General features: G+C 28.0%; 38 protein-coding genes, 1 pseudogene and 1 CRISPR repeat array (1 of these 40 running past the window's edge). Of the genes and pseudogenes, 35 read left to right on the forward strand and 4 right to left on the reverse strand.

Going from position 1 to position 57671, the window contains the following annotated elements; all coding sequences use genetic code 11:
* From fliK to X274_RS05970, 10 genes are all read left to right on the forward strand, one after another.
* On the forward strand, positions 1-1707 hold a 1707-nt coding region (gene fliK / locus X274_RS12160; protein WP_047265901.1), incomplete at its 5' end, for a flagellar hook-length control protein FliK.
* On the forward strand, positions 1700-2362 hold the full coding sequence (locus tag X274_RS05925; protein WP_047265902.1) for a flagellar hook assembly protein FlgD: 663 nt from the start codon (positions 1700-1702) through the stop codon (positions 2360-2362). The genes fliK and X274_RS05925, both read left to right, overlap by 8 nt.
* A gap of 28 nt (positions 2363-2390) precedes the next feature.
* Positions 2391-5036, forward strand: a complete 2646-nt coding sequence (locus tag X274_RS11560) for a flagellar hook-basal body complex protein (protein WP_052913202.1) — start codon at positions 2391-2393, stop codon at positions 5034-5036.
* A 66-nt stretch (positions 5037-5102) separates the two neighbouring features.
* Positions 5103-5315, forward strand: a complete 213-nt coding sequence (locus X274_RS05940; protein WP_231580385.1) for a flagellar FlbD family protein — start codon at positions 5103-5105, stop codon at positions 5313-5315.
* Positions 5316-6086, forward strand: a complete 771-nt coding sequence (locus X274_RS05945) for a motility protein A (RefSeq protein ID WP_047265904.1) — start codon at positions 5316-5318, stop codon at positions 6084-6086.
* Positions 6087-6091: 5 nt separating this feature from the next.
* A complete protein-coding gene (locus tag X274_RS05950) occupies positions 6092-6970 on the forward strand; it encodes an OmpA/MotB family protein (RefSeq protein ID WP_047265905.1) in 879 nt (292 codons plus the stop codon).
* Between the two features lie 14 nt (positions 6971-6984).
* The gene (locus X274_RS05955) at positions 6985-7530 is read left to right on the forward strand and encodes a flagellar basal body-associated FliL family protein (RefSeq protein WP_047265906.1); all 546 of its coding nucleotides are present in this window, start codon (positions 6985-6987) and stop codon (positions 7528-7530) included.
* Between the two features lie 15 nt (positions 7531-7545).
* Entirely contained in the window at positions 7546-8574 is a 1029-nt protein-coding gene (fliM, locus tag X274_RS05960; RefSeq protein ID WP_047265907.1) for a flagellar motor switch protein FliM, read from the forward strand.
* Between the two features lie 24 nt (positions 8575-8598).
* Positions 8599-9897 carry a flagellar motor switch phosphatase FliY gene (gene fliY / locus X274_RS05965; protein ID WP_047265908.1) on the forward strand — a complete coding sequence of 433 codons (1299 nt, stop codon included), beginning with the start codon at positions 8599-8601 and terminating at the stop codon, positions 9895-9897.
* The gene (locus X274_RS05970; protein WP_047265909.1) at positions 9894-10526 is read left to right on the forward strand and encodes a hypothetical protein; all 633 of its coding nucleotides are present in this window, start codon (positions 9894-9896) and stop codon (positions 10524-10526) included. The genes fliY and X274_RS05970 overlap by 4 nt, the downstream gene beginning before the upstream one ends.
* Here X274_RS05970 and X274_RS05975 read toward each other — a convergent pair.
* A complete protein-coding gene (locus X274_RS05975) occupies positions 10506-11246 on the reverse strand; it encodes an MBL fold metallo-hydrolase (protein WP_047265910.1) in 741 nt (246 codons plus the stop codon). The genes X274_RS05970 and X274_RS05975 overlap by 21 nt on opposite strands.
* Before the next feature lie 104 nt (positions 11247-11350).
* Between X274_RS05975 and X274_RS05980 the strand changes: the two genes are divergently transcribed.
* From X274_RS05980 to X274_RS05995, 4 genes are all read left to right on the forward strand, one after another.
* Entirely contained in the window at positions 11351-13087 is a 1737-nt protein-coding gene (locus tag X274_RS05980) for an ABC transporter ATP-binding protein (RefSeq protein WP_175420234.1), read from the forward strand.
* Between the two features lies 1 nt (position 13088).
* The gene (locus tag X274_RS05985) at positions 13089-15008 is read left to right on the forward strand and encodes an ABC transporter ATP-binding protein (protein ID WP_052913203.1); all 1920 of its coding nucleotides are present in this window, start codon (positions 13089-13091) and stop codon (positions 15006-15008) included.
* 282 nt (positions 15009-15290) lie between these two features.
* Complete coding sequence (locus tag X274_RS05990; protein WP_047265911.1) at positions 15291-16094, forward strand: DUF5683 domain-containing protein; 804 nt, start codon at positions 15291-15293, stop codon at positions 16092-16094.
* A gap of 13 nt (positions 16095-16107) precedes the next feature.
* Positions 16108-25050 carry a carboxypeptidase regulatory-like domain-containing protein gene (locus X274_RS05995; protein ID WP_047265912.1) on the forward strand — a complete coding sequence of 2981 codons (8943 nt, stop codon included), beginning with the start codon at positions 16108-16110 and terminating at the stop codon, positions 25048-25050.
* A gap of 30 nt (positions 25051-25080) precedes the next feature.
* On the opposite strand, the gene X274_RS06000 is transcribed toward X274_RS05995, so the two are convergent.
* The 3 genes from X274_RS06000 to X274_RS06010 are packed head-to-tail and all read right to left on the reverse strand — an operon-like array spanning position 25081 to position 28054.
* On the reverse strand, positions 25081-25911 hold the full coding sequence (locus X274_RS06000) for a carbohydrate ABC transporter permease (protein ID WP_047265913.1): 831 nt from the start codon (positions 25909-25911) through the stop codon (positions 25081-25083).
* A complete protein-coding gene (locus tag X274_RS06005; protein WP_047265914.1) occupies positions 25908-26783 on the reverse strand; it encodes a carbohydrate ABC transporter permease in 876 nt (291 codons plus the stop codon). Before X274_RS06005 ends, X274_RS06000 begins: the two co-directional genes overlap by 4 nt.
* An 8-nt stretch (positions 26784-26791) precedes the next feature.
* Positions 26792-28054, reverse strand: a complete 1263-nt coding sequence (locus X274_RS06010; protein WP_047265915.1) for an ABC transporter substrate-binding protein — start codon at positions 28052-28054, stop codon at positions 26792-26794.
* Positions 28055-28201: 147 nt separating this feature from the next.
* On the opposite strand from X274_RS06010, the gene X274_RS06015 reads away from it, so the two are divergent.
* From X274_RS06015 to cas10 (X274_RS06115), 21 genes and pseudogenes are all read left to right on the forward strand, one after another.
* Positions 28202-30004 carry a TIGR03960 family B12-binding radical SAM protein gene (locus X274_RS06015; RefSeq protein ID WP_047265916.1) on the forward strand — a complete coding sequence of 601 codons (1803 nt, stop codon included), beginning with the start codon at positions 28202-28204 and terminating at the stop codon, positions 30002-30004.
* On the forward strand, positions 30001-30765 hold the full coding sequence (locus tag X274_RS06020) for an inositol monophosphatase family protein (protein WP_047265917.1): 765 nt from the start codon (positions 30001-30003) through the stop codon (positions 30763-30765). Before X274_RS06015 ends, X274_RS06020 begins: the two co-directional genes overlap by 4 nt.
* Positions 30762-31835 (forward strand): glucose-1-phosphate thymidylyltransferase, encoded by a 1074-nt coding sequence (locus tag X274_RS06025; RefSeq protein WP_047265918.1) that lies wholly within the window; start codon positions 30762-30764, stop codon positions 31833-31835. Before X274_RS06020 ends, X274_RS06025 begins: the two co-directional genes overlap by 4 nt.
* Positions 31836-31845: 10 nt before the next feature.
* Positions 31846-33495 (forward strand): alpha-amylase family glycosyl hydrolase, encoded by a 1650-nt coding sequence (locus X274_RS06030; protein ID WP_084822655.1) that lies wholly within the window; start codon positions 31846-31848, stop codon positions 33493-33495.
* Positions 33496-33725: 230 nt separating this feature from the next.
* Entirely contained in the window at positions 33726-34751 is a 1026-nt protein-coding gene (locus X274_RS06035) for a DUF6544 family protein (protein WP_156166149.1), read from the forward strand.
* 49 nt (positions 34752-34800) lie between these two features.
* On the forward strand, positions 34801-35619 hold the full coding sequence (aroF, locus tag X274_RS06040) for a 3-deoxy-7-phosphoheptulonate synthase (protein WP_052913205.1): 819 nt from the start codon (positions 34801-34803) through the stop codon (positions 35617-35619).
* A complete protein-coding gene (gene aroA, locus X274_RS06045; protein WP_047265919.1) occupies positions 35616-36890 on the forward strand; it encodes a 3-phosphoshikimate 1-carboxyvinyltransferase in 1275 nt (424 codons plus the stop codon). The genes aroF and aroA overlap by 4 nt, the downstream gene beginning before the upstream one ends.
* Before the next feature lie 275 nt (positions 36891-37165).
* Entirely contained in the window at positions 37166-39001 is a 1836-nt protein-coding gene (locus X274_RS06050) for an ABC transporter substrate-binding protein (RefSeq protein WP_047265920.1), read from the forward strand.
* A gap of 156 nt (positions 39002-39157) precedes the next feature.
* Positions 39158-40195, forward strand: a complete 1038-nt coding sequence (locus X274_RS06055; protein ID WP_047265921.1) for an ABC transporter permease — start codon at positions 39158-39160, stop codon at positions 40193-40195.
* Between the two features lie 635 nt (positions 40196-40830).
* A pseudogene (locus tag X274_RS12385) lies at positions 40831-41577 on the forward strand (ABC transporter permease); the annotation flags it as partial.
* A gap of 17 nt (positions 41578-41594) precedes the next feature.
* A complete protein-coding gene (locus X274_RS06065; protein WP_047265923.1) occupies positions 41595-42602 on the forward strand; it encodes an ABC transporter ATP-binding protein in 1008 nt (335 codons plus the stop codon).
* Positions 42602-43777 carry an ABC transporter ATP-binding protein gene (locus X274_RS06070; RefSeq protein WP_047265924.1) on the forward strand — a complete coding sequence of 392 codons (1176 nt, stop codon included), beginning with the start codon at positions 42602-42604 and terminating at the stop codon, positions 43775-43777. Before X274_RS06065 ends, X274_RS06070 begins: the two co-directional genes overlap by 1 nt.
* A 206-nt stretch (positions 43778-43983) precedes the next feature.
* Positions 43984-47439 carry a DEAD/DEAH box helicase gene (locus X274_RS06075; protein WP_047265925.1) on the forward strand — a complete coding sequence of 1152 codons (3456 nt, stop codon included), beginning with the start codon at positions 43984-43986 and terminating at the stop codon, positions 47437-47439.
* 461 nt (positions 47440-47900) lie between these two features.
* Positions 47901-49470: a CRISPR direct-repeat array (repeat unit 36 nt; unit sequence CTCGGAAAGAAACTACTCTCTGAAAGAGATAGAAAC).
* Positions 49471-49554: 84 nt separating this feature from the next.
* Positions 49555-50460: a type III-B CRISPR module RAMP protein Cmr1 gene (gene cmr1, locus X274_RS06080; RefSeq protein WP_047265926.1), complete on the forward strand. Its 906-nt coding sequence runs from the start codon at positions 49555-49557 to the stop codon at positions 50458-50460.
* Positions 50457-52142: a type III-B CRISPR-associated protein Cas10/Cmr2 gene (cas10, locus tag X274_RS06085; protein WP_047265927.1), complete on the forward strand. Its 1686-nt coding sequence runs from the start codon at positions 50457-50459 to the stop codon at positions 52140-52142. The genes cmr1 and cas10 (X274_RS06085) overlap by 4 nt, the downstream gene beginning before the upstream one ends.
* A 1-nt stretch (position 52143) precedes the next feature.
* A complete protein-coding gene (gene cmr3 / locus X274_RS06090) occupies positions 52144-53208 on the forward strand; it encodes a type III-B CRISPR module-associated protein Cmr3 (protein ID WP_047265928.1) in 1065 nt (354 codons plus the stop codon).
* Positions 53205-54518, forward strand: coding sequence for a hypothetical protein (locus X274_RS06095; protein ID WP_047265929.1), 1314 nt, complete (start codon positions 53205-53207; stop codon positions 54516-54518). The genes cmr3 and X274_RS06095 overlap by 4 nt, the downstream gene beginning before the upstream one ends.
* A 77-nt stretch (positions 54519-54595) precedes the next feature.
* On the forward strand, positions 54596-55519 hold the full coding sequence (cmr4, locus tag X274_RS06100) for a type III-B CRISPR module RAMP protein Cmr4 (RefSeq protein WP_047265930.1): 924 nt from the start codon (positions 54596-54598) through the stop codon (positions 55517-55519).
* A gap of 1 nt (position 55520) precedes the next feature.
* Positions 55521-56114 carry a type III-B CRISPR module-associated protein Cmr5 gene (gene cmr5, locus X274_RS11565; RefSeq protein WP_052913206.1) on the forward strand — a complete coding sequence of 198 codons (594 nt, stop codon included), beginning with the start codon at positions 55521-55523 and terminating at the stop codon, positions 56112-56114.
* Positions 56107-57183 (forward strand): type III-B CRISPR module RAMP protein Cmr6, encoded by a 1077-nt coding sequence (cmr6, locus tag X274_RS06110; protein WP_052913207.1) that lies wholly within the window; start codon positions 56107-56109, stop codon positions 57181-57183. The genes cmr5 and cmr6 overlap by 8 nt, the downstream gene beginning before the upstream one ends.
* Positions 57184-57384: 201 nt before the next feature.
* A protein-coding gene (gene cas10, locus X274_RS06115) for a type III-A CRISPR-associated protein Cas10/Csm1 (RefSeq protein WP_047265931.1) crosses the window boundary here: on the forward strand, positions 57385-57671 show its start. 2314 nt of this gene lie beyond the right edge of the window; the window shows 287 of its 2601 coding nt (coding positions 1-287); its start codon is at positions 57385-57387; its stop codon lies beyond the right edge, outside the window.

Here is a 57671-nt window from a genome sequence, read left to right on the forward strand (position 1 = left end):
ATTATAAATAAAGGAAGAAAAGAAAACAGCGAAAAAATAGATTTTAAATTAATAGAAGAAATAAAAGTGGAAAATAAAATAGAAAATATAGAAAAAAAAGGACAAAAAGAAGGAGTAAAGATAAAAGAAATATTTGCAACAGAGGAAGTGAAAAATAAGAAGATAGAAACAAAAATAAAAAACACAGAAAAAATAAAAGGAAAGATAAATAAAATAATAAAAGAATTAATAGGAAAAGAAAAGGAATTACCAGAAGGGATAAAAAAAGAAGTAAAAGAATTAAAAGAAATGATAGAAGCGGGAAAAAATGAAAAAAGCGAAAAAACAGATTTTAAATTAATAGAAGAAATAAAAGTGGAAAATAAAATAGAAAATATAGAAAAAAAAGGACAAAAAGAAGGAGTAAAGATAAAAGAAATATTTGCAACAGAGGAAGTGAAAGATAAGAAGATAGAAACAAAAATAAAAAACACAGAAAAAATAAAAGGAAAGATAAATAAAATAATAAAAGAAATAATAGAGAAAGAAAACAAATTGCCAGAAGGGATAAAAAAAGAAGATTATATATTTTATAAAGAAAAGTTAGGATTAATTGTTCCAAAATTAGATGAAGCAATTCTATTAATAACCCAAAAAAACGTTATAAGTTCTAATATTCTGAAGAAAGATAAAAATGAAATTATAAAAGTAAAATTTAATACAGGATTGGTAGGATATATAGAAAATAACAAAAAAGAAAAAATGAAATTAATTTTATTAAATGAAAAAACAAAAAAAATTGATAATACGGATAGTAATATTGACATATTAAAAAGTGATTTAAAAAGCATAATAGAAAATAAGATAAAAATATTTAAAAGAAGCAATGAAAAAAATAAAATTTTATATTCTGATGAAAAGATGGATTTACTAATAGCAAAGCGTTCTTTGGAAAAAAATACTTTGAAGAAAGTATTAAAGGAAAAAACCAGTATTACATCGAAAAATATAATGTCTAATGTAAAAATAATAAAAAAGATTATTTTAGATGATGCAGAAATAATACTAAAAAAGAAGAATTCTGATATAAATGTAAAAAATATAATTAAATATATGGATTCCATAACATATAAAATATATAAAAATGATTATAAAGAAGGTGAAAAGAATATTCTAAATTTAAAAACATTGAATAAATATAGAGGGAAAACGAACTTAAATTCAAATAATGTTAATTATTTACATCCGTTAATAGAATTAAATAATTCAAGTAATAAAAACAATAACGTATACGTGAAAACTGTTTCGCTAAATAAAATACTACCTGAAATGCAAAATCTAATTGAAAAAGCAGAAAATTTTCCAAAATATTTTGAAAGAACGGTATTTAAAATTAATCCTCCAGATTTAGGAAATATTGAAATTACAATAATAAAATCACACAAAAATGTAAAGATACAATTTTCATTAGAAAATAATGAGAACAGGAAAGAATTAGAAAAAAGAATAGAACCATTATTGATAAATTTAAAAGAAAAATATGAAAAAGTAGAATTTTTATTTGAATCTGAAGTTGAAAAACAAAATAAAGAAAATCATAATAATGATCGTAATAATAATGAAGAGGAAAAATTTTCAGATGAAAACAAATCTTCTAAAAAACATGAAAAGAAAAAAAGCGAAGACAAACAATTTTTTAATATTTTAAGAGGTGAATATTATGATTAATGGGATAAACAATTTAAATTATTTTTCACCATCCTCTCAATTAAATAGCAATGAGCCTAAAAAAGAATTAGATAAAGATGCTTTTTTAAAAATATTAATGACACAGTTAAAATATCAGGATCCAACAAATACAATGAATGATAAAGAATTTATCTCGCAAATGTCGCAATTATCTTCTACTGAACAGATTATGAATATGAGTAAATCTTTTCAGGAAATGGTTTCTTCACAAATGAATTTATTTAAAGTTCAGGCTTCCAATCTAATAGGAAAAACTGTTGTGGTAGAAAATAACAAAATAAATTTAACAGGTGGTTTTTCAGATGCAATTGTTTATAATCTTGAAGAACCAACAAAAGTATATGTTGACATATATGATAAGAAAAACAATTTAGTATATACCAAAGAATTAGGAATTCAGGAAGAAGGAATGAAAACTTTCAATTGGGATGGAATAAGTACTAACGGAATAAAAATGCCTGATGGAGAGTATAAATATGAAATATACACATTTAGAGATGGAAAAAAAGAAAAAATTGGTGGATTGGATGGAGGAAAAGTTGATGCAGTTCAATTTGATGACAATAAATTTTATGTATTAGTAAATGGCCAAAAATACAGTACAGAAAAAATCATAGAGATATCGGAAATATAAAATAATATAAATATAGGAGGAGATTATTATGTTAAGAGCAATGTTTAGTGGTCAAAGTGGATTGAAAAATTTTCAGACACAATTAGATGTAATAGGAAATAATATTTCAAATGTAAATACAGTTGGATATAAAACATCAAGGGTAACTTTTCAAAATACATTGTCTCAAACATTATCAGAAAGTAGAGGTGCAAGTGGACAATTTGGTGGCACAAATGCCATTCAAGTTGGGCTTGGTTCTAAAATAGCTTCTATAGATAAAATAATGACACAGGGGTCACTTCAAAATACAGGTAATAAAACAGATATGGCAATAAAAGGAGAAGGTTTTTTTGTTTTATCAGATGGACTTTCAAAATATTTTTCAAGAGCAGGTAATTTCACATTGGATTCAGAAGGTCATTTTGTAAATCCTTCAAGTGGAATGAAGTTACAAGGATGGAATGCGAAAATTACAGATACTGGAAAAAGATATATAGATTCTAATGAACCAATACAGGATATTACAATTTCACCTAATTTGGTAATGGAAGCAAGAGAAACCACATTCTTAAATTTATCAGATAATTTAAATTCTGATGTTGGAATAAAGGAAACAACAATGACAATAAAATCCTCTTCTGGAGATGTTGTTCCGGTAAAATTTACATTTGAAAGAATAATGTCAGAACAATATAAAGACAGAATTGTATATAGATGGCATGCCGAACCTGTAGATCCAGATAAAAACTATGAATTGCTTGGAGGAAGCAATTATGGAGAAGTCGAGCTTGATGAAGTTGGAAATGTATTAAGATGGTCTAATTACCCAGGGCATGTTGTAAGAGCAAATGCAGCAAATGATTTTAATTCATCATTTCCTGCAGGTTCAAGAATAGATTTAGGTAAAAATGGTATAGATTGGCCATTAAGAGCTTATGGAGATGTTTCTGTTTCAGATAGTAATGGAGCACCTGTTACGCTGCTATCTCAGGATGATGATGATGGAAGTGGAACTATAGATGCATCAGATAGACCAGATATTTTAATTTATAGAGATGCTACAAATCCAAATCAGGTAACAGTACAGGTTTCTGATAATGCTGGAACTACATATACAGGCACAATTACAACAGATGGTACATTTTATGATTTAAATAGATTATTTGCGCAAGGGGTTACATTAGATGATGGTGCAGGAAATGAGATAACATTAAAAAATTTGATATTAGATTCAGGTGTTTCAGAATCCGTAGCGTTATTGCCAGTTGGTCAGGCAAATGCGTTGTCTGTAGAACTTTATCAATCAAGTTCTGATGATAAGACAGAATGGGGACTTGATGGAATATATATGACAGATACAAAAGGAGAATTAATACCAAAATATCAAGATGAAGATAATAGATTACAATTAACAGATGGAACTAATCAAAGAGATGTGAAATTTTTAGGTGGCATATCTTTAAAAGATAGTCAAAACAATGAAGTTTTTTATGATCCGAGAGATATATCTTTTAGTGTAGATGCAACTGGCAATGTTACAATAACTCTAAAAGTAGAAGAAAGTGGAACACTAAAAACTGTAACGTTTACAGATGCTGACGGAGATAGTACATCTGCTGATACAGTTGAAGAATTTAATTCTAAAATGGAAAGCGGTTGGAAATCTGCAGATGGGAAATATACAATTTCTGGATTATCCGTTATTGAAGCAAATGCAACAGATACGTTTGTGGATACTACTACAAATACAAGTGGTGAAACTTCTGAAGCTGGTACCGTTCGATATATTGCAGCAAAAAAAATAATTCAAACACCAGTTTCAGGAGAGTTGAGATTAATTGATACAGAAAATTCACAGAATTATAAAATAGCAGAGTATGAAAACCCGAATGTTGTGATATCTACAAAGGTTTACGATTCGCTTGGAAATGATTATGATATTAATATAAAATATTCAAAAATTTCTGATAATACATGGTATTGGAAGGCAGAAACAGTTGATGGACAACCATTATATAAAATAACCGAGGACGGAACAACAACATCAGATCCTGCAGAAGGTGTAATAGCGTTTGATGGTAAAGGACAATATTTAACCTCAAGATGGAGATTGGATTCTGTTGGATATGTTGATTATAATACTTCAGATAATGATAATGGTTCAATAGGTTTCTGGTTTGATCCGGCAAGCACAGGTGCATCACCTAATGAAAGAGTAGCTCCAGCATCTGTTGCTGCTGCAGGACCTGTAAAAGTGAATTTAAATATGTATGATTTAACACAATTTGCGGCTCCAAATTCTGTTAATATTGCAGATCAAGATGGAAATGCAAAAGGAGTATTACAAAATTTTACAATAAATGATTTAGGCGAAGTTTTAGGTATATTTTCAAACGGGAAATCTGACTTAATTGCACAGGTAGCAGTAGCTAAATTTACAAATCCAGGTGGATTAATAGATATGGGAAATTCTATGTTTGCTCAAAGTGAAAATAGCGGTATTGCTAAAATAGGATCATTTGGTGAAGAAGGGGCAGGAACATTAGTGTCAGGAGCATTAGAAATGTCAAATGTAGATTTGTCAGAAGAATTCACAAAAATGATTACAGCTCAAAGGGGTTTTCAGGCAGCAGCAAGGGTAATAACTACATCAGATCAAATTCTAACAGAACTTGTAAATCTCAAAAGATAATAATTTATAGATTTTAAATTAATTTACATTAGAGAAAATAATTATTTTGTAATATAATCACCGGAGGTGTGTTATTTGATTAAAGTAACGAATTTAGGAGGTAAAGAGTTTTATATAAATCCAGATATGATTGAAAAAATAGAGGCAAGACCAGATACAACAATTCTTTTAAATAATGGACATATTTATATAGTAAAAGAAAATATAGATGAAATAATTAAAGAAATAGTAGAATTTAAAGGTAAAATATTTTCTGCTGGTTTTCAAAGAGGTGATTAGATGGATATTTCAAGTATTGCTGGACTTGTTTTGGCACTTGCTGCAATAGGAATTGGAGCATCAAGTGATCCTACGGCTTTAGTTGATGGAGCATCGTTTTTTATCACGGTTGTAGGGTCAATAGCCGGAATGTTTATAGCAGCTCCTAAAGATGTATCATTTAAATTTTTTAGTGCAGTAATGATGGGTATTAAAGAACCTAAAATAGATGCTGTAGACACCTTAAAAACATTATATTCCTTTGCAGAAAAAGCAAGGAGAGAGGGGCTTATTTCTTTAGAAGCAGATTTGGAAGGATTAGAAAATGAATTTATGAAAGATGGATTAAGAGCTGCTGTTGATGGAACGGATCCAGAAGAAATAAGAAAAATTCTGGAAATAAAAATGGAATTATTTGAAGCAGAACAGGGAAAATGGGCAAGTGTTTTAAATACATGGGGAACGTTAGCACCAGCATATGGTATGATAGGAACGTTAATTGGTCTGATAATGATGTTAAAAACCTTGAATGATCCAACAACAATAGGACCTAAAATGGCAATAGCACTTATTACTACGTTATATGGAGCATTTATTGCAAATATTTTCGCTTTGCCTATAGCAGAAAAGATTGGTAGGAGAACAGGATTGCAGGTGAATCAGTTGAGAATGATAACAGAAGGAATATTATCTATAGTTTCTGGTGAAAATCCAAGACTCATGGAAGAAAAATTAAAAGCATTTTTATCACCAGCAGATAAACAAAAATATGAGTCTGAAAAAGAAGGGTGATTTAAATGGCAAAATGTAAAAAAGAAGAAGGGCCACCACCACCACCTGGTTGGATGGCAACATTTAGTGATTTGAATTCATTATTAATGACATTTTTTGTTATGTTATTTTCTATGTCTTCGATTTCACCTGGAAAATTCCAACAGGCAGCTGTTAGTTTTAGAAGTCCTTTTAGTGGGACTCCACCAAGTGTTTTAACGGGGGGGCGAAGTCTTTCAGAAGAGAGTCTGATTACTTCAAATCCTGGTATAAGAGTTGAACTTTTCAGACTTCAGGATAATCCAAAATACAAAGGAAGAATAACAATAGAGGAAAATGATAGAGGAACAATTATTAAAATGCAAGATATGGCATTTTTTGAACCAGGAAGTGCCAGATTGACAGCGGATGCAAAAGAATTGTTATATAAACTGGGTATAATATTAATAGAACATTCTAATAATGAAATAGAAATATATGGTTTTACAGATGACAGACCACCTCAAAATACATCAATATATCCATCTAATTGGCATTTAGCAGCAGCCAGAGCAGCAAGTGTTGCTAAATTTTATGCGGATGAAATGAAACAAAAAAGAACGCTTGAAAGATTAGCAGAGGTAAAAGAAGGAAAATTTGATCCAGAATATTATTATAATGCAGATAGATTCTTTCCAATTGCAGTTGGAGATAAAGATATAATAAATGATATAGAAAATTTAAAATCAAATATAGAAGCACAAAAGCTAAAATTGAAAGAAGATTTTGAAGAGGGGAAAATAAATATTTCCAATATGAAATCAGAAGAAAAAAAGTTAGAAGAGCAATATAAAAAAAATTTGGAAATTTTGAGAAAAAGATATAGAAGGATAGATTTATTGATATTGAGGCAGCGCTTAAGATAGTGAGGTGAATTTTAATGGCTGATGAAGAAATTCAAGAAGAAGGCCAGGAAGAAGGTAAAAAAGGTCCTAATATTATATTATTATTGATAATAGCCATTGTTGTATCTGTAGTATTATCAGTTGGTGGAGCTTTTTTTCTCATAAACATCTTAGGTAAAAATATAGTTCAACAGGCTCAACAACAAGCTCAACAACAGGCTCAAGGAGTTCAACAAGCACCACAGGTAGGATTGGCAGAAGTGATACGTGAAGGTCACCAAAGACAGTTTATGCTAAAAGGCGGTAATGAAATAGCTATAGTAAACGCTTTGCAATTAAAAGTGGGAAGTGATGAATGCAGAGCGGCAATAGCTGAATATAATGTGGAAATATTAGAAGCAATAGGATTAATATTCATTACGAAAACACGTGAAGATTTAACTACTGTTGAAGGTAGAGAAATATTAAAAAATCAAATAAAAAATGCAATAAATGAGATTACGGGATTTGTTGGTGAAAAGGAGAAATTTGGAGTAATTCAGGTTATTATAGATATAGTAGTAATTACATCAGCTTATTAAAAAGGTGGTGAAAGTATGCCTCCAGATAATGAAACATTATCCCAAGAAGAAATAGATGCGTTATTACATGCCATGGAGGCAGGGTCATTAGCTGTTTCCAATGTGAATGAAGAAGAAGATATTATGGCTAATGTTCGGGAATATAATTTCCGAAGGCCAATGAAGTTCTCAAAAGAGCAATTGAGAACATTGCAGCTTATTCATGAAAATTATGCAAGAGATGTATCAACATATCTTTCTTCACGCGCAAGGTCATATGTGAATGTTACTTTTGCCAGTGTTGATCAGATAACCTTTAGTGAGTTTCAACAATCATTAACAAGTCCAACATTTATTTCAGTATTTTCAACAGATATACTACCAGGAAGCGCCGTATTTCAAATGGGCCTTGATATTGGTTATGTATTAGTCGATAAATTATTAGGAGGGCCTGGAATACCTCTTGAAACATTAAGAACACCTACTGAACTGGAACTTGCAATTTTAAGAAAAGAAGGATTATCGTTAATAAAAGCTTTGAGTAAAGCATGGGCAACAATTGTTCCTTTTGATACAATACTCGAAAAAACAGAGTTCAATCCTCAATTTGTTCAAATAGCAGCACCAAATGAAATGACGGTGTTGATTACGTTATCAATAAACTTTAAGGATATTCAGGGATTTATAAATGTTTGTTGGCCTTCATCTCTATTAGAGCCGATTAATGAAAAATTAACAACAAGATTATGGTCGCCTGATCGAAAAACCACTCAAAAACAAATTGAAAAATTGAAAAATTCTGTGTTAATGACCAAAGCAGATGTAAAAGCTATATTAGGTGAAACAACAATACAATTAGGCGATTTTATTAATATTGATGTAGGAGACGTAATAAGATTGAATTCATTTAATGATGAGCCTATAAATATAACTGTTCAGGACACACCTGTTTTTAAAGGAATGCCTGGAATTTATAAAGGTCATTATGCAATAAATATAGAAAAAGAAGATCCAGAATTGCTTGAAAAGGTTTTAGTTGAAAGATATTTGAAGAGTTTGAAATAGGGAACAATAGCGGAGGTGTGTTACATGTCAGATGAATTTTTATCTCAAGAAGAATTAGATGCATTATTACAGGGATTAAATCAAGATGAAACAACGTCAAATCAAGAAAGTACAAATACCAGTTCTTCCCAAATAAACAGTGGAGCAACTCAAGTTGATCCAATTATATTAGATTTAGTTGGAGAAGTGGGAAATATTGCTATGGGAGCTGGAGCAACAACCCTGTCTACGTTATTAAAAAGAAAAGTGGATATATCCAGTCCTACTCCGTTAACTTTATTAAAATCAGAAATAAAAAATCAATTCTCAGGGAAATACGTGATAATTTCAATAAATTACAAAGATGGTTTAAAAGGTACAAATTTTTTCCTGTTTCCTGCAAAAATTTCATCTATAATAGCCGATCTCATGATGGGTGGAACAGGAGAAAATGTTCCAGAAACATTTGATGACATATCAATAAGCGCTTTAGCAGAAGCAATAAACCAAATGATGGGTGCTTCAGCAACATCTTTATCAGAATTTTTAAATACCAAGGTAGATATAACACCTCCGCAAGTAGAAGTTTTAGATTTTGACGATCCTAATGTATCATTTCCACCCGAATTAGAAGGAGCATCTGAAACTATAATAGGTATTAAATTTATTTTAAAAATACAAGGACTACAAGAAGGAGAAATGTGGCAATTTGTACCAATAGATATAGCAAATGATATAAAAAATAAAGTATTAGCTGCTCAAAATGTAGATGTTAATAAAGGTCAGAAAACTGCACAACCACAACCACAGATGCAACAACAAACTGTACCGCAACAAATGCCAATGCAGCAACCGATGTATCCACAACAAATGCCAATGCAGCAACCGATGTATCCACAACAAATGCCGATGCAGCAACCGATGTACCCACAACAAATGCCGATGCAGCAACCGATGTATCCACAACAAATGCCAATGCAGCAACCAATGGGATATATCCCACCAGAACAACAGGTTAATGTTCAACCAAAGTCATTTAATCAAATTTCAGGAAGTCCTATAGAACCTACTGAAAATGTTGATCTTGAAAAATTACAACTTTTATTTGACGTTCCACTAAATGTATCAGTAGAGCTTGGTAGAAGAAAATATTCTTTAAGAGATATTTTAAATTTTCATCAGGGTTCTATGATTCAACTTGATAAACTTGCAGGTGAACCTGTGGATATATACGTAAATGGAAGGTTAATAGCCAGAGGAGAAGTTGTTGTTATAGATGAAAATTTTGGAGTTAGAATAACAGAAATAGTATCATTAGAAGAAAGGTTGAGAGCTTTAAAATGAAGAGAAAAAAAATAATTTTTTTAATGTTTTTCCTTATTTCAGTTAATATGATTTTTTCCTATAATGTGATAGATGTTTTTTCAAAATATACAAGACTCGGGGAATTAAAAATAGACCTAAACATAAAATTTGAGGTGGATTCGACTCCCACCTCTGTTTTGATGGATATATACATTGATAATTTTAAATATTTTTATTTTAGAATAAAAGAACCTTCAATTTTATCTGGTATTGACTACTATTATGACCTTCACAATGATGAATTTTTAACGGATCTGGAAAAAGATGTTGATAAGTATAAAGGTATAAAAAACAATCTGGAAATATTTAGAAATTTTATCAGAATTTTATCAGTAACATATTCTTCCGATAAATTTTTTATTAAAGAATTAAAAGAACAAAATTATAAAATATTCTATTTTTATCCAAAGTCCAAAAATGCTTTAAGATTTTTAGGTATTGATTACACGCAAATGAAAGTATATTTAAAAGATGAAATGGGAATAAGTTTTTTAGAAAAAATAGAATTTTTAAATTCAAATAACAAAAAAAGAGTTGAAATAAAACTTAGAATAATACCATATAACACCCAATTTATCAAGAAAAAATTATTGGAAATTCAAAAGTAATTCAGGATATTTATAATCTTTAAATTGCTTTAATAAGACATCTTTTCCGTGTGTTTTAAATGTTTTCAAATAGTTTAGCTGATTATCAATTAATTTTCTATCTCCAGGTCTTCCATGACCTGGTATTATTATATTTATCTCCTGTTTTTTTAATTCTTCTAAGATTTTAATCCAATTGTCAATATTTGATTCGTTTAATTCAGAATGTATTTCAGAAACTATAATATCACCAGTAATAACAATATTCTCTGGATAAATTTTATAAATAGTTGAATCTTTTGTATGCCCACCTAAAGTAATCCCACTTATTACTGTTTTAGAAGAAGTATTTAAATTATCTTTTCTAAAAACATTAAACTTACATTTGGATAATTTTTTTTGTAAATTAGAAAAATCAAATTCAGATTCTTCAGAGATTTTTTTTAATAAATTATCATCATATTCAAAAAGTTTCATCAGAGTTTTTTCTGATAAAATGATTTCAAGTTTTTCATAAAAAATAGCGCCAAATGAATGATCTGGATGATGGTGGGTTAAAAAAACCTTTTTTACAGTTTTTTTTGTTCTCAATTGAACCAAATCTATAATTTTTTTTAATTTTTCTGGATATAAAGAGGAATCGATTAAAATAACTTCCTCATTTAACTCTATGGCTGTAACATTACTTGCAAAGTTTTCAAACCAGAAAACCAGTATTTTGTTTCCAATCACTTCTAACATAAGTGTTTTCCTCCTTAAATGTATTTCATTTAATAATTCTTTATATATTGATTTTTTTCCTTAAAAATGATAAAATAGTTTGTAATACAAACAAAGTTCGGGGGGTGTTCAAAATAATTAAAGAGTTTTTTAAAAAAAATTGGTGGAGGTATTTAATAGGTGTAATATTCTTATTATTTATTGATTATATGCAAATATTTATTCCAAGAAAAATTGGAGCGATAATGGATGATTTAAAAACAATAGAAGATATGAGTGTAATAAAAACGTCCATTTATTCAATTTTAATATTGGCATTTTCAATAATGATTGGAAGATTCATATGGCGTTTTTTTATATTTGGAACTTCAAGATTATTTGAATTTAAAACAGCCAATAAAATGTTTTCACACATATTAGATCAATCATATGATTTTTATGACAAATGGCGAACGGGAGACTTGATGACCAGATTTACAGAAGATTTAAATTCCGTAAGAATGGCAATGGGCCCGTCTATTGTAATGATAATTGATACAATTTTTATGTCAACAATAACGATAATTGCAATGATGAAATTTGTAAATCCTAAATTAACAATATTATCATTAATTCCTTTACCCATAATAGGATTAATAACATTATTTTTTGGTGGTTTAATAAGGAAATTATTTAAAAACCTTCAAAAAACGATTTCAGATTTATCTGACCATACAGAAGAAAGCTACGCAGGGATACATGTAGTTAAAGTTTTTTCATTAGAAAATACAATGAAAAAACGATTTAATGAAAGATCACAAAAATATTATGACGCTCAAATGAAATTAATAAAAACCTGGGGTTTGATGTTTCCGCTAATACAATTTTTAGCATCGCTTTCAGGAGTTCTTGCAATATATTTTGGTGGAAAAATGGTAATAAATAATGAGATAACCTTTGGGCAGTTAGTAATGTTTTATTCGTATATAGGAATGCTTGTTTGGCCAATGATGGCGGTAGGATGGGTTGTAAATGTATTACAAAGAGGGAAGGCCTCTTATCAAAGATTGATGGAAATAATGAAATCAAAATCAAGTGTCTCAGAACCAGATGAAATAAATAAAAATTTTGAATTTAAAGGACACATAAAAATTAATAATTTAAATTTCAAATATCCAAATACGGAAAAATATGCTTTAAAAAATATTAATATGGAAATAAAACCAGGAGAAATGGTAGCATTTGTAGGTAAAATAGGTTCAGGTAAATCGACTCTTCCAAAATTATTATTGAAATTTTATCCAGTTGAAAATAATACAATTTTTATAGATGGAATGGATATAAATAAAATACATTCTAAAATTATTAGGGATAATATAGCCTATGTTCCTCAAGAATCATTTTTATTTTCAATGCATATAGAAGATAATATAAGTTTTGCACACCCTGAAGAAGTAGAAAAATCTCCTGAATATGCTAAAATAGCAAACGTTCATGAAGATATAATGGAATTACCAGAAAAATATAAAACATTAGTTGGTGAAAGAGGAGTTACTCTTTCTGGTGGGCAAAAGCAAAGGGTTTCTATAGCTAGAGCTTTAGCTAAAAACGCACCATTTATTATATTGGATGATTGTTTATCTGCAGTAGATACCGAAACTGAAGAAGCAATAATAACAAATCTTAGAAATAATGTAGTTAATAAAACAATGATTGTTATATCGCACAGATTAAAAGCAGTTAAAAATGCTGATAAAATTTATGTTTTTGATAATGGTGAAATAATAGAACAAGGAAATCATAATGAATTATTATCATTAGAAAGTGCATATTATGGAATGTATATGAAACAGCTAATTGAAGAAAAGTTGGAGGAGGAATAATATGCGAACAGCTCATACAGACATATTAAAAGAAGAAAATCAACGAAGTGTATCTAATATGAAAATATTTTCTATGTTGTGGAAATACATGAAAAAATATTATGTAATATTAATATTTTCTTTTTCATTTTTATTCCTATCCACTGTAGTGGATTTAACAATACCCACTGTGATGAGATATGTAATAGATAATGTGATAAATTCAACATATAAATTTAAAATAGAAAATAATGAATTCATTTCTTCACCGGAGGGGAATTACATATTAAAAAATATAGAAAACAAATACTATATGACAAAAGGAAATGAAAAAATACCAGTAAGCAATGAATTTGTCAATAAAATTAAAGAGAAATCATTAAACGATATTACGATATACTCGTTAATAATAGTTTCGCTTTTTTTTGGACAATTGTTATTTAATTATGGGCAAGTGATATTTTCAAATTTATTAGGTCAAAAGGTTATTTATGATATAAGAGATGAATTATATACTCATATTCTTTCTGTTCCTTTAGATTTTTTTACAAAAAATCCAACGGGGAAAATTACAACAAGAACTGTAAATGATACTCAAAATTTATCACAATTTTTCACAGATGTATTAACAAGTTTAACAAAAGATATTGCAATTATAATAGGAGTTATAATTGTCATGTTCAAAATGAATATTAAACTCTCAACATATGTAATATTAATGTTTCCTTTAATAATGATATCAACATGGATATTTGGCGTATTGGATAAAAAAATATACTCAAAAACACGAACAAGGATTTCAGCAACAAATTCTTTTCTTGCTGAAAATATATCTGGAGCCAATGTTACAAAAGCATTTAATCAGGAAAATAGAAAAAGAAAAGAATTTTATGATTTAAGCCACAAATTATATAAATCAAGAATGCAGCAAATAATATTGAATGGTTTATTTCGGCCATTTATGAACGTAATGTATTATATTACAATATCTCTTTTGTTCTGGTTCGGAGCAAAATTATTTAAACAAAATATTGTATCTTTTGGAATACTGGTTGCTTTTACATCATATATAGATATGTTTTTTAGACCTTTATTTGATATTGCAGAAAAATATGATATATTACAAAATGCGTTTGCTTCAGCAGAAAAAATTTTCAGACTAAAAGAATTAGAACAAGAAGATTTTGGTAGAGGAAAATACAAAGAGATAAAAATGGGGAGTATAAAATTTAAAAATGTGTCGTTTGCATATGAAAAGGAGAATTATATATTAAAAAATATATCCTTTAAAATTAAAGAAAAGGATAATGTAGCAATAGTAGGTGAAACGGGCTCAGGAAAAACCACTATAATTAAGTTAATAAATGGATTATATATACCTCAAATGGGTAATATATATATAGACGAAAAAGATTTAAATGATTATGATTTACATGCATTAAGAAGGCAAATTGCCGTAGTTCCGCAAGATGTTTTTCTATTCACAGGGACAATATTAGATAATATCAGAATGTTCGATGAAACAGTTAGTGAAGAAGAAGTAGTAAATGCTGCTAAGCAGGTACATGCGCATGAAATGATTGAAAAATTTCCAGATAAATATTATACAAAAATTTTAGAAAGGGGAAGTACATTATCAGCTGGCGAAAGGCAATTAATAGCATTAGCAAGAGCAGTAGTGTTTAAATCAAAAATAATAATTTTAGATGAAGCTACAGCAAATATAGATGTAGAAACAGAGTATTTAATTCAAAAAGCAATGGAAAATCTGATAGGCAAAGTAACTATATTATCAATAGCACATAGATTATCGACAATAAAAACAGCAAGAAAAATATTAGTCGTTCATAAAGGTAGAATAGTTGAAGAAGGAACACATAACGAATTAATGAATAAAAGAGGAATTTATTATGATTTATATAGGTTGCAATATAGCACGTAATAAAAAAGAAATTATAAGAGATAGATTATAAAAAAAATTGTGAAATTTATACCTTGATAATAAACAAATCCCGGTGGAAGCCGGGATTTTTTTATTTTATATTGTCATTAAAAAAAAATATGTTATAATAATTATGTATTTAAAACCAACGTTAATTTTTTAGCAAATTAAAGAATTATTATAAAAATTAACGTAATTATGCGATCACCTGATATAATTATAACGTTAATTTTTTATGTATATACAAATAAAACTATAAAATAAAGGAAGGGGTGTATTTAAATGGCAAAAAGGATTTTTTTTATTGGTATCATAATTATTATGCTTGTATCTATATTATTTTCTCAAGACTATAGAAAAGCCTTTGAGTCATCTGGTAATAAACTTGCAAATTATATAAACGTAATGCAAAAAAATAAAATTATTGGTATTCTTCCATTTGAAGCTGATAGCGAAGAAACATCTGTTTTATTATCTGATATATATGCATATTATTTAAAAATAAATAATATCCCAATTGTTGACAGGAAAGAATTACAAAAAATTATAGAAGAAATAAAATTATCAATGACAGGAATTGTGAATGAAAAAAATTCTTCTAAAATTGGTGAATTGTCAGGGGCAGATTTATTATTAACTGGTAATATGAATAAACTAGGAGATGTTTATTTTATTACTGTTAAATTAATAGATGTAGCATCTTCAGAAACATTATTTATTGATACATTAAATTTTGAAGATAAAGAATTTATAACAATAAAAAGAGTCGAAGAATATTTTGCAGAAAGGAAATATCCTTCAACAGCATTGTTTAGATCGGCATTAGTACCAGGGTGGGGACAATTTTACAATGATCAGCCTATTAAAGGTTCTTTCTTTTTTATTTCTACTTTAGGAGGAATAGGAACGTCTTATTACTATTTTTCTGAATATCAAAAATATATTAATACAACGAGTGAAGGTGAAGAGATGGTAAAAGATCAAGAAAAAGCTACAAATAATTTTAGAAATTTTACATGGGTAGTTGGGATTACCTTTTCAATATGGATAATTAATATTATCGATGCATATATGAATGCAAGATAAGGAGGGGGAAGTAATGAAAAATAAGAAAAAATATTTAATTGTTTTCTTTTTAATTGTTATACTATTGATTTTAAATTCCTGTGTTAATTTAAGAGCAACCTCATCAATTCAAGGACATATAAATTTGAAGTTTACTGATCAATTAGAAGGTACTTTAGTGAAAGTAAAAGGGACAAATATCACAACAAAAACTGATCCAGATGGAAATTTCATTATAAAAAATTTAAATTATGAAAAAATCACATTGCAAATATCTAGAGATGATTATGAAGCAAAAGAAATTAATGTAAATTTAATTCCAGGATCTGTCGTTTCAGTTAATACATCATTAGTATATAAATATGGTATTTTAAAAGGCAGTATATCTGGTACAAGTAATGATAATGAAATCAATATAATTTTAAAGAATATTAATAATGAAAGTAAAAGCATAACTCAAAAGGTTATCAAAGGCTCTGGCATTTTCTTTTATGACAAAATTGAACCTGGAGAATATATTTTAGAAGTTGAATCGTCAGGATATGATACCGTTAAAAAAAATATTGTAATAATAAAAAATGAAATAACAGAAGTTGAACCTATTATTCTTGAAAATAACCTAGGAGATTTAGAAGGGAAAATAACATTACCGTTCACAGAAGAATTATCAAACACACAAATAATAATAAAAGACAAGAATAACAAAATTATAGATACATTAACAACAGACAACAACGGTAAATTTAGCAAAAAAGGATTAACAAAAGGGGAATACACACTTGAAATAACAAAAGAAAAATACGAAAGCAAAACAGCAACAATAACAATAAGTCCGGGAAGATCATTCTACTATGAAGATGCATTAATATATAAATATGGATTTATCAAAGGGTCAATAATATTCTCAAATACAGCATATACAAAAGGGATATTATCATTAACAAAAGAAGGGACAGAAATAAAAACAAAAACAATAACAAATAATGCTGATTTTCGTTTTGAAGATATAACGCCTGGGAAATATACAATAACATTCAACGGTAACGGATATGAACCAATAACCATAGATATAACAGTAGTAAAGAATAAGGAAATAAATGTAGGGACAATTAATACTACTTATATTTTTGGAGACATACAGGGCCTTATTCAACCCATGAGAATAGATGGAACAAAAGACAATATCGCTGAAAAATCTGATTTTCTTATTAAACTATATGACTCATCAAATATAGTTATAAAAGAAACAACAACCAATACAAAAGGTGAATTTTCTATAATTGGCGTTCCTGAAGGTGAATATTTATTAAAAGTTTTAAAAGAAAATTACATTACAAAAGACGTTGTTGTAGAAGTAAAAAGGAATCAATTAACTTCTGTTAACACAATTGAAGTATTGCCCGGAGGTGAAGATAAAGGCTGGGTAAAAGGAAAGGTATATTTAGAAGATAAAAGTGCCGATTCTAATAGCGGAATAATTGTTGTATTTAAAAGAGAGAAAAATACAGCCTCCACACTTGCAATAAAAAAAGTAGATAACTCAAAAATATTGAACAAATTTAATAAGAAACTTCCTATTAAATTAAACGAAGAAAATATTGAGTATGAAATTATTGATACAGCTGTTACTGACTCATATGGTAATTACAGCACATTATTACCATCTGGTAATTATGTCATAGAATTTTCAAAAGACACCTATGAATCAACAGAAACAAAAACAAATGTTGAAAAAGGAAAGATTATAGAACTAAATCCTATTCAATTAAAGAGGAAGGTAACAAAATTATATGGTTATATAACTCTACCAGGAAACATAGATAATTCTGGTGCTGTTGTTGATGTTAATGGACTAAGAGAAGTAACAAATAAAAAAGGATATTATGAAATTATAACTAAAGTTGGGACATATAAAATAAAAATATCTAAAGAAAATTATAAATTGTTTGAAGAAATGGTAAGTATTTCAGATGAAAGCAGTATGTTATATTCTAAAACTTTAGAACCATTAAAAGGTTCAATAGAAGGATTTGCAAGATATAATGTAGAAAATATTACAAATCAAGAGGGCATAACAGTAACTCTTGAAGGTACGACTTTAGATATGTCATTAAATGAACAAAATATATTCTTAACAACAACAACTGATAGCAACGGACATTATGTAATAGGGAATGTTCCTTTTGGTAATTACAAAATAACATTCTCTTCTCAAGGATTTACCTCAGTAACATTAGAAAATATAAAAATCATGCCAAATCAAAAAATGGTATTAGAACAGATTATAAAGTTAGATGAAGTTCCAAACAGTGGTTCTATATATGGTAAAGCATATTTAAAAGACTCTTCAGATATGAGTGGAATACATGTTCTTGCTAAAAAAAGAAATGGCCCAGGTTATAGCACAATAACAGATAAAGATGGAAGCTTTGTATTTCCTAAAGTAGAGTCAGGTATATATGATATAGAATTTTCAAAATTTTCCTATAAAACTGTAAGAATAGAAGAAGTAAAAGTTGAAGTTGGAAAGATAATAAATTTAGAACAAACACCTCTTCTTGAAAGAGCGTCTGGAAGAATAATAGGAACAATACATCTTCAAGGTTGGAATCATTATGAAAATATAAAAGTTGAATTATTAGGTGATTATGAAGAGGAAATTGGATATAGATTAACAACATATACAGCTACTGATGGAACATTTGTATTAGATGCGCCAATTGAACAAAACTATAATGGTTTAAAAATATACAAAAATGAAGACTTTGAAACATATGAGTACAAACAAAACTTCCAAACAACAGAAAATGGAACATATGAAGCATTCAATGGAGAGATTTTAACTTTAAAAGCTTTGTCGACAACAGTAACAGGAAAAGTAACTATATCTTCAGGCTTTGATAGTTTCTTAAATATAAAGGTTGAATTGCTATCGAAAAACAGCACAGCAACCTACGAAACATATACTGATGAAAATGGAACTTTTATGTTCCAACACATACCAATTGGTGAATATATACAAAAATCAAGTTTCCCGCAATGCGGATATGTTCTATCAGAAGTAAAAGTTACACCTGCAGAAAAAATAATAACTAATGATGTAACATTAATTCCTAATGCTGGACAGATTAGTGGTTATGCTAAATTAAAAGATATGCAGGATAGTTCTGATATATCTGTAACCCTTGAGCCATTTGATACAAATACACAAAAAATCAATTATTTTACCAAGACAAATGCAGATGGAAGTTATATTTTTGGCAGTGTACTTGCGGGGAAGTATAAATTAAGAGCTTCTAAAGAAGGTTGGAATGAACAAATAATAGATGAAATAACCGTTGAAGAATTAAAAGAAACATTTGCAAATCAATTGGAATTAGTTGATATAACACCACCAACTTTAACGAAGATTTTAATAAATGGCGGTGCAAATACAACAGACAATGCTAAGGTAATTATTTCAACATTTGCTGAAGATAAAGGTTCTGGTCTTGGCCAGATATTAATTTCAAATACTTCAGATTTCTCAAATGTCACATGGCAAAATTATGAATTTCAAAAAATACATTCAGTAGATACACAGTCTGGAATAAAAACAGTATATGTAAAGGTTAAAGATAAAGCTGGTAATGTGAGTGAAGTAAAATCAGCAACAATAGAGGTTGTTGACTTACCAGATATGACAGATCTTATAGATTATTTACATGGAAGAATTGTTGAAAAGGATGTTGTTATTACAAAAGCCCAATCACCATACTATGTGAGCGATAGTATAAAAGTAAATGAAGGTGTGACAGTAACAATAGAACCAGGGGTTACACTTGTATTTAAAACTGGAATGAAGTTTATAGTCGATGGATATCTTGTAGCTGATGGTTCAACTGAAGAAATAGTATTTAAACCGGAAAATGAAAATGATACATTTGAGATAGTAATAAATGGAAAACCTGTAGATAATAAAAATACATTAACAAATTTAAGAACAAAGAATCTAAAAACAAACATATTAAATCGAAATATATTAAAAGAAAAAATACAAAGAGATATTGAAGAAACAATTTCAGAAATTGAAAATAGAAACTTTGTTGGAATTATAGATAAAAAAGCAAATATAAAATATAATCCAATAAAAAATATTAATAAAAAATACGAACTTTATGGGACAGATTCCACCGCATCAAAAAACAACATATTAAAAAATATCCAAATAAATTCAGGAACGTTAACAATAAACTCAGAGGCAGAAATTTCAGATTCTGTCATAAATTCGCTTGTTTCTAATGGATATTCTAATATAAAAGATTCAACTTTTAATTATTTAAGAGGAAAAGTTGACTTAAATACAGTAAGTATATTATATGGAAATAGTGGCGCTATTAGTGGTTATATTTTAGATTCAACTATAAATAATCCAAACTCTATAAGTAATTCTTATATAAATGGAACTATTTTGAATGGTGGTTTTATATTAAGCGATTCAATTTTAGAAAACTCTAAAGTATATGGTAATAATTTTGTTGAATTCTCATCAAATAATAATAAGATAGCAAATTCAACAATAAAAGATTTTCTATCAGTTAAATTTAATGGGTCTATAGTAATTTCAAATATAATACAAAATAATAATAATATTTATATTAATAGATATGGGTATTATGAAAATAACAACGCTAAAACATATATTATATATAATACAATAACAAATAATGGAGATTATGGTTTAAGAGTTCAAAACAATTCCGTGCTTATATCATATAATAATATCACTGGACATACAGAATATGACATAAAACTCGAGAATTATGCCAAAGGTGGTGAAATAGATGTTAAAAATAATTATTTTGGAAATTCGTCATCATCATTAATCAAAGAAAAAATATATGATTATGAAGATGACCCTAATTTTGAATTATCAAAAGTTATATTCGAACCATTTTTCTCAGAACCAATTGAAGCTATAAACGAAGTTACAACTATAACAGGTAAAGAAGTTTCAGGGAATTTATATTTGCCATATAAAATGGCTAAAGAATATAGTCCATATATTATTAATGATGATTTGAATATATTCGGAAAACTTATAATTGAACCAGGTGTAGAAATAAAAGTAGCCAAAGGTAAATCTATACATATATATGGAACCTTAATTGCAGATGGAAGTTCAGAAAGCATAAAATTCTATACCTCTACTGGAGTAGACATGAAAGATATGTGGGAAGGGATAGTATTACACAACGTAACAGAAGAATCAGTAAAATTAGATAATGTAATAATAAAAAACACAAAAACAGCATTGATATTATCAGGGTCAAAAGTAGAAATAAGCAATATATTAATACAAAACTCGTCAAATGGAATTAATATTGATCAAAGCTCAGAACTAACAGCAAACAATTTAACAACAGAAAATGTTATAGGAAATGGAATAATATTAGAAGGAACATTGAATTTAAACAGTTCTAAAATTAATAAAATATACAGAGAGTGGGAAGGGAATCCTAAATTTAATATAAAAGATTCAGATATTGAAAGTATAAATATTAATGGATATTTGTATAATGAAAATTTAATAAATAATTCAAATATTTCTTACTTAATGATAGATAGTGTTGATTCAAATATAATAATAACAAACTCGATTATAGATACGTGTAATATATATTTTATATATCAAAATGGTAAGATTGAATTTATTGATAATGATATAAATATTATATCTATAAATAATTATATGTATAGTGACAATCAAAATATACCCCAATTAATATTTGACGGAAATAAAATAAAACAATTATCTTTATTAAGGAATTATAGCAATAGTTCGAAGGGGTATATAGAAATAATAAATAATAGGATTTTAGGGAATTTCATATTAGGAGCATTTGAGTATAACTATAATACAGGTGAATATTATTATAGTGATTCTGATAATAATGAATATGCTATAACAATAAACAACAACACATTTGAAAAATCACAATTCACAATATACAGAATAAAAGAAATAGAAATATTCAACAATATATTCAAAGGGAATTCGACACTTGTCATTGGGAATGACAAAACAACAAAAGTATATGGCAATACATTCAAAGATAACAACAACGATGCAATAATAATCAATCAACAATTTGCAATGCCAGAAATAAACAACAACACATTCTACGGTAACAATGGATATGCAGTAGTTGTAAACAATGGAATGATATCAAACTTCACAAAAAACTACATAGCATTAAATTTAGGAGGAATAAAGATCAACCAATTAATGAATGACAATGTAGAATTAACAATAGCAGATAACGTAATAATGATGAACAGAGAATACAACTTATTAAACACAGCACCAAACAACATAGCATTAAACAATAACTTCTATGCATTATACACAGAAGAATCAATAAGTGAAACGATATCAGGGAATTACACAATAGACGGAATAAAAACAGCGTTAATAACAGATGCAGGATCAGAAGAAAAGCCAGATATAGGAGACATATTAAGTTATACAAACTTAAAAGATTATCTAGTAGAAAACACAACAATAGATAGTGATCATTCACCATACATAGTAACATCAGATATATCACTCAACAATATAACCATTGAAGGAGATATAGAAATAAAAATAAGTGATGGAAGGACACTATCCTTTGATAACGTCACACACAACTCAGGAACAATATCAGTTAAATCATTATATGACAGGACAGAACCAAGTGAATTAACAGGAATAATAGTAAAATCAACATTGCTAAACTTATCAATAGAAGGAATATACGGAGAAATAAATGCAGATATAAATACAATAGAATCAAAAAATGGAAGGATATATGGAACAGGGTCAATAGAAACATATGCAGCACAAGAAGGAAACACAAACGAAGTAGAAGGAGTAAGAATAACAAACGCAAACATCAATTCAGATATAACAATAACAAACGCAAAAATAGAAACAATAACAGCAGATGGAATTGAAGAACTAATAATCTCAGGAGGAAATATTGAAAAATACAATATAACAAACACAACAAAATTAACAATTGCAGGAATTGAAGTTTCAGGATTAATAACAACAACAGTAAAAGAATTATATTTAACAAACACAAAAATAAGCGACAGTGAAATAACAAATGCAGAATATATAGAAACAACAGGAAATATAGAAAATGTCACATTCACAAACAATGGAAAAATAATAAGTAAAAACAATAACATAACAAAAACAGTATTTGACAACGCACCAATAGAAATATACAACACAAAATTATTCAACAACACAATAAAAAATGCAGAAATAGGAATAACAATAAAAGAGGCAGAGGATGAAGACAGTGTATACATAATGAAAAACACATTTAAAGGGAACACAACAGACATCAAATCAGAAGTAACAAGAGAAATAAACGCACAATACAACTACTTTGCAGAAGGGGAAGCAAAAACAGAAGGAACAATAGACACAACAAATAGTTTAGCAGAAGAGCCAACAGATGAAGATGTAGTATTAGGACATGAAATATCAGGAAAAATAATATTAAATTCAGTAATAAAAAGTTCAGAAAAAGAATATGAAATAACAGATGACTTAATAATCATAGGGAAATTAACAGTAGAACCAGGAGTAACATTAAAAATCGCCGAAGATAAGTCTATTATTGTTAGAGGTACTTTAGTATTAAATGGTAGTGAAGATAATTTAATATACCTAAAACCAGATACATCTATTTTAATCAAAGGAAAATGGAATGGTATAAAGATTGAAGAAGGAGGCTATGTGGAATTTGATTATGTCAAATCAGGTTATGCAGATGCATTTATGGATATAAATGGCGAAGCCGTAATAAGCAATTCTACTATTGTACTTAATAATAAAGGATTTATTGTTCATGAAAACAAAGAATTAAATATTCAAAATTCAAAAATATCATCAATAGATCAAGCATTTTTGATGTATAATTCTTCAAAAGTTAATTTAGAAAATGTTAGCGCTTATTCCATTTCTCAATTAACACCAAATGATAATGTTAATAGATATAATGATGGAAATAGTGAAAATAATACAAAAATTACAATTAATAATTCGAACATTTCTGTTGGAAGTCTTGGTTTTAATTATATTGATGCTGAAATTAATGAAAGCACTATTACAGTAAATAATTATGATACTCTTAGTTATACTGATGTAAATATTAATAATTCATCGATAAGTAGTAATAGTATTAATATTGACTATTATACCAATATAACAATTGATAATTCTGAAATAGGAAGGTTAATTGTATATGGAGGCGAAATATCAACTATTATTAAAAATTCAACACTTAAATCATTAGAATTAAATAGCAACTGGGGAGTCAAAAATGTATTTATTGAGTCTAGTGTAATCAAAGAATTTTATAGTATTAATGAATTTGGTGGTGATTTGTTAACAAAAGATTCAACCATCGCTTATTTGCAGTTTAATGGGAATATTTCTGGGAATATAGAATTTAATAATATTGATTTTAAAAATAATTATAATAATAATTTCTATAATGAATATTTATTGTATTACAACTCCTCTTATTCAATGATTTTCGATAATTGCAGATTTACAAATGATTCATCTGATACAAATTATAGTAGAAAAGGTGTATATATTGGAAATGGTGCAATGATAGGGTTCAAAAATTCCGATTTTGAAGACTTGGATTATGGAATTTATATTGATAATGGAGCGTTACTAACCTTTGAAGGAAACCAATTAATAAATAATAATTATGGAATTTACTTTAATCAATTTGTTTCTCCAGATGTTGAACAAGAAATTTCAGGAAATTATCTTGATAATAAGACATACAATATATACAACAACACGTCTAATACTGTTAGAGTAAATGGAAATTTCTGGGGAACAACAAATGAGGAAGAAATTAAGAATAAGCTATATAATGTTGAAATTGAAAGTTGGTTGGAAAGTTCGCCTATTCAATAAACAAATCCCGGGTTTTACCGGGATTTGTTTTTAATCCTTTAAACTTCCTTGAGTTAAACCTGATATAATATATTTTTGTGCAATGGAAAAAACAATTATAGTTGGCAAAAGAGCTATAACTATGCCTGCAGATAACACATTCCATTGAATTCCTGCTTTTGATACAATTGAATATAAACCAACAGGGACAGTATATTTATCTGCAGTGTTTAAAAACATAACAGCTGTAAATAGTTCATTCCAGTTATTAACAAACGAAAAACTTAAAATTGCAGATAATCCAGGAAGCATTAATGGAACAGTAATTTTAAATAATGATTGTATTTCATTACATCCGTCAATTAAAGCAGCTTCTTCTATGCTCTTTGGAATTCTATCAAAAAAACCTTTAGCCATAATTGTGCTAAATGCTGCACCAAAACCACTATATACTATTATTATACTAATTAATTTATTAATCAAATGGAATTTTGAGAACATAATGTATTGTGGAACCATAATTAGGTATGACGGTATCATTTGGGAGAAAAATAGATATAAAATAACAATATATCTCCATTTGAACTCTTTTCGAGATAATATATACCCACTTAACATTGCAAAAATTGTTGAGATAAAAGCTGCAATTAAAGAAACAAAAATACTATTAGAAAAATATTGTTTGAAATTAACAAATTCAAATAATTTTCTGTATCCGTATAAACTTGGATTATTTGTCCAATATTTTATTGGAAATGTATATAATTCATATACAGGTTTAAATGAAGTTAATATAATCCAGTAAAGAGGAAATATAGCAAATAATAAAAATAATGCTAATAATATAAATCGTACAATTTGCCATATTGTTTTTTTCTTCATAATGAAAACTCCTTTTTAGAAGTCAATTTTAAATACATAATAGTATATAATACAAGAACAGTAACTATAATTACACCATGAGCAGCAGCTTTACTATAATTTGATTCATAAAATACAGTATTAATCATTTTTACTGATAATATTTCTGTGCTTCCAGCAGGTCCGCCTCGAGTCATTCCATATATAACATCAGGGAAATTCATAACCCATATTATTCTTAATAAAATAGTATTTATTAATGTAGGTTTAATATATGGAATAGTTATTTTAAAAAGTTTTGTGAAATATCCTGCGCCATCAATTTCGGCAGCCTCATACAATGAATCTGGTATTGATTGCAATGCGGCTAAAATCATAATAGCGAAAAATGGTATGCCATACCATACATTTACCAATATAACAGAAAACATTGCCAATGACGGATCAGATAAAAAGTTAAAACCTTCTTTAATAAAGCCTATTCGTAATAATATATCGTTTATTACTCCAAATTGACCATTAAGTAACCATGACCATATTAGTCCTATAGCAAAACCAGATATTGCCCATGGATAAAAAACAAACCCTGCATATAATCCTCTTCCTTTAAACGGTTCTTTCATTAATAATGCCAGAATAAACCCAAAGATTAATTGAAAAAATACAGAAAAGAAAATCCATTTTATTGTATTCCAGATAATATCAATGTAAAAAACATCAGAAAAGATTTCTTTATAATTTTCAAAACCTACCCATTTGATTTTTCCAAAATTAAAAATAGAATAATTTTTGAAAGAAAGCAAAACCCCACTTATAGTGGGGTATAAAATAATAAATGAAATTAAAAGAATTGTTGGCAATAGCATAAGTATAATAAATTTTCTTTGTTTCATTTAATCACCTATTTAATACCAGCATCTTTCCAGAAGTCTGACCATTGTTTTAAACATCTAACAACAGAAAGTTTTCCCAATAATACCTGTTGCATTGTTTTTTCCTGAAATTCATTCCATTTTCCCCAATTTTCATTATCTAATGGGTATTGTGTGAATTGATAATGCTTGGAATCTTTAAACATTTCTGTCCATCCTTCAAAAATATTAGAACTAAAATACGAGTCGTATTTATAGACGGACTTTAAAATAGGTAAAGCACCATAACTCTTGCTCCAATATCCGTTAATCTCTGAAGAACTAACAAATTTTATAAATTTCCATGCTAAATCTTTGTGTTTGGAATATGTTGGTATTCCCCATCCAACAAAACCAAACGTCGGATAAGCTTTTCCGCTTACACCAACAGGTAATGGTGCAGTTTTATATTGCCCAGGTTTTAACATTTCATTTAGCATTCCTGTGGTATCAGGATCCTGGAATAATAGAGGAGTTATACCAGAAACAAAAGCGTTAACTTGTTCATCCCATCCCCAATTAACAGAATCTTTTGGAGCAGTATCTTTAAATAAGCTAACATAAAAGTTTAATCCTTCAATAGCTCTAGGGTCATCAAAAATTAATTTTCCATCCTTTGTTAAATACATATTATTCGGATCAATATCATCAAAGAAAGAGGTTACTACAATATCTATAAATGCAGTAGGGTACCCTTTTCCTCTGAAATCAAAACCGTATTGGTTTTTCCCAGATTCTGTAAGTTTTTTTGCCATATCATACATTTCTTGCATTGTTTTAGGGTAATTTTTAAATCCGTATTTAGATAAAATATCAGGTCTATAAAATAGCGTTTTTACAAATATTCCATGAGGCAATAGATAAGGTGTATTTTTATATATACTTGCAGCTTCTAAAACCCCATCTATTAAATCATTTTTTTCTGGCCAATTATCAATATAAGGAGTTAAATCTTCTAATTTTCCCATTGCAGCTAAAGTGCTTAAATTCCAATCACCAATTTCTACAATATCAAGTGGTTGTTCTGTGCTAACCATTAAATTTATTTTTTGATAAGCTGTTTCATAAGGTGGTGAGATGACATTTATTTTTACTCCGGGATTTAATGTTTCAAACATTTCAATTATTTTGTTTAATGTAGGTGTTCTCCACGGACTTGAAAATGCTTCAATTAGATTTAACGTGACAACTTCTTCTGAAAATACAAATAGAGAAACTAAAAGAATAGAAATAATCAAAAACAACCTTTTCATACATAACACCCCCTGATTTATGATTGTGTTTACAATTTATTATACCATATTTAACATAGATTAATCAAAAAGTTTTTTTCTAAATTTTACATATATTAAAAACAATTATGATATACTTAATCATAAAATGGTTTTAGGAGGAAATATATGAATATAGGAAAGTGGTTATTTGCATCTGGAGTTTTACATCGAGTTAGGAAACCTGCAAGATATATAGGCGGAGAATATAATTTAAGAATAAAAAAAGTGGAAAATAAAATAAGAATCGGATTGATGTTTCCAGATTTATATGAAGTTGGAATGTCTCATACGGGATTTCAAATATTAATGCATTCATTTAATCAAAAGGAAAATGTATTTTCGGAAAGAATTTTTTTACCTTGGAAAGACATGATAGAAGAAATGAAAAATGCAAATATTCCGTTATATACTCTGGAAACATATACACCGATAAAAGAAATGGATTTAATTGGAATAACGCTTCAATATGAGCTTTCATATACAAATATTATTCATGCTTTAAAACTTGGAAATATACCAATATATTCTAAAGATAGATCAGAAAATGATCCTATAATTATAGCAGGCGGCCCTAGTGCATCTAATCCGGAACCCATTGCTGATTTTATCGATGCTTTTTATAATGGCGATGGTGAAGCGGTGATAGATGATCTGATAGAAATATTATCTAGCGATATAACCAGAGAAGAAAAAATAAAAAGAATTTATGAAACAGAAGGTTTTTATGTGCCGAAATATTATAAATTAAAGGAGACTGAATCAGGGTTTGTAGTTCCTGATTATGAGAAAAGGATAAAAATACGAAAAATTAGGGATCTCAATAATACGTCATTTCCAACTGAACAAATTGTTCCTAAAATTAGAACTATACATAATAGAGCGATAGTAGAGATAATGAGGGGATGTAATAGAGGATGTAGATTTTGTCATGCTGGGTTTTATTATAGACCTGTAAGAGAAAGAACAGCAGAAAAAATAATAAACTTATCTTTGGAAACGCTTGAAAAGACAGGCTATAATGAACTATCCCTATTATCTTTAAGCACGTTAGATTATACTGATTTGGAAAATGTTTTAAATGAATTAGAACCATTTCTTAAAGAAAATAGAATTTCCATATCACTTCCTTCAAGTAGAGTTGATAAATTTGGAATAGAAATCGGAAGCAAAATATCTGGTGCAAGAAAAACAGGACTAACCTTTGCACCAGAAGCTGGTTCTCAAAGGTTAAGGGATGTGATTAATAAAAATATATCTGAAGAAGAAATTTTGAATGTTGTAGAATATGCTAAAAAAAGTGGCTGGAGAAGAATAAAATTATATTTTATGATAGGTCTTCCAACAGAAACAGAAGAAGATGTGAGAGCCATAGTTGAATTAACAAAAAAAATAAAAAAAGAAATAAAAATAAAGGATATAACAGTAAATGTATCGATATTTATTCCAAAGCCGCACACACCTTTTGAAAAAGAGCGATTTTATCAACCAAAAGAGATAAAAGAAAAAATAAAAATATTAAATGAGATAAGAAAATTTGCAAAACTGAAGATTCATGATCCGTACATTAGTTTAATTGAAGCATTATTATCAAGAGGAGATAGAAAAATATCGGAATTAATATATAAAGTAGCATTAGAGGAAAATGCAATATTTGATGAGTGGGATGAAGAATTTGATTTCAGAAAATGGGCAAGAAAAATAAATGAATTAGGCATTGATACTAAAAAATATCTTGAAAAAATAGAAACTGATGAATTACCATGGAAAATAATAGATATTTTATTAAAGGATGATTTTATAAATAACGAGATGAAAAAAGCAACAGATGGAAAAACAACAGATGATTGTCGATGGGATATATGTACTTTATGTGGTGTATGTATAAAAACAGGATTAAATAATATTTTAGTTAAGCGGGTGGAAAAATGAAAGAATTTGATTTTTTGAAAGAAAAAGTAATTGAAGTTGGAAAAAAACTTCTTGAATGGAGAGAAAAAGAATTTACAATATCGAGTAAATCATCAAAACATGATTTAGTAACCTCTCTTGATTTAAGAGTTCAAGAATATCTATATAACGCATTAACAAAGCAATTTCCTGAAATAGGTTTTTTTGGTGAAGAAAGCGGAAAAGATAAAAAACCTAAAACAAATGGATATTGGGTAATAGACCCAATAGATGGAACTGTTAATTTTTCTAAAATGCTACCAATGTTTTGTATATCCGCTGCTTATGTTGAAAATGATGAACCAAAATATGGTATAATATATGCTCCAGTAATAAATCAAATTATAACAGCCGAAGAAAATAAAGGCATAAAGTATAATGATGAAAAAATTATTCCTAATTGGTCCAAAAGTTTAGAAGATGCTATGATTTCAACGGGAAACATAAGAGGAAAAACGTTTAAATTTTTTGAAGCCTTTGAGACAAAGGTTATGAGAATAAGATTGTTGGGAACCGCAGCATTACAAATTGCATATGTTGGAACAGGATATTTTGATGCATTTATTTCGGTAAAAGGCAATCCCTGGGATGTTGCAGCTGGTTATATAATAGTAAAAGAAGCCGGGGGAATAATTACTGATTATTATGGTAACAGGACAAATATATTTAATAAAAAAAATATTTATTCAAATCCATATATCTATAAAGATATAATTAAAAATTTACAGGGGGTGTTGTTGTGAAAGCGTTAATATTGTGTGCAGGTAAAGGAACAAGATTAAGACCATTGACTTTTACAAATGCAAAACCATTAATACCAATTGCAAACAAACCAACTATAGTATATAGTTTGGAAATGATAAAGGAAGCTGGAATTAATGACGTTGGGATAGTTGTTAATCCTGATAACAAATCTGATTTTGAAACAACTTTAGGTGATGGCTCAAGCTTAGGATTAAATATAACATATATAGTTCAGGAGGAACCAAAGGGTTTAGCGCATGCTGTAGCTATTTCAGAAGAGTTTTTAAAAGATGAAGAATTCTTAATGTATTTAGGAGATAATTTGGTTACAGTAGATCTTGGAAAATTCATAAAAGATTTTGATAATAATGATATGGATTCATTTATTCTTTTAACTCCAGTTGAAGATCCATCGAGATTTGGTATTGCTGTATTAAAAGATAATAAAGTTATAAGTGTTGTTGAAAAACCTAAAGATCCACCATCTAATTTAGCTATTATAGGTGTCTATATTTTTAAACCAATTGTTTTTGAGGCTATAAAAAATATAAAACCTTCATGGAGAGGGGAATTGGAAATAACGGATGCTATACAATGGTTATTGGAAAATGATAAAAATGTTGGAGCACATATTGTATATGGATGGTGGAAGGATACTGGAAAACCGGAAGATTTAATAGAAGCAAATAGAAAAATATTAGAGCAGTTAAAAGAAAGTAAAAACGAAGGTATTGTATATGAAAATTCTTCAATACATGGAAATGTAATAATAGGAAAAAATTCGAGAATATTAAATAGTGTTATTAGGGGTCCTGTAATTATAGGAGATAATGTATTAATTTCTGATTCATATGTAGGTCCATATACTAGTATTGGAGAAAATGTAACTATAGAAAATGCTGAATTAGAAAATTCAATTATATTAGATAAAGCAACAATAGCACATTTAGAAACAAGATTAGACTCAAGTATAATTGGAGCAAATGCCACAGTTATAAGCTCAGATTCGAAACCAAAATCAATAAAATTGGTAATAGGTGATTATTCAAAAATAGAAATTCCAAGATAGAGGTGTTTATATGTTAAAACATATAGAAAAATTATGGTATGATGTTTATCCCAAAAGTACAGAAAATAAATTAAATGAATTAATTGAATACTTAAAATCTGAAAAACAACAATTTTCCGAAAAAGAATTAGATTACAAATGGTATAAAAAGGCAGTAATATATTCACTTTATGTGGATTTATACGCAGGAAATTTCAAAGGATTAACGGATAAAATCGATTATTTGTCAGATTTAGGGATAAACACAATCTGGTTATTACCTGTTTTGGATTCACCTCTAATGGATCAAGGATTTGACATCAAAGATTACTATAAAATAAGAAAAGATCTTGGAAGCAATGAAGATTTCAAATTATTTCTTGATAAAGCCCATGAAAAAGGAATAAAGGTAATATTTGATATAGCTATTAATCACACATCAAATGAACATCCGTGGTTTAAATCAGCTAAGAGTTCAAAAAATTCTCCATATAGAGATTATTATATCTGGAATGAAAATACTGATAAATATAAAGAAGCAAGATTATTATTTAAGGGAATGGTTAATAGCAATTGGGAATATAATGAAGAAACAAAAGATTATTATTTTCACAGATTTTATCCTTTTCAACCAGATTTAAACTATAAAAATCCACAAGTACTAATTGAAATGATAAAAATATTAGTATTCTGGAAAAAAATGGGAATAGATGGATTTAGAATGGATGCTGCCCCATTTTTATGGAAAGAAGAAGAATCGAATTGTGAAAATTTACCTCAAACACATACAATATTAAAAATTTTTAGAAATTCATTAGATTATTTAGAAAAAGGTACAATATTAGTTGCAGAGGCTAATTTGAAACCAAGGGATGTAGTAGAATATTTTGGCAATGGGGATGAATGTCATGCGGGATATCATTTTCCATTAATGCCAAAGATTTTTCTTACATTAGCTGAAAAAAATTATATGCATGTTTTTGAAGCTTTAAAGGTAGAAAACACGCCAAATATTCCTGAAAGTTGCAGATGGTTTACGTTCTTAAGGTGTCACGATGAGTTAACTCTTGAATTTGTAACAAAAGAAGAAAGAGAAAAGATGAATAAATATTATTTAAAAAATAGGCTTTGGACGTTTAGAGAAGGCGAAGGGATTTCAGGAAGATTATATGAATTATTAGATAAAGATATTAGAAAAGTTTTACTGTCATTTTCTATATTGTTTACCACAGAAGGTTCTCCTATTATTTATTATGGAGATGAAATAGCTTTAGAAAATGACTATGATTTTTATAATAAAATGGTTGAAAAAACAGGTTTTAAAGACTCAAGATTTTTAAATAGAGGTCCTATTAATTGGGATGAAATTGAAAAAAAATTAAAAAACAAAAGTTCAAAAGAATATATTGTATTTAATACAGTAAAAAATATGTTGAAAATTAGGAAAGAAAACATAGAGTTTTTTGAACAAAAAGGTGAAGTTGTGCCTGTAAAGAATAAATCTATTTTTGTAGTAAAAAAGAAATTAAAAAATAGAATGTTGTGGGCCTTTCATAATTTATCTGAGGAAAATAAGAGTATTGAATTGAAAAGTGAAGGTTTTGAATTATTTAGTAAAGAAAAAATCTCAAAAATCAAATTGAAACCTTATGAATATTCATGGATAATTTTTAAAGATTAAAAAGCTTGTGCAAAAGCACAAGCTTTTTTAATCAAAAATTACTATAAATTTTTAAAAATCGATGCTATAATAATTTGTAAGATGTTTTTAGGTGTAATAGTTTTTTCATAATATACTTTTTATAGTGCATTAAAAATTTATATAATGGGGAAAGGGGATAAAAAACTATGATAAAAATACTTTTTGCATCTATCATTATCATCCATGGATTAATTCATTTAATGGGTTTTGTGAAAGCGTTTCAGCTTGTTGAAATAAATCAACTCACACAAAATATTTCTAAATCAATAGGACTTTTATGGTTAATTTCTGCTTTATTACTTATCATCGTAGCAATTATTCTCTTATTAGACTATGATTGGTGGTGGATAATTGCAGTTCCAACTATTTTACTTTCGCAAGTACTTATCGTTATGTATTGGCAAGATGCAAAATATGGAACAATAGCAAATATTATCCTTATAGTTGGAATAATTATTGGTTATGGTAATTGGAATTTTAATACGATGGTAAAAAATGAATTAAAATCATTTGTCATACCTTCAATTTTTGAAAGAAAAATAATGACAAAGGAAATGATCAACAGCTTGCCACCGATTATTCAAAAATGGCTTGAACAATCTAATGTAATTGGCAAAGATATTATTAACCAAGTTCATCTAAAACAAATTGGAAAAATGCGCACAACTCTTGAGGGGAAATGGATGGATGTTAGAGCTGAACAGTGGTTTAAAACGGAAAAGCCCGGTTTTATCTGGGTAGCTGATGTTAAAGCTCCTTTAGGTATATCCCTTTTAGGAAGAGACAAATATATAAATGGGGAAGGGCATATGCTTATTAAATTACTGTCTTTAATAACAGTTGTAGATTCTAAAGGAAAAGAAATAGACCAGGGAACGATGTTAAGATATCTTGGAGAAACTATTTGGTTTCCTACGGCGGTTTTAAATAAATATATTCAATGGGAACAGGTTGATCCTACAACGGTTAAAGCTGTAATGAATTATAGTGGAATTACAGCTTCAGGAATATTTAAATTTAACATAAAAGGTGATATAGTGAGTTTTGAAGCTAAACGTTATTATGAACGCAAAGGTAAATCAACTTTGGAAAACTGGTTTATACAAATAGATCCAAATAGTTATAAAGAGTTCGAAGGTATAAGAATTCCAACTAAAGCAACAGTTATCTGGAAATTAAAAGAAGGAGACTTTGCATGGTATAAACTTGAGATTACAGATATTAATTATAATTAATTAACAATATAAAAATAAAAATAAAAATAGTTTTTTGTTGGAGGAGAAAATGGATTTGAAATTAGTGAATAGAAAATCAATAAATGAAAATACAATTATTGATTTAGAAAATGTAAAAATAGGACAAGATTATTTTACGATAATAGCTGGACCTTGTTCAGTTGAAAATAAAGAAATAATAGAGGAAACAGCACATTTTCTTTCCGAATTAAATGTAAAAATAATGCGTGGAGGAGTTTTTAAACCGCGCACTTCTCCATATTCTTTTCAAGGTTTAGGTAAAAAAGGACTTGAGTATTTGAAATTAGCAGCAGAAAAATATAATTTGAAAGTAATTACTGAGGCTTTAGATGAAGATAGCTTGAAAATGGTGAATGAATGTGCAGATATAATTCAAATTGGTTCTAGAAATGCTCAAAATTTTGGATTATTGAAAAAAGTAGGGAAATTAAATAAACCAGTATTATTAAAAAGAGGGTTTATGATGACAATAGAAGAATTTTTATATTCTGCAGAATATATAGCGTTTGAAGGAAATAAAAATATTATATTATGTGAAAGAGGAATAAGGACTTTTGAAACTAAAACAAGAAACACATTGGATATTTCTGCAATACCTGTTTTAAAACAAGAAACACATTTACCAATAATTATAGATCCAAGTCATGCGGCGGGAAGAAGTGATATTATTCCTGATTTAATAAAAGCATCTTTAGCAGTTGGAGCACATGGAATAATGGTTGAAATACATCCAAATCCACAAATAGCATTATCTGATGGAAAACAAAGTTTAATGTTCAAAAGTTTTGAAACAATCGTAAAAGAATTGAAGAAAATATCAAGAACCTTTGGAGTAGAAATATTATGAAGATAAAACCGATAAGAAAAATAAGAGCAAAAATAATAGTTCCAGCTGATAAATCAATAACTCATAGAACATTGATACTATCTTCTATGGCTAAGAATGAAAGTATAATATATAATCTTTTAAATGCTAATGATACAAAAAGAACATATAATATATTAAAAAAGTTAGGTGTAAAATTCAAAGGAGATTTTAGCAAACTGATAGTAATACCAAAAAACATAAAAGAAATAGAAAGCCCATTATATTGTGGAAATTCAGGAACAACAGCCCGTTTAATGAGCGGCTTTTTAGCATCTAAAAATGGACTATTTATATTATATGGAGATACATCGTTATCAAAAAGACCTATGAAAAGAATAATTGAACCATTGAATTTAATGGGGGCAGAAATAAAATCAAGAAATGAGAGAATGCCATTAATAATTAAAGGTGGTGAATTAAAGTCTATTGAGTATGAAATGCCTATTCCAAGTGCTCAATTAAAATCTTCTATAATTCTTGCTGGTTTAAAAGCTAATGGAGAGACAATAATAAAAGGAGATAAAGGAACGAGAGATCATACTGAAAGATTATTAAAATTTATGAATGCAAATATTGAAATAAAAAAAGATTTAATTAGAATAAGAAAATCTGATCTTGAACCATTAAATTTCAAAATCCCGGGTGATTTTTCTTCAGCTTCTTTCTTTATAACCCTTGCAATATTACATCGAAACGCAAAAATAGAAATAAATAATGTAAATCTTAATCATACAAGGATAGGATTTTTAAAAATATTAGAAAAAATGAATGCAAATATTTATTATGAAATTCATGAAAGCGAGCCAGAGCCAATTGGAAAAATAATAGCTGAAACTTCTAATGATTTAAAAGGAATTGTGATTCCTGAAAAATTAATACCAAATGCCATAGATGAACTACCTTTATTAGCTTTAATTGGAGCTAAAGCACAGGGGAAAACAGTACTAAAAAAAGCTAAAGAATTGAGAGTAAAAGAAAGTGATAGAATAACATCAGTTATTGAAAATATGAAAAATATAGGAATTAACATTAAAGAATTAAAAGATGGATTTGAAATAGAGGGAAAACAGAAAATAATTGGTGGGAAAATAAAAACGTATAATGATCATAGAATAGCAATGATGTTTTCAATAGCTGGATTAATAAGTGAAGAGGGAATAGAAATAGACAATACAGTGTCTGTAAATATTTCTTTTCCAGAGTTTTATAAAGTTTTACTTAATATTGCTGATGAAAGTAAAAAAACTTGAATAAGAATCAAATCTTTGCTTTTTGAAAAATTCAAATAATAAAATATATTCAATTTACATAGAATTTACAAGTAAAAACTCAAAATAAAGAGATTATGAAAGAAAATTCATAATAATAAGAAAATTATAAATGTTAAAATTTATTATAATGAAATATGAAAGATAATAATGTTGAAGCTACTTAATCTCTAAGAAACTTTGATAAAGTATTTGTAATTTTAGATTTTTTGTGGTAAAATATATCCGGAATAAATTTTATATAAGGAGGGGACTGTATGAAGAGACTTTTAGTAGCATTATTGTTAGTATTTTCTATCTTTACATTTGCAGCAGTTATGAACCCCAATACAATCGTTGACGTAACAATTGGGGAACCAGACACATTAGATCCACATCAAGCATATGATACAGCAAGTGGAGAAGTTATTTATAACGTATATGATAACTTAATTCAGTACAAAGGTTCAAGCTTAAGTGAATTTGAACCAAGAATAGCAGAATCATGGGAAATAGACGGAAATACAGTAAAATTCAAAATCAGAAAAGGGGTTAAATTCCACAGCGGAAACGAATTAACACCATATGACGTAGAATACACATTTGAAAGAGCATTAATTGGAAATCCTGGTGGAGGACCAATCTGGATGTTATACGAAGTATTCTTTGGAGATTACTTCAGCTTAAAATCAGCAGTAAAAGGATTAACTGGAAAATCATGGTCAGAATTAGTAAATCCTGAAACAAAAGAACCAGTAAATGATGAAGCAAAACAGATATTATTAGATTTCTATGAAAAATATATAAATTCAAAAGTAGAAGTAGATGGAGATTACGTAGTATTCCATTTAGCAGCACCAAAAGTATACTTTTTAAACATCATAGCTCAGGGTTCATCATGGGGAGCAATATTAGACAGTAAAGCAGCAATGGGATTAGGATTATGGGACGGAAAAGCAGACGGATGGTGGAAATTCCATGATTGGAAAAAAGAAGATTCACCATTATATGCAAAAGAAATAGGTTCAGGGCCATACGAATTAGTAGAATGGAACAGAGCAGAACAGAAAGTAACATTAAAAGCATTCCCAGAATACTGGAGAGGTCCAGCAAAAGTTGAAAACGTAGTTATCTGGGGAGTAGATGAATGGTCAACAAGAAAAGCATTATTAGAAAAAGGTGAAGCTGATATTGTAGCAGTTCCAGCACAATACTTAAGCCAGATAAAAGGAAATCCTGATATAGAAATTATCGAAGGATTACCAAGCGTATCTGTAACAACATTAAACTTCAATTGGCAGGTAAAACCAGATTCTCCATATATTGGAAGCGGAAAATTAGATGGAAATGGAATACCTGTAGATTTCTTTGCAGATAAAAATGTAAGATTAGGATTCATATATTCATTTGACTACAAAAAGATGATCGATGAAGTATTAGATGGATATGGCGAATTAGTACCAACAGCAATGCCAAAAGGTTTCTTAGGATATGACGATAATTTACCAAAACCAAAATTCGATTTAAAAGAAGCAACAAAATACTTCAAGAGAGCATTTAGAGGACAATTATGGAGAAAAGGTTTCAAAATGACAATACTTTACAACACAGGAAACGCAGCAAGACAAAAATCAGCAGAATTATTAGCAGATTCTTTAAAGAAAATAAATGCAAAATTCCAGGCAGAAGTTAGAGGTGTTCAGTGGCCAACATTCTTAGATGCAAGAAAGAATGGTAAAATGCCATTATACATCTTAGGTTGGTTAGCAGATTATCCAGATCCAAACAACTTTATTTACACATTCTACCACAGTAATGGTGACTATGGTTATTACTTTGGTGAAAAATATGCACAATTTGCAAACAAACCACAGGCATTCTTTGGCGGAAAATCATTAAATGAAATGATAGAAGAAGCAGCATCATTAACAGATCCTGAAGCAAGAAAAGAAATATATATAAAAGTACAGGAATTTGTAATCAGAGAAGGATTAGGTGTTCCATTATATCAACCAATAGGTGTAAGAGTACATAGAAAATGGTTAAAAGGTTGGTATCCAAATTCAATTAGACCAGGTGACGATTATTACGCATACTGGAAATCAGATGAATAATTTAGAAAAATTTATTTAATAACTTTTAATTTTAATTTTAAGGGGAGGGGAAGGTCCTTCCCCTATTTTTTTTGTTTTTTAATATTTTTTTTCTTTAATGTTTTATTTCTATGGTATAATAAATTTGTTTTATAAAATCTTTATGGAGGTGCTTGTATGACGGCGTATATTATCAGGAGGTTATTATTACTACCTCTTATAATTTTCGGAGTAACCTTAATAGTTTTCTCCATGATGCAATTGCTTGGAGAAGACCAGTTGTTAGCTGCATATGTGGACCCTAATTCTCTTGATAAAATGTCAGTAGAAGAATTAGAAATGGTAAAAGAAAAATATGGATTAAACGATGATCCATTTACGCGATACGTGAAATGGATCGAATCTGTTGCACGTGGTGATCTTGGTTGGTCGATAGTGGGTAAAGAACCAGTAACTGATGCAATATTAAACAGATTACCATCGACAGTGGAACTTGCATTATTTTCAATTTTTCCTATTATTGGCATAGGAGTGTGGCTTGGAGTTCAGGCAGCATTGCACAGAAATAAGTGGCAGGATCACTTAATAAGAATATTTTCTATAGTTGGATGGTCCTTTCCAGATTTTGTATTTGGTCTGGTAATATTAATGGTATTTTATAGCTGGCTCGGATGGTTCCCCCCTGGAAGAATTAGTCTGGATATTGAAAACATAATAAAATCTCCAGACTTTCATCAATATACAAAATTAATCACTATTGATGGATTATTAAATGGAAGAATAGACGTATTTTGGGACGGATTGAGACATTTAATAGGTCCAATATTAACATTATCCTACTTATGGTGGGCATACTTAATAAGAATTACAAGGTCATCAATGCTGGAAGTTTTAAGTAAAGATTATGTAAGAACTGCAAGAGCAAAAGGATTATCAGAAAAAGTAGTTATACATAAACATGCAAAAAGAAATGCATTAATACCAGTAGCAACAGTTGCTGGCTCCATGATTATTGGGTTGATAATGGGTGTTATTATTGTAGAAACAATATTTGTAAGACCAGGAATAGGAAGTTTTGCTGCAAAAGCTGCAGGACAACTCGATTATGCTTCTATAATGGGAATGTTATTATTCTCATCATTGCTTTTGATAGTTGGAAACTTGATAATCGATATATCATACGCATTAATAGATCCAAGAATCAGATACGAGTGAGGTGAGTAGAAATGAATGAAGAATTTAAAAGAGCACTTAGAAAATTCTATAAAAACCCTTCAGCAATGTTAGGAATAATATTATTAATCTTTTTTATATTGGTAGCAGCATTTGCACCGCTTTTAGCTCCACCTCAAATACCAATAGATCCTGAAATAGAAGATATGGAAGCAATGATAAATAATCTTGAAAATACAAAAAATCCTTCAATAATAGAAGATTTAACATCATCTTTTACAGATTATTATGATTTCACATATGGTTTTTACCTTGATTATGCAAATGATATAAGAAAATTAGAAGAAACATTAAAGCAATATCAATCAAACAGAAATGACGAAAATTATAAAAAATTAATAGAAACATTATCTCCTCTAACAGAAGAATATATTTTAGATGCATCATATTTTGACAATCTTGAAAATAACAAAGATGATTCTAAAAAATTCAATGAAGCATTAAAAGATCTTGAAAATGGAATAAAAGGTTTCCTCGCAAAAGCAAAAAATGCGGAAAAAATGAAAAAAGAATTAGATGAAATTACTTCAAAAACAACATCAGTAGATGAGTTTTTGCCGGCAGCAAAAAAATATTTCAAAGATTTAAAGGAAAATTATATAAAAGACTTAAATTATGACCCTTATTTAATGCCTATAGTAACATATGAAAATACTCCACAACCACCATCAAAAGAACATCCATTTGGAATAAGTAATGGAAGGGACATATATTATGGTGTAGTATGGGGTACAAGAACAGGATTTAAAATAGGGTTGATTGTTGTTATAACAGCAACAATCATAGGATTATTTATTGGTTCAATCTCAGCTTATTTTGGTGGCTGGGTTGATGAAGTATTAATGAGAATTACAGATATATTCATGTCAATACCATTTATGTTATCAGCAATGGTGTTGACTACGGTTTTAGGAACTGGGCTAGATAAAGTTATGATAGCTATGATAGTATTTGGATGGATGGGCTCAGCAAGACTTATAAGAGGTAATATTCTTCAGGCTAAAAATGATCAATATGTATTAGCTGCAAAAGCTTTAGGAGTAAAAGATTCAAAAATAATTATTAAACATATATTGCCTAATACAATATTCCCTGTATTAATACAGGCATCAATGAGAATAGGTTCAATGGTTATAACAGCAGCAGTATTGAGTTTCCTTGGTGTAGGTGCTCCTCAGGGGTATGCCGACTGGGGATCGATACTGAATTATGCAAGAAACTGGATATTAGGTGGAACAGGTGGAGCATTTGAATACTGGTATACAATAGTATATCCTGGTACAGCAATGGTATTATTTGTATTAGCCTGGAACTTAGTTGGAGACGCATTAAGGGATATCTTTGATCCGAAACTACGCGGTTAGTTGAAAGGAGGAAAATAATGAAAGACCCAATATTAAAGGTCAATAATTTACATACATATTTTGATACAGAAGATGGTGAAGTAAGAGCTGTAAGAGGTGTGTCATTCGAAGTGCATGAAGGAGAAACATTGGCAATTGTTGGAGAATCAGGTTCTGGTAAATCTGTAACCTCATTAAGTATAATGAGATTGTTAGATGAAAATGGAAGAATAGCAGATGGAGAAATAATATATAAAGGAACAGATATAAGTAAAATTCCTGAAGATGATATGAGACATATCAGGGGAAAAGAAATAGCAATGATATTCCAGGAACCAATGACAGCATTAAATCCTGTATTTACAGTTGGAGATCAAATAATAGAAATGATAATGTTGCATATGGGAATGGATGCAAAAGCTGCAAGAGAAAGAGCAATAGATTTATTAAGAAAGGTTGGAATACCAGAACCTGAAAAGCGTGTCGATCAATATCCTCACGAATTATCAGGTGGAATGAGACAAAGAGCAATGATAGCAATGGCATTGTCCTGTAACCCGAAGGTATTAATTGCCGATGAACCAACAACAGCACTCGATGTTACAATACAGGCGCAAATATTGGAATTAATGAAAGAATTGCAAAAAGAATATGGAATGGCAATAATATTTATTACACATGATCTTGGTGTAGTAGCAGAAATGTCAGATAAAGCAGCTGTAATGTATGCTGGAAAGGTCGTAGAATATGGAGATATAGTATCAGTATTTAAAAGACCAAAAAATCCATATACATGGGGATTAATGCAGTCAATACCAAAATTGAATGAAGAAGTTGACAGATTAATGTCAATTCCAGGAACAGTTCCAAATCCAAGAAGATTTCCAAAAGGATGTGGATTTTCAAATAGATGTTTCCTTGCAAAAGAAAAATGTAAAGATGAAATGCCGGAATTAATTGAAGTCGAATCCGGGCATTATTCAAGATGCTTCTATATTGAAGAACTCGAAAAAGAAGTTGAAAAAACAAGGGCAGGTGGAAAATAATGTCTAAAAAAGTGTTATTGCAGGTAGACAATCTAAAAAAATATTTTCCGGTTAGAGCTGGGGTGTTTAAAAGAGTAGTAGCACACGTTCAAGCAGTAGATGATATATCATTTAAAGTATTTGAAGGTGAAACAATAGGACTTGTTGGAGAATCTGGTTGTGGTAAAAGTACTACAGGAATGACAATATTAAGATTATTAAATCCAACAGCTGGAAGAATAGTTGTAGATGGATTGGATACCACGCCGCTATTCCTGCCAAAAACAAGAGCAAACAAATATATACATGAAATGTATATTGACAAATTTAATAAACTTAAACAAGAATACAAAACTGAAGAAGAAGTAATAAATAATTTAAAAGATGAAATTGATAAAAAATATGCTAAAATTTATTTCGAGAAAGGTGCTCATGGATTATATCATGAAATGTTATCAAATCTAAGTGAAAAAAGAAAATGGTTCAGACGAAACATGCAAATAATATTCCAGGATCCATACTCATCATTAAACCCAAGATTAAGAATTAGAAGCATAATTGCAGAAGGATTATTCACACACGGGTTGGTGCAAAACGGAGCAGAAGCAACAGAAAAAGTTAAAGATTTACTTGATAAAGTAGGATTATCATCAGAATACATATACAGATTCCCTCATGAATTCTCTGGAGGTCAAAGGCAGAGAATTGGTATAGCAAGGGCATTGGCACTAAATCCAAAACTAATTGTTGCAGATGAAGCAGTATCAGCGCTTGATGTATCAATTCAATCACAAGTAATAAACCTATTAGAAGATTTACAAAAAGAATTCAAATTAACATATGTATTTATAGCCCACGATTTAGCAGTAGTAAAGCATATATCAGACAGAGTAGCTGTAATGTATCTTGGAAAAATAGTAGAGCTTGCAGACAAAAAAGAATTATTTGACAATCCTTTACATCCATATACAGTATCACTAATGTCAGCTATTCCAATTCCTGACCCTGAATACAAGAAAAAAAGAATAATATTGCAGGGTGATGTTCCAAGTCCTATAAACCCACCAAGTGGGTGTAGATTCCATCCAAGGTGTCCTATAGCAAAAGATATATGTTCAAAAAAGGAACCACCATTGGTTGAATTAGAAAATGGACATCAGGTAGCTTGTCATTTTGCAGGTCAATTCAAAGGCTAAAAAATCCCGGAAATTCCGGGATTTTTATTATATACACATAGATATATCAATATCTACAGTATTTTTATTCAATGAGAAAATACAAAAATTGGTAGAAACGTTCAATTTTTGCACTGTTTATTTAAAAAATAATTATGATATAATCTAAATATAATGGTATATAAAAACAAGATTATAGGTAAACTTCGTTTATAGAGGTGTTTAAATTGGGAAAGAGAATAATATATGGTAAAACATGGTGGGGGAAAAAATGGATAGAAGCAATGGAAAAAATAGATTATAATACCAATAGGTTGCCACGAGGAAAAAGATACGCCAATAAAGGATTAGTTTTAGAAATAAGAATAAATAGAAATTCAGATATTGTAGCCAGAGTCCAAGGAACACGTAACACCCCGTATAAAGAAAAAATTTCTTTAAAAAAATTTACATCAAAAGAAATAGAAAAGATAGGTGAAATTTTTTCAGACAATCCGTTTATAGCAGGTCAATTATTAAATGGAATACTCCCAGAAGAAATGTTTGAATTACTGCAAAATGAAGAAATAAAGTTATTTCCAGAATCATGGAAAGACATTGATGCATATTGTTCATGTCCTGATTGGGCTAATCCATGTAAACATCTTGCAGCAGTATATTATATAATTGCAAACGAAATAGATAAAGATCCTTTTATGCTATTTGAAATGCATGGATTAAAAAAGAAAAAATTATTGGAAATGGCTAAAATATCAACAGAAAATTCAGAAAACACATTAAATTTTCTTCCAAAAAATAGCGAAAAAAGCAAATGTAGTTATGAAGAAAAATTGAAAATAAAAGAGCCAGAAATATTTTTTGGAAATATAGATAATATCATCCTCTTATTACCAGAAAAACAAGTATTTCCAGATATTTCAATAAAAGAATTTTTAAAAGAAATATATATAAAAAGCGAAAAATATATAAATAATATATCATTAATAGAAAAAACTCCTTATTTAAAAGAAACAACATACAGCATACATTATAACCTGCAAAATCCTGAAATAACAATTTCTGGATACACACCGTTTTCAGAAAAAATAATAAAATTTGAAACACTTTTTAATATGTTATCAAGTATATCATTACAAAAAGATAATAATGACAATGAATACTCGTTCTTTTTCAAAAAGACATTAAGCTTTGTATTCAACATAGTAAAAAACTCTTTATTTGCACCTAAAATAGAAAATATAGATGAAAAAACATATTACATAAACTATTATCCTCTTTATTTAAATACTGAAATAAAAGAATATATAAAATATCTTGAAAAAATAATACCAGATAATCTCGTAATTCATCCAGAAAAAAACAAAACTTTAAAGAAATCAGATGCAGTAATATATATAATTACACTATTTATAAAAGAAATTATAAAACATGCATATTTAAACGATAATATACCTAATAACTTATTATCAATATTTCTAACAGATGCTAAACTTAAAGTAAAAACATTAGAAGAAAAAAATATAATTAATTTCATGAAAAATTATTTTGAACCTTTATTCTTTAAAAGCAAAGAATATACGCTTGCAATAAAAATTATGCCGTTTATTGAAGATAGATATCACCTTTCACTTTTAGTAAAAAATAATATTAATCAACTATCAGAGCCTATTACATTAAAAACATTTTTAAAAAATAAAAAGTATAATAAAAACAAAGCAGATATTTTAAAACAAATGGGATTTCTTTCCGAGATTACAGAATTTTCTAAAATTCTGATGAAAAATGAAGAAATTATAATAACTTCTTCTGAATTGAGTGAGTTCTTTGAAAAAACATTCGCTATTTTAAAAATATTTGGTATTGAAATTATATTACCAAAAGAAATGAAAAAAATTATTGAACCAAAGCCAGTAATTACAGTATCTGGAAATAAAAATATAGTCACTTTTCTTAATATAAATGAATTATTGAATTTTAACTGGAAAATAGCAATAGGGGATGAATTAATATCAGTAGAAGAATTTAGAAAACTATTAGAAAAGTCAGAAGGAATAATAAAATTTAAAGACATGTATATAAATCTTGAGCCTAAAAAATTTTTAAATATGCTTAAAAAATTAGAAAACCCTTTCTGGGAAAAATCAAATTACGAAACCTTAAGAAACTTACTTTCAGAAGAATTTGATGAGATTCCATTGCTACTAACAAATGAAATAAAAAAATCAATTAATGAAATAAAAAAAATAAAAAATATAAGAATTCCAAAAACATTAAATGCAACATTAAGAGAATATCAAAAACGCGGTTATAAATGGGTGAAAACAAATGTTGATAAAGGGTTTGGAGTATGTCTTGCAGATGATATGGGCCTTGGAAAAACCATTCAGATAATATCTGTATTATTAAAAGAAAAAGAAAACAACACATTAAACAGTCCAGCAATAGTTATTTGTCCAACAACATTAATAGGAAATTGGGCATCAGAAATTGAAAAATTTGCACCGGATTTGAAATATCACATATACCATGGAAATAATCGTGAATTAGACGAAGATACAGATGTAGTATTAACCTCCTATGGAATAATAAGAAAAGATATAGAAAAACTCCAAAAAATAGAATGGTCATATATAATACTTGACGAAGCCCAAAATATCAAAAATCCGTTAACATTACAAACAAAAGCAATAAAAAAACTAAATAGTCAAAAAAGAATTGCATTAACAGGAACTCCGGTGGAAAATCGTCTTGCAGAATTATGGAGTATATTTGATTTTTTAATGCCAGGATATTTAGGAAGTTACACATCATTTCTAAAAAAATATGCGATTCCTATTGAAAAATATAACGACAAATCAAAGATTGAAACAATAAAAAAAGCAATAAATCCGTTTCTATTAAGAAGATTAAAAACAGATAAAAATATCATAAAAGACTTACCAGAAAAAATAATCTTTGATCAATATGTGTATTTAACACCATTACAGACATCATTATATGCAAAAACTATTGAAATGGTGCATGATATTACCAAAACATCAGGAATTGAAAGAAAGGGATTAATCTTTAAATTAATGACATCATTAAAGCAAATATGTAATCATCCAGCAAATTATTTAAAAAGTAAAAATTTTAAATCTGAAGAATCTGGTAAAACACAAAAGTTGTTGGATTTACTAACAGAAATATTTGAAAACAATGAAAAAGCCATAATATTTACACAATACAAAGAAATGGGAGAAATACTTGAAAAAATAATCAAAAAAGATTTAGATATAAAGCCATTATTCTTCCATGGCGGATTAAGTAGAAAAAAAAGAGATGAAATGGTGAAAAAATTTCAAACATTGCATGAATATCCAGTAATAATCGTTTCTCTTAAAGCAGGAGGAACAGGGTTAAATTTAACAGCAGCATCTCATGTAATACATTTTGATTTATGGTGGAACCCTGCAGTTGAAAATCAAGCAACAGATAGGGCTTATAGAATAGGCCAAAAAAGAAATGTCATAGTCCATAGATTTATAACAAAAAATACATTTGAAGAAAAGATTAATGAAATTATACAGAACAAAAAAAATCTAAGTGAAAATATATTAACTCTTGGAGAAAAATGGATATCTGAACTCAGTGATGAAGAGTTGAAAAAATATTCAAAATATAATACAGATTTAAAATATTAGATTTTTAGAAAATAAAAATTATACTAATGTATAGATTTTGATTAATAATCTATTAAATAAATTATAAATAAACCTTTTAAAGTATTATAAAAATAAAAATAACAAAAAATAAATATAACTGAAATAAAGTCTAAAACTCCCAAATGGTTATAAATAAATGGAAATAATTCAAAAAGGTCCGGAAGTGCTTAAAAAAATGAAACAAAGTTTAAAATAGGCTTGACAAAAGAAAAAGAGAAGAGTATAATTATATTGAAAAATGTTCCGGACCTATGTTAAAAAATGCAAAATCTCGCAAAACCGCATGAATAGAGGAAAGTTAAAAAACAGGTTCGGAGGTTGATTATAAGCGTTTTTTAGAAGATTTTTTACAAAAAACAAAGAAAAAATTGAAAATAAAAAATAGGTCCGGAAAAACGGTCTCTAAAAACTGCTAATAATAACTATTCTGGAGACCAAGTCTCGGAAAGAAACTACTCTCTGAAAGAGATAGAAACTTTCACTTCCAATAGTAACAAAGAAGAATTCTTTTTCTGGCTCGGAAAGAAACTACTCTCTGAAAGAGATAGAAACTTTTTAAATCCCATATTATGAATATCAAGCTTAATATCTAACTCGGAAAGAAACTACTCTCTGAAAGAGATAGAAACAATTTCATCGAGGAAGTTTAAAGCTTCCTCTTTGCTTTTTACCTCGGAAAGAAACTACTCTCTGAAAGAGATAGAAACAATTTCAGGAGTTACGGAGGTGGTTTCGTCTTTTCCTTTCTCGGAAAGAAACTACTCTCTGAAAGAGATAGAAACAAAGAGGATATTTTTCCCTTAAATAAGAAAATTCACCTCTGCTCGGAAAGAAACTACTCTCTGAAAGAGATAGAAACATTGGCTTCTTTTAAGATACTGATGATGTCATCATACTTCTTCTCGGAAAGAAACTACTCTCTGAAAGAGATAGAAACGCTTTGAACTATTTCCAATTCTGCGGGATGAATTTGTAATTCTCGGAAAGAAACTACTCTCTGAAAGAGATAGAAACTTTTGTGTTTGCAGAAATGATAAAATGTTTTCTATTCACAGCTCGGAAAGAAACTACTCTCTGAAAGAGATAGAAACTTCTCTTATATGCAAGACCAATTGCATCTTGTCTCAAAATCTCGGAAAGAAACTACTCTCTGAAAGAGATAGAAACTTGTCAATAGAATAGCTATAATAGTTATCAAATAAACTACCTCGGAAAGAAACTACTCTCTGAAAGAGATAGAAACTTTTGTGTTTGCAGAAATGATAAAATGTTTTCTATTCACAGCTCGGAAAGAAACTACTCTCTGAAAGAGATAGAAACTTCTTTTTCAAAAGAAGATTTTAAAAATATTGCTCCATAACTCGGAAAGAAACTACTCTCTGAAAGAGATAGAAACATTTCATAATTTTTCATTAATCTGTCTAATTCATTATCGACTCGGAAAGAAACTACTCTCTGAAAGAGATAGAAACTCTTTGTTAAGCCTTCTTTTTCTCTTAAAGCTTTTATGTTCTCGGAAAGAAACTACTCTCTGAAAGAGATAGAAACTTCAATCCATCTACCAACCACTCGGAAACATATTCATTTTGCTCGGAAAGAAACTACTCTCTGAAAGAGATAGAAACTTCTGTTTCCGCAACAAGAGTGTATTCACCTTTTTCACCTGCTCGGAAAGAAACTACTCTCTGAAAGAGATAGAAACTTCTCAATGAGCTCCTCCGCTGTGAATGGAATTTGCATGTATCTCGGAAAGAAACTACTCTCTGAAAGAGATAGAAACATTTCTAATAAATATTTTTCTGTTAAGTCATCTGTGATATGCTCGGAAAGAAACTACTCTCTGAAAGAGATAGAAACTCTGAAAAAATAATTTTCCCGTCGAGTTTTATTCCTACTAACTCGGAAAGAAACTACTCTCTGAAAGAGATAGAAACTTACTTTCAAAAATTCACCAAAATTTGCATGCTGGATTTCCTCGGAAAGAAACTACTCTCTGAAAGAGATAGAAAATGATACAAAACTAAAGACCTTTTTTATGTTTTTACACACAAGTATTAGAAATTACTTTAGAATATTCTCATGAGAGGTGACATCATGGAAAAAATAATCTTTAGATGCGAGATAATAACTCCAATGTTTTGCTATGGGGCACATGATAAAAAAAGAGAAATGCCAGAATTAAGACCACCTTCAATAAAAGGAGTGATTCGTTTTTGGTGGAGGGCAATAAATGGACATATGTCAATTAATGACTTACGAAAAAAAGAAGCTGATATTTTTGGAGGAAGTATTGAAAATATAAAAAAGAGTAAAATTAGTATAACTATTTATCCAAAAGGAATAAAAAAATCTAAAGTAGATCCTGTTCCGCATAAAGGAAAATTTAAAAAATATGCTTTAAATTATGGAACTAAATTTGATATTGTGTTTTCACTAAAAAAAAGAATAAATATTGATGAAAAAATAATAGATTTAGAATATGTAAAAAAACTTTTTATACTTGTGAGTATTTTAGGAGGTATAGGTAGAAGATCAAGAAGAGGTTTTGGCTCTTTTAGAATTAATTACATTAATAACAAAAAAATAGATTATGATAACTTTATTAAAATTGAAAAAGTAGAAGAATTATTAAATGAAGTAAATATAGATTCAAAAAATCATTTTTCAATACAAGACAATAAAATAATTTCAGATTTTACTTCAAAAAAATATCCTTATATAAAAGAAATAAGGATTGGAAACAGTAGAGAATCTAATTCGGATAATCTTTTAAAAAAAATAAGTCTATCGTCTCATAAGAATAATTCTGAATGGACTGGATTTACAAATAGACAAAAAAGATTAGCCTCTCCGATTTATGTATCTGTTGTAAAAATTATAAAACAAAATAACTTTTATTTTTTTCCTGTTGTAACAATACTAGAAACAATTTTTGAAAATAAATTTGATAATCATGGAAATAATAGAAGTGATAAATTTATAAGTGAGGTGCTAGAATGAATAATAACTATTTATTCCTTTTTACAATAGGTCCTGTTCAGTCTTTTATTGCAGAGGCAAGAAAAACAAAAGATTTATATGAAGGGAGTAAATTACTTTCTAATTTAATTGATATAGCTATTAATGAAGTGAAAAATCAAGACGAAAATGCAGAAATAATTTTTCCATCAAAAAAAATAGAATCAAAACCAAACAGGTTTATAGCAATAATTGAAACTAATAATTCAAAAGATTTTGGGAATAAGATTGAAAATAAAGTAAAAGAAAGTTTTATGAATATTGCAAATAGAATTTTTTCTGAAAATTTTCCGGACAAGCCTAAGCCTATAAATTTTGATAAACAAATAAAGGATTTTTTAGAAATATATTGGGTAATGCAACCTTTTGAAAATAATTATGAAAGCATTTATAAAGAAATTGAAAAAACATTAGGTGCAATTAAAAATGTAAGAGTTTTCGATCAATTAGAAGAGACAGGAAGAAAATGTTCTTTGTGTGGAAAAAGAAATGCTTTATTTTATAAAAAAATGAAAAAAGAGAAAAAACCTTCTTATATACAAAACAATGCAATTGAGATTAAAAAAGATATAGAATTAAATTTTGGGGAAGGACTTTGTGCTGTTTGTTTTGTAAAAAGATTTTATGAAAATAAGAGTTTTCCCTCCACTGCTGCAATTGCTTCTATAGATTGGGTAAAAAAGGTACCGAAAGATGACTTGGAAAATTATAAAAAGCTTTTTAAAAATTTTGATGAGCAATTATATTATGAAGAAAATTTAAGACAAAATTATCTAAAAAAATATGGATATTTTTTGAATGATAATGAACTTGAAAATGCAAAAAATAAATTAAAAGAAATTTATAAAAAAAATGGAAAGCCAAAAAAATATTATGCTCTGATTATGCTCGATGGAGATAATATGGGGAAATGGCTTTCAGGAGAATTTTTGGAAGACAACACAAATTTAAAAGAGTTTCATAATAAAATTTCAGAATCATTGGGGAAATATGCAGAAAATATAAATGAGATTGTCAAAGAACCAAAAGGTAAACGTATTTATGCTGGTGGCGATGATGTAATGACATTTTTAAACCTTGATTATCTTTTTGATATCTTAATAGATTTGCGAGAAAAGTTTCCTAAATTTGAAAATTTAGGATTTACTATTAAAAAAGGTATGAAATCTTCTGCTTCAGCAGGTGTTGTTATTGCACATTACAAAACACCACTTTCCGAAGTTTTAAAATGGGTAAGAAAAATGGAGAAAGAAGCAAAAGAAAAAGGAAATAGAAATTCTTTAGCAATTGCAGTTTTAAAACATTCCGGTGAAATACATAAAACTGTTTATAAATGGAAAATAGAAAATGAATGGTCAGTTAAAATAATGAAAGAATTGGTTGAACAATTAAAAGATGAAAAAAAAGGATTTTCAAACACGTTTATAAAGGTATTGCAAGAAGAGTTTAATAGAATGGAGAAAATTCCTGAAGATAAAATCTTAGAAATCGAATTACAACGTTTGTTAAATAGATCGTCGAAAATAAGGAATAATAAAAATGAAAAAGAAAAAAAAATAAGTGAATGGAAAGAAAAAATTAAAGAATTATACCTGGATTTAGTGGATAAAGATAACTTTTTCTCATTTTTAAATATATCTGATTTTATAGCAAGGGAGGATTAATATGATAATCGAAATAGAGCCTCTGGACACTTTGTTTTTTAAAGATGGGAAGCCTTTTTCTATGGGTGAAGAAACCTGGGCAGAGGGGATTTTTCCACCATATCCTTCTACTATTTATGGGGCTTTAAGAAGTGCGTATTTTGCAAATAATATTAATGAATTAAACAAAGCAAAAGAAAAAGATGATCCTACAAAAGATTTAAAGATAAAAGGAATTTATTTAAAATTAGACGATGATATCTGTTTTCCCGTTCCATTAGATTGTGTGAAAGATAAAGATAAAGATATAACTTATACTTTAAAATTAAAAACTAAGAACAATATTATTTCCAGTTATCCTAAATATTTGAATTTTTTATTAACAGCTAATGAAAAAGTTGAAAATGTTAGTCAAGTTTTTTTCAGTGATATTGATTTTGAAAAATACTTAAATGGATTTGATGAATTTTTTTATTCAGAACTTAAAAATTATTTATTCAATGAACCTAAAATAGGTATTACTCGCTCAAAAGACACTTTGTCAACTGAAGAAGGTAAGATATACAGAGTTGATATGTATAGAACTAAAAATTTAAAATTAGTAGTTGATTTTGAAAATTTGGAAATACCACAGTTTGGATTTTTAAAACTTGGTGGAGAAAGTAAATCTGCCAGGTATAAAAATATTAATAAAGAAATTAGTGTAGAGCCAGCAAAGTTTAATAAATATGATAAATGTTTTAAATTAGTTCTTACAACACCTGCAATTTTTAAGGAAAATGGGTGGATTCCTACTTGGATAGATAAGGATACTCTAGAAGGAGTAATTGGAGGTTTAAAAGTAAAGCTTATATCAGCATCAATAGGAAAACCTATTGTAATTGGAGGTTTTGATATAAAAGAAAAAAAACCTAAACCTTCTTATAAAGCAGTACCTACTGGAAGTGTATATTATTTTAAATTATTGGAAGGAAACGTTAATGATATAGTAAATATCTTTCATGAAAATAGTATATCGGAGATTTATTCTGAACAAGGTTTTGGTATATGTTATGTTGGTAAATTTAATATAGAGGTGGAAGAATGAAAAAAGTTATTACTACAGTTGGAACATCTTTATTTTCTAATTACTTTGACACTACTAAAAATAGTGATATTGATAGCTCTTTAAAGAATCATTATAAAATGTTAGAAGATAAAACTTATTCTGAATATGAAAATAATAAAGAGAGATCTGATAGAATAAAATCTAAAATTCAACAATGGGTAAATAATAATTCATATGCATCAGCAGAAATTTCCAGTATTCACAAAACAAAAGAAGAATTTAAAGATGAAGATATTGAAGTGTATCTTTTAGCTACAGACACAATACTTTCTTTTTTATCAGCAGAAATTATTAAAGAATATTTTGAAAATAATTATATTAAAGGAATTGAAGTTTATTTTAATCCAAAGTATGATGTAATTTTAGATTTACAGGTTAAAGAATTTAATAAATTTGAGAATGGCAAAAATAATCTAATTAATAAAATATCAAATTTAATGGAAATGTTTTTTAAAGATGAAAAAAAGTTTGAAAAAAAAATGAAATTATTAAGAAAAAATGTTCTTTTTAATATTACAGGAGGATATAAAGGAATAATACCTATAATGACAATTCTTGCACAATTATATGAATGCAAAATTATATATAAATTTGAAGAATCAGATGATTTGGTATCAATTCCGAGAATACCAATAAATTTTGATCCTATTCTAACTGAATCTTTATTTATAGATCTTTGGTTTAAAAGGGAGGATAATAATCATAATTTTAAAAACGAACACAAATTGAAAGAATACGGTTTTATTGATAAAGATAATAAGATTACTTCATTGGGAAAGCTTTTTTATAAAATTTCAGAGTTTAAACAAGCTATAGGTGAAAATGTATTTGGATATTATGTAGAGTATAAAGTTTTAGAATACTTATACAATGAAAATAAAAGATTTGAACATAGTTACAAAGAAGGTGGTAGGGAATTTGATTTTGTTTTTAAGGATGAAAACGAGAAATTTTTTGGAATATGGGAAGTAAAGTCGGTTTTTAGAATTATTAACGATTTGGATGGGGTAAAAAATCAAATAAAAGAACAACTTAAGATTCTACCATCAATAGTCAAATATAAGTTAGTACTTTATGGTGTTGATGAAAGGATTAAGGATAAAATTAAAACTAATGTATTAGAAATTAGAAAGGAGATCTTTGAAAAAAAATATCCAAAAATACAATTTGATCCTACTTTTTTACTCATAAAAGATCTAGGTAAAATAAAAAAACAAAATGAAAAAGATAATCCATATAAAGTATTATTTAAAAATTCTTTGAAAAAAGAAGACTTTAAAGAAATTTAAAAATAAATTTTAATTTTTTTGAATAAAAGAAATATATTGAATTTAAATAAAATAAATTAAATTAAGGAGATGAAACTATGTTTAAAATGGCTAAGCCGTTTTTTATAAGGGTAATGACGCCACTTCATGCTGGTAGTGGTCAAGATTTAGGAATAGTAGATTTACCAATACAAAGAGAGAGACACACAGGTTTTCCAAAGATTGAAGGATCAGGTATTAAAGGAAGTATAAGAGAAGTATTTGGGAATTTAAAAAAAGACTTTAAAGTTGGGACTCAAACAATAAATAATAAAAATTTAAAACAAGCAATTTATCTTGCATTTGGCCCTGAAGAAGGGGATTTGCACGCTGGAGCATTGGGTTTTACAGATGCAAGAATATTACTGTTTCCAGTGAAATCAATGAAGGGGATATTTGCATATATTACATGTCCTAAAATACTGGAAAGATTTAAAGAAGAAATGATTATAGCAAAAAATACAAATACAATAAAAAATATATTTGATAAAAATCTACCATCCAAACTAACAATTTCAAATCTTGGAGAATTAGCTATAAGTGGAAATATTGTTCTTGAAGAATATACTTTTAAAGTAAAAGAAGAAAATACGACAAAAGAATTTGCAATATGGTTAAGTAATTTACTTGATATAGATGAAATCAAAAACAAACTTGTTGTTTTACCAGATGATGATTTTAAAGATTTTGTTAATTTATCAACAGAGGTTATTACAAGAACAAAGATTGATCCTAAAACAGGTACTGTTCAAAAAGGGGCGTTATTTACAGAAGAATATCTTCCTTCTGAAACAATTATGTATTCGCTTGTTTTAACAACTCCATTTTTTAATGAAAAAAAAGAAGTTTTTAATCCAATAGACAAAAAAGAAGAGGAACTCGTTATGGAATTTTTTGAAAATGGAATACCGGAAGTAATCCAAATAGGTGGAAACGCAACAATAGGAAAAGGTATCGTTGAAATAAAAAAGTGGAGGGAGTAAAATGACTAATTCAACAACAATAAAAGGGATTGAACAAGGAAGAGCTGAGTTTGCTTATAAATGCGCAGAACAAATAATTAATTTCAATGATATTTCTAAAAATTCAAAGGAATTTTTATTTCTTTTTTTTGAAGAGCAACTTAGAAAAATGTTAAAAGATAACGAAGAAAATAAAAAAATATTAGAAGAATTTTTTAAAAGTCCAGAATTGATGTATGAAACTTCTAAGGAAGATAATTATTTTAAAAAAAATATAGTAAATTTATATGAAAAAGTTCAAAAAGAATATAAATCATATGTAAAAAAAATACCTATGCTTATAAAAACAAATGGTTTTGGTGCTACAGTTGCATTTATGTTTTCCAAAGGAGGAATATATGAATTTATAGGAGAGCAAATTTTGAAATGGTTAAAAGAAGATAAAAAAAGAATTATACCAGATATTAATAACATTGAAAATTTTGAACAACTAACAAAAAAAGTTATGGAATTAAACTCTTCAGAATATAGAGCCTTGACAATTGAAGTTTTAGCATTTTTAAATTGGTTAAGAAGATTTGCTGAAGGTTTAATTGAAGGTGAAGATGATGAATAAAAAAGGGATATTTTTAGTTAAAAAATCTAAAAAAGGTTTTGAATGTAAAGTTGAAATGAGTGGTAAAAGATTCTTAATACCCTTATTTTATGAACTTAAAGATGATTCTTTAAATAAAAAAGAATGCTTAGTTGTTATAAAAAATGGGGAGATAAAGGAAATAATAGTTGATGGTAAAAAATTCTCAAAAAAAAATGAATATTATTACATGGAAAAAAGTCATAGAAAGACCAATAATAGCTTTAAAGATAATAATAAAAATACAAGAACGAACAAATTTATTGATAATATAAAGTTACCTTATGATACTAAAAATGTATTAAAAAATAATATAAATTTAATAGATAATTTTAATCTTAAATTAAATAAACTTGTTAATTTTGAAAATGGTAAATTTTTATATAAAAGTAAAAACAATAATATTCATCAATTTAATAAAAATCTGATCTACAAAGTTTCTGAAAATTATTATAAAAAAATAAAAAGGCAAAATTTAAAGCTATCAAAAGAAATGCAAGTATCAATTCAATGGAAGATGATTGTAGGTCTTAGTAATCCGTCAGTTTATGAAACATCGATGATTTTACATCATATTTATGGTTTTCCGTATCTTCCAGGCCAAGCGATAAAGGGAGTTGTAAGAAATTATATAATAGAAGAAAATTTTGATTTTGATGAAAGCAAAGCATTAAAAGATAAAGATTTTTGTGATATATTTGGAACTGATAATAAAAGTTTTTATAAAGAAAGCAGAAAAGGTAATATAATTTTCTTTGATGGATATCCTATTACTTCTCCTAAAATCAATATAGATGTTATGAATGTTCATTATTCGGATTATTATAATGGAAATTTGGCTCCTACAGATTATCAAAATCCTATTCCAATTTATTTTTTAATTGTAAAAGATACTTCATTTAATATTTTAATTGGTTCAAAAGAAAAGGAAATTGATGAATATAAAATAAAAAATACACCAATAACTGAATGGATTAAAATTGCATTACAAGAAAATGGTATAGGAGCAAAAACTTCAATAGGATATGGACGATTTGAACTGCAGGATTAAACCTGCAGTTTTTTATTTCAAAAAAAATAAATTTTATATTTATTTTTCTTGCAAAAAAGAATAATTTATGTTAAAATAATACAGGAAATACTTTGTTATTTAGTAATTTTGAAAAATTAACACAATTAACATATCTAAGATAAATTTATTAGGTTAATTTTTTAATAAATTCAAGATAGTAAGAAAGGTGGTGAGGTTAGTGTGATAAATAATAATATTAATGAAGAAAAAATACTTTCTTTATCAGGTTTACTTCATGATATTGGAAAATTTATGCAGCGTGCAGAAATTGAAAATGAAGATAATTTTGATAAAAATGGTTTTGAAGAAGATAAAAACTTATTTGCAGTTTTTAAAAATGGATATTATGGATATTTGCATACGGCATATACAGCCTACTTTATCGATAAATACATAAAAGATATAAATTTAAAAAGAAAAATTCTAGAAATATCCGCATCGCATCACAAAGTAGATAATATTATCTC

The sequence above is a fragment of the Marinitoga sp. 1155 genome (assembly GCF_001021175.1).
GTDB lineage: Bacteria > Thermotogota > Thermotogae > Petrotogales > Petrotogaceae > Marinitoga.

Coding starts and splice junctions, on each gene's coding strand:
- X274_RS05925 (WP_047265902.1), top strand. CDS start 1,700: ATGATTAATGGGATAAACAATTTAAATTATTTTTCACCATCCTCTCAA.
- X274_RS11560 (WP_052913202.1), top strand. CDS start 2,391: ATGTTAAGAGCAATGTTTAGTGGTCAAAGTGGATTGAAAAATTTTCAG.
- X274_RS05945 (WP_047265904.1), top strand. CDS start 5,316: ATGGATATTTCAAGTATTGCTGGACTTGTTTTGGCACTTGCTGCAATA.
- X274_RS05950 (WP_047265905.1), top strand. CDS start 6,092: ATGGCAAAATGTAAAAAAGAAGAAGGGCCACCACCACCACCTGGTTGG.
- X274_RS05955 (WP_047265906.1), top strand. CDS start 6,985: ATGGCTGATGAAGAAATTCAAGAAGAAGGCCAGGAAGAAGGTAAAAAA.
- fliM (WP_047265907.1), top strand. CDS start 7,546: ATGCCTCCAGATAATGAAACATTATCCCAAGAAGAAATAGATGCGTTA.
- fliY (WP_047265908.1), top strand. CDS start 8,599: ATGTCAGATGAATTTTTATCTCAAGAAGAATTAGATGCATTATTACAG.
- X274_RS05970 (WP_047265909.1), top strand. CDS start 9,894: ATGAAGAGAAAAAAAATAATTTTTTTAATGTTTTTCCTTATTTCAGTT.
- X274_RS05975 (WP_047265910.1), bottom strand. CDS start 11,246: ATGTTAGAAGTGATTGGAAACAAAATACTGGTTTTCTGGTTTGAAAAC.
- X274_RS05985 (WP_052913203.1), top strand. CDS start 13,089: ATGCGAACAGCTCATACAGACATATTAAAAGAAGAAAATCAACGAAGT.
- X274_RS05990 (WP_047265911.1), top strand. CDS start 15,291: ATGGCAAAAAGGATTTTTTTTATTGGTATCATAATTATTATGCTTGTA.
- X274_RS05995 (WP_047265912.1), top strand. CDS start 16,108: ATGAAAAATAAGAAAAAATATTTAATTGTTTTCTTTTTAATTGTTATA.
- X274_RS06000 (WP_047265913.1), bottom strand. CDS start 25,911: ATGAAGAAAAAAACAATATGGCAAATTGTACGATTTATATTATTAGCA.
- X274_RS06005 (WP_047265914.1), bottom strand. CDS start 26,783: ATGAAACAAAGAAAATTTATTATACTTATGCTATTGCCAACAATTCTT.
- X274_RS06010 (WP_047265915.1), bottom strand. CDS start 28,054: ATGAAAAGGTTGTTTTTGATTATTTCTATTCTTTTAGTTTCTCTATTT.
- X274_RS06015 (WP_047265916.1), top strand. CDS start 28,202: ATGAATATAGGAAAGTGGTTATTTGCATCTGGAGTTTTACATCGAGTT.
- X274_RS06020 (WP_047265917.1), top strand. CDS start 30,001: ATGAAAGAATTTGATTTTTTGAAAGAAAAAGTAATTGAAGTTGGAAAA.
- X274_RS06030 (WP_084822655.1), top strand. CDS start 31,846: ATGTTAAAACATATAGAAAAATTATGGTATGATGTTTATCCCAAAAGT.
- aroF (WP_052913205.1), top strand. CDS start 34,801: ATGGATTTGAAATTAGTGAATAGAAAATCAATAAATGAAAATACAATT.
- aroA (WP_047265919.1), top strand. CDS start 35,616: ATGAAGATAAAACCGATAAGAAAAATAAGAGCAAAAATAATAGTTCCA.
- X274_RS06050 (WP_047265920.1), top strand. CDS start 37,166: ATGAAGAGACTTTTAGTAGCATTATTGTTAGTATTTTCTATCTTTACA.
- X274_RS06055 (WP_047265921.1), top strand. CDS start 39,158: ATGACGGCGTATATTATCAGGAGGTTATTATTACTACCTCTTATAATT.
- X274_RS06065 (WP_047265923.1), top strand. CDS start 41,595: ATGAAAGACCCAATATTAAAGGTCAATAATTTACATACATATTTTGAT.
- X274_RS06070 (WP_047265924.1), top strand. CDS start 42,602: ATGTCTAAAAAAGTGTTATTGCAGGTAGACAATCTAAAAAAATATTTT.
- cmr1 (WP_047265926.1), top strand. CDS start 49,555: ATGGAAAAAATAATCTTTAGATGCGAGATAATAACTCCAATGTTTTGC.
- cas10 (WP_047265927.1), top strand. CDS start 50,457: ATGAATAATAACTATTTATTCCTTTTTACAATAGGTCCTGTTCAGTCT.
- cmr3 (WP_047265928.1), top strand. CDS start 52,144: ATGATAATCGAAATAGAGCCTCTGGACACTTTGTTTTTTAAAGATGGG.
- X274_RS06095 (WP_047265929.1), top strand. CDS start 53,205: ATGAAAAAAGTTATTACTACAGTTGGAACATCTTTATTTTCTAATTAC.
- cmr4 (WP_047265930.1), top strand. CDS start 54,596: ATGTTTAAAATGGCTAAGCCGTTTTTTATAAGGGTAATGACGCCACTT.
- cmr5 (WP_052913206.1), top strand. CDS start 55,521: ATGACTAATTCAACAACAATAAAAGGGATTGAACAAGGAAGAGCTGAG.
- cmr6 (WP_052913207.1), top strand. CDS start 56,107: ATGAATAAAAAAGGGATATTTTTAGTTAAAAAATCTAAAAAAGGTTTT.